General features: G+C 65.2%; 36 protein-coding genes. 18 read left to right on the top strand and 18 right to left on the bottom strand.

Annotated features, from left to right (window positions below):
* Window positions 1–384: 384 nt before the first annotated feature.
* Window positions 385–2,292 (top strand): methyl-accepting chemotaxis protein, encoded by a 1,908-nt coding sequence (locus B2P87_RS19835; protein ID WP_141890990.1) that lies wholly within the window; start codon window positions 385–387, stop codon window positions 2,290–2,292.
* 78 nt (window positions 2,293–2,370) lie between these two features.
* Here B2P87_RS19835 and B2P87_RS19840 read toward each other — a convergent pair whose 3' ends face one another.
* Entirely contained in the window at window positions 2,371–4,584 is a 2,214-nt protein-coding gene (locus B2P87_RS19840; protein WP_141890989.1) for an NADP-dependent isocitrate dehydrogenase, read from the bottom strand.
* Between the two features lie 294 nt (window positions 4,585–4,878).
* The gene (locus tag B2P87_RS19845; RefSeq protein ID WP_141890988.1) at window positions 4,879–5,376 is read right to left on the bottom strand and encodes an SH3 domain-containing protein; all 498 of its coding nucleotides are present in this window, start codon (window positions 5,374–5,376) and stop codon (window positions 4,879–4,881) included.
* Between the two features lie 217 nt (window positions 5,377–5,593).
* On the opposite strand from B2P87_RS19845, the gene B2P87_RS19850 reads away from it, so the two are divergent.
* The 7 genes from B2P87_RS19850 (at window position 5,594) to B2P87_RS19880 (ending at window position 14,828) form a co-directional block, all read left to right on the top strand.
* The gene (locus B2P87_RS19850; protein WP_141890987.1) at window positions 5,594–6,580 is read left to right on the top strand and encodes a 2-hydroxyacid dehydrogenase; all 987 of its coding nucleotides are present in this window, start codon (window positions 5,594–5,596) and stop codon (window positions 6,578–6,580) included.
* A gap of 41 nt (window positions 6,581–6,621) precedes the next feature.
* A complete protein-coding gene (gene ggt, locus B2P87_RS19855) occupies window positions 6,622–8,412 on the top strand; it encodes a gamma-glutamyltransferase (RefSeq protein WP_141890986.1) in 1,791 nt (596 codons plus the stop codon).
* 106 nt (window positions 8,413–8,518) lie between these two features.
* Complete coding sequence (locus B2P87_RS19860) at window positions 8,519–9,922, top strand: FAD-binding oxidoreductase (RefSeq protein WP_141890985.1); 1,404 nt, start codon at window positions 8,519–8,521, stop codon at window positions 9,920–9,922.
* A 553-nt stretch (window positions 9,923–10,475) separates the two neighbouring features.
* Window positions 10,476–10,814 (top strand): hypothetical protein, encoded by a 339-nt coding sequence (locus B2P87_RS19865; protein ID WP_141890984.1) that lies wholly within the window; start codon window positions 10,476–10,478, stop codon window positions 10,812–10,814.
* 219 nt (window positions 10,815–11,033) lie between these two features.
* Window positions 11,034–13,541, top strand: coding sequence for a GcvT family protein (locus B2P87_RS19870; protein ID WP_141890983.1), 2,508 nt, complete (start codon window positions 11,034–11,036; stop codon window positions 13,539–13,541).
* Window positions 13,542–13,657: 116 nt separating this feature from the next.
* Window positions 13,658–14,050: a hypothetical protein gene (locus B2P87_RS19875; protein WP_141890982.1), complete on the top strand. Its 393-nt coding sequence runs from the start codon at window positions 13,658–13,660 to the stop codon at window positions 14,048–14,050.
* Between the two features lie 175 nt (window positions 14,051–14,225).
* A complete protein-coding gene (locus tag B2P87_RS19880) occupies window positions 14,226–14,828 on the top strand; it encodes a class I SAM-dependent DNA methyltransferase (RefSeq protein ID WP_141890981.1) in 603 nt (200 codons plus the stop codon).
* A gap of 172 nt (window positions 14,829–15,000) precedes the next feature.
* Here the strand turns inward: B2P87_RS19880 and B2P87_RS19885 are convergent, their stop codons facing one another.
* Complete coding sequence (locus tag B2P87_RS19885) at window positions 15,001–15,591, bottom strand: HD domain-containing protein (RefSeq protein WP_141890980.1); 591 nt, start codon at window positions 15,589–15,591, stop codon at window positions 15,001–15,003.
* 99 nt (window positions 15,592–15,690) lie between these two features.
* Here B2P87_RS19885 and B2P87_RS19890 point away from each other — a divergent pair, with 99 nt between their 5' ends.
* Window positions 15,691–16,542, top strand: a complete 852-nt coding sequence (locus B2P87_RS19890; RefSeq protein ID WP_244940728.1) for a LysR family transcriptional regulator — start codon at window positions 15,691–15,693, stop codon at window positions 16,540–16,542.
* A 70-nt stretch (window positions 16,543–16,612) separates the two neighbouring features.
* On the opposite strand, the gene B2P87_RS19895 is transcribed toward B2P87_RS19890, so the two are convergent.
* The 12 genes from B2P87_RS19895 to xdhA all read right to left on the bottom strand — a co-directional run bounded on the left by B2P87_RS19895 (window position 16,613) and on the right by xdhA (window position 29,967).
* The gene (locus tag B2P87_RS19895; protein ID WP_141890978.1) at window positions 16,613–16,948 is read right to left on the bottom strand and encodes a carboxymuconolactone decarboxylase family protein; all 336 of its coding nucleotides are present in this window, start codon (window positions 16,946–16,948) and stop codon (window positions 16,613–16,615) included.
* 74 nt (window positions 16,949–17,022) lie between these two features.
* The gene (locus B2P87_RS19900) at window positions 17,023–17,679 is read right to left on the bottom strand and encodes a DUF938 domain-containing protein (RefSeq protein WP_141890977.1); all 657 of its coding nucleotides are present in this window, start codon (window positions 17,677–17,679) and stop codon (window positions 17,023–17,025) included.
* Complete coding sequence (locus B2P87_RS19905) at window positions 17,679–18,749, bottom strand: NAD(P)/FAD-dependent oxidoreductase (RefSeq protein WP_141890976.1); 1,071 nt, start codon at window positions 18,747–18,749, stop codon at window positions 17,679–17,681. Before B2P87_RS19905 ends, B2P87_RS19900 begins: the two co-directional genes overlap by 1 nt.
* Before the next feature lie 4 nt (window positions 18,750–18,753).
* On the bottom strand, window positions 18,754–19,704 hold the full coding sequence (locus tag B2P87_RS19910) for an aldo/keto reductase (RefSeq protein ID WP_141890975.1): 951 nt from the start codon (window positions 19,702–19,704) through the stop codon (window positions 18,754–18,756).
* A 165-nt stretch (window positions 19,705–19,869) separates the two neighbouring features.
* Window positions 19,870–20,226 (bottom strand): VOC family protein, encoded by a 357-nt coding sequence (locus tag B2P87_RS19915; protein WP_141890974.1) that lies wholly within the window; start codon window positions 20,224–20,226, stop codon window positions 19,870–19,872.
* A gap of 193 nt (window positions 20,227–20,419) precedes the next feature.
* Window positions 20,420–21,496: a BMP family ABC transporter substrate-binding protein gene (locus B2P87_RS19920; protein ID WP_141890973.1), complete on the bottom strand. Its 1,077-nt coding sequence runs from the start codon at window positions 21,494–21,496 to the stop codon at window positions 20,420–20,422.
* 66 nt (window positions 21,497–21,562) lie between these two features.
* A complete protein-coding gene (locus B2P87_RS19925) occupies window positions 21,563–22,483 on the bottom strand; it encodes an ABC transporter permease (protein ID WP_141890972.1) in 921 nt (306 codons plus the stop codon).
* Window position 22,484: 1 nt separating this feature from the next.
* Complete coding sequence (locus tag B2P87_RS19930) at window positions 22,485–23,567, bottom strand: ABC transporter permease (RefSeq protein WP_141890971.1); 1,083 nt, start codon at window positions 23,565–23,567, stop codon at window positions 22,485–22,487.
* 161 nt (window positions 23,568–23,728) lie between these two features.
* Window positions 23,729–25,246, bottom strand: a complete 1,518-nt coding sequence (locus tag B2P87_RS19935; protein ID WP_141890970.1) for an ABC transporter ATP-binding protein — start codon at window positions 25,244–25,246, stop codon at window positions 23,729–23,731.
* Window positions 25,243–26,178, bottom strand: coding sequence for a xanthine dehydrogenase accessory protein XdhC (xdhC, locus tag B2P87_RS19940; protein WP_141890969.1), 936 nt, complete (start codon window positions 26,176–26,178; stop codon window positions 25,243–25,245). The genes B2P87_RS19935 and xdhC overlap by 4 nt, the downstream gene beginning before the upstream one ends.
* Entirely contained in the window at window positions 26,168–28,573 is a 2,406-nt protein-coding gene (gene xdhB, locus B2P87_RS19945) for a xanthine dehydrogenase molybdopterin binding subunit (protein ID WP_141890968.1), read from the bottom strand. The genes xdhC and xdhB overlap by 11 nt, the downstream gene beginning before the upstream one ends.
* Window positions 28,570–29,967: a xanthine dehydrogenase small subunit gene (xdhA, locus tag B2P87_RS19950; RefSeq protein WP_141890967.1), complete on the bottom strand. Its 1,398-nt coding sequence runs from the start codon at window positions 29,965–29,967 to the stop codon at window positions 28,570–28,572. The genes xdhB and xdhA overlap by 4 nt, the downstream gene beginning before the upstream one ends.
* A gap of 357 nt (window positions 29,968–30,324) precedes the next feature.
* Between xdhA and dnaE the strand changes: the two genes are divergently transcribed.
* Both dnaE and B2P87_RS19960 read left to right on the top strand, forming a co-directional pair.
* Complete coding sequence (gene dnaE, locus B2P87_RS19955) at window positions 30,325–33,837, top strand: DNA polymerase III subunit alpha (protein ID WP_141890966.1); 3,513 nt, start codon at window positions 30,325–30,327, stop codon at window positions 33,835–33,837.
* Between the two features lie 159 nt (window positions 33,838–33,996).
* On the top strand, window positions 33,997–35,184 hold the full coding sequence (locus B2P87_RS19960; RefSeq protein WP_167510258.1) for a sensor histidine kinase: 1,188 nt from the start codon (window positions 33,997–33,999) through the stop codon (window positions 35,182–35,184).
* Between the two features lie 62 nt (window positions 35,185–35,246).
* Here B2P87_RS19960 and B2P87_RS19965 read toward each other — a convergent pair whose 3' ends face one another.
* Window positions 35,247–35,441 (bottom strand): SlyX family protein, encoded by a 195-nt coding sequence (locus B2P87_RS19965; RefSeq protein ID WP_141890964.1) that lies wholly within the window; start codon window positions 35,439–35,441, stop codon window positions 35,247–35,249.
* A 253-nt stretch (window positions 35,442–35,694) separates the two neighbouring features.
* Between B2P87_RS19965 and hisS the strand changes: the two genes are divergently transcribed.
* From hisS to B2P87_RS19985, 4 genes are all read left to right on the top strand, one after another.
* Window positions 35,695–37,182 (top strand): histidine--tRNA ligase, encoded by a 1,488-nt coding sequence (gene hisS, locus B2P87_RS19970; protein WP_141890963.1) that lies wholly within the window; start codon window positions 35,695–35,697, stop codon window positions 37,180–37,182.
* Between the two features lie 2 nt (window positions 37,183–37,184).
* Complete coding sequence (locus B2P87_RS19975) at window positions 37,185–38,273, top strand: ATP phosphoribosyltransferase regulatory subunit (protein WP_141890962.1); 1,089 nt, start codon at window positions 37,185–37,187, stop codon at window positions 38,271–38,273.
* Window positions 38,270–38,968 (top strand): ATP phosphoribosyltransferase, encoded by a 699-nt coding sequence (gene hisG / locus B2P87_RS19980; RefSeq protein WP_141890961.1) that lies wholly within the window; start codon window positions 38,270–38,272, stop codon window positions 38,966–38,968. The genes B2P87_RS19975 and hisG overlap by 4 nt, the downstream gene beginning before the upstream one ends.
* A 143-nt stretch (window positions 38,969–39,111) precedes the next feature.
* Window positions 39,112–39,789: a type 1 glutamine amidotransferase domain-containing protein gene (locus tag B2P87_RS19985; protein WP_141890960.1), complete on the top strand. Its 678-nt coding sequence runs from the start codon at window positions 39,112–39,114 to the stop codon at window positions 39,787–39,789.
* 73 nt (window positions 39,790–39,862) lie between these two features.
* Here B2P87_RS19985 and B2P87_RS19990 read toward each other — a convergent pair whose 3' ends face one another.
* The gene (locus B2P87_RS19990) at window positions 39,863–40,294 is read right to left on the bottom strand and encodes a DUF1489 family protein (RefSeq protein WP_141890959.1); all 432 of its coding nucleotides are present in this window, start codon (window positions 40,292–40,294) and stop codon (window positions 39,863–39,865) included.
* Between the two features lie 208 nt (window positions 40,295–40,502).
* On the opposite strand from B2P87_RS19990, the gene B2P87_RS19995 reads away from it, so the two are divergent.
* The 3 genes from B2P87_RS19995 (at window position 40,503) to B2P87_RS20005 (ending at window position 44,689) form a co-directional block, all read left to right on the top strand.
* Window positions 40,503–42,800, top strand: coding sequence for an adenosylcobalamin-dependent ribonucleoside-diphosphate reductase (locus B2P87_RS19995; protein WP_141890958.1), 2,298 nt, complete (start codon window positions 40,503–40,505; stop codon window positions 42,798–42,800).
* A 325-nt stretch (window positions 42,801–43,125) separates the two neighbouring features.
* Complete coding sequence (locus tag B2P87_RS20000) at window positions 43,126–44,223, top strand: AAA family ATPase (protein ID WP_141890957.1); 1,098 nt, start codon at window positions 43,126–43,128, stop codon at window positions 44,221–44,223.
* A 46-nt stretch (window positions 44,224–44,269) separates the two neighbouring features.
* On the top strand, window positions 44,270–44,689 hold the full coding sequence (locus tag B2P87_RS20005; protein ID WP_141890956.1) for a hypothetical protein: 420 nt from the start codon (window positions 44,270–44,272) through the stop codon (window positions 44,687–44,689).
* A 349-nt stretch (window positions 44,690–45,038) separates the two neighbouring features.
* Here B2P87_RS20005 and B2P87_RS20010 read toward each other — a convergent pair.
* Window positions 45,039–45,737 (bottom strand): aminoglycoside N(3)-acetyltransferase (locus B2P87_RS20010; RefSeq protein ID WP_286853222.1); only part of this gene is annotated, 699 nt, incomplete at its 5' end.

The raw sequence follows: 45,737 nt of genomic DNA on the forward strand, positions 1-45,737 counted from the left end.
CAAGCGGCGGTTTTGCGTTCCAGGCTCCGCTAAGGCTTTGATTTTAGGCCAGTGAAAAACTCGTGATCGCACCAATATTTCCTTTTGCGACTGACCTGCCCCCCCGCTGGTCCCTCGTTCATGAGGAGAGTCTGCGGGTTTGGTTTTGGTAATCGTCGGTCTCGGGCTTGGCAAACCCGGTGCGGTTCACAGAGCCGAACCGGGGCGCCGGGGCCGCAGAACCGGGGGCATGTCTCAGCTTTTCCGGTATTCCACTCAAAATGCGGCAAAAACCTCGCGGAAAACGGCGGCAAACCCCCTTCAGGGGCCTTCGGAGTAAATGTTTGTTAGAGACTGCCTCCTAAAACAGGTTGGCAATAGACCTGCAACGAAGGCTCTGCAAACATGCCCCGACTTCCCGCTTTTCTCTACCGTCTGCCCGTCCGCATCTATTCGCTGGCCGTGCTTGCGCTTGGATTGACTGCCCTGCTCACGTTCCTGATGCTGAACCAGGCTGTGAACAACGCTTACGAGATGCGCTACAAGGAACTGCACAATGTCACCGATGCCGCGGTCAGCCTGCTGCGGGATCTGGATGAAGGGACCCGCACCGGGCGGTTCAGCCCGGAACAGGCCCGCGATATCGGCCGCGAGCGGCTGACCGCGCTGCGCTTTGGCGACTCCGGCTATGTGTTTGTCTTTGACCACGACCTGGTTGTTCAGGCGCATCCCACGGTGCCGGACTGGGTCGGCACCAACCAGGGCGGTTACGAGGACGTGACCGGCATCAAGGTGTTCCAGGAGCTGGAAAAGATCGCGGCCGCCAAAGGGGCGGGGGAGCTGACCTATTACTTCAAGAAGCCCAACTCCGAGGTTATCGAGGCCAAGATCGGCTATGTTCAGGCCTTTGAGCCGTTCGGCTGGATTGTCGGCACCGGCGCCTATGTCTCCGATATCGAGGCGGATGTGGCGGTCATGCGCAACAAGTCGCTGGCGGTTCTTGGCGGCGGTCTGCTGCTGCTGGCTGTGGCGGCCTTTTTCATCACCCGCAGCGTGACCGCACCGCTGAACGGTCTGAAAAGCCGGATGACCAGTCTGGCCGAAGGCGACACCGAAAGCGAAATCCCGTCCGCCGGCGTGCGCAGCGAACTGGGGGAAATCGCCCGGGCCGTGGATGTGTTCCGCGAGGCGCTGATCCGCCAGAAGGACATGGAGCAGGAGCAGCAAGCGCTTGAGGCCACCCGCAGCGGCGTGGTGGAGGCGCTCAGCAGCAAGCTGTCCAACCTGTCGCATGGCGATCTGACCGCTCAGATTACCGAAACCTTCCCGGCCGAATACGAGCAGCTGCGCCGTGACTTCAACAGCACCGCGCAGACCCTCAGCCAGACCGTGGAGCAGGTGATTGCTGCCGCCGACAGCATCCGCAGCGGCGCGGGCGAGATCAGCCAGGCGTCGGATGATCTGTCGCACCGCACCGAGAGCCAGGCTGCGACCCTGGAACAGACCGCGGCGGCGCTGGACGAGCTGACGGCGTCGGTCAAATCCGCTGCCGAGGGCGCCCGCAGCGTCGAGGCGACGATGGAGGAGGCCAAGCGCGAAGCCGAAACCAGCGGTGAGGTGGTGCAAAGCGCGGTGTCGGCAATGACCGAGATCGAGCAGTCCTCCAACCAGATTTCCCAGATCATCGGCGTGATCGACGATATTGCGTTCCAAACCAACCTGCTGGCGCTGAATGCCGGGGTCGAGGCGGCAAGAGCCGGTGAAGCGGGCCGCGGGTTTGCGGTGGTGGCCTCGGAGGTTCGGGCACTGGCACAGCGGTCCTCGGACGCCGCGATGGAGATCAAGACCCTGATCAGCAACAGCTCCGGCCAGGTGGAGCGCGGCGTGGAGCTGGTTGGCAAGGCGGGCGAGGCGCTGCAAAGCATCGTGTCGCAGGTCAACCACATCTCGGAGCTGGTGTCCGGCATCGCCGAAGGGGCGGCGGAACAGTCGACCGGTCTGGCCGAAATCAACACCGGTGTCACCCAGCTGGACCAGGTGACCCAGCAGAACGCCGCCATGGTGGAGCAATCCACTGCCGCCGGTCAGCTGCTGAAGGAGGATGCCACCAGGCTGACCGGACTGGTTGCCCACTTCAAGATCCCCGGCACCCGCGCGGCCGCTCCGGCACGGGCCGCGGCTGTCCCGGCTCGGCCTGCCGCGGCGCCTGCGCCGACCGCGCATGGGCCCAGCGACTGGGATATGGAGGCCACGCCGCAGCCCGCCGCAGTGGCGGAAGGCAATGCCGCCAGGGACCTGTGGCAGGATTTCTGATCCAACCCCATGGCATGAAATGAAAAACGCCCGGGGGATGACCCCGGGCGTTTTCTGTTTGGTCCGGTGCGAAACGGATCAGCCGATGATCGCGTTCAGCGTCTGCGAGGGGCGCATCACCTTGGCTTTCAGCTCAGCGCTCGGGTTGTAGTAGCCGCCGATGTCAACGGCGCCGCCCTGGGCCGCGGCCAGTTCGCTGATGATCTGCTCTTCCTTGGCGCCGAGTTCCTCTGCGATGGGGGCGAAATGCGCCGCCAGCTCTGCGTCCTCGGTCTGCGCTGCCAGTGCTTCGGCCCAGTAGCGGGCAAACCAGTAGTGGCTGTCGCGGTTGTCCGGCTCACCCGCCTTGCGCGAGGGCGAGCGGTTGTTGTCGAGGATGCCCTGGGTGGCGTCCTCAGCCGCGGCGCCCAGCACGCCGGCCTTCTTGTTGCCCTTGCTGTCGGCGAGGAAGTTCAGCGATTCCCCCAGCGCGCAGAATTCACCCATCGAATCCCAGCGCAGGTGGTTTTCCTCGACCAGCTGCTGCACGTGTTTCGGGGCAGAGCCGCCGGCGCCGGTCTCGAACAGGCCGCCGCCGTTCATCAGCTTGACGATCGACAGCATCTTGGCCGAGGTGCCCAGCTCCAGGATCGGGAACAGGTCGGTCAGATAGTCGCGCAGCACGTTGCCGGTGATGGCGATGCTGTCCTCGCCCTTGGTGATGGTTTCGAGGCTCTGACGGGTGGCTTCGCGCGGCGCCAGGATCAGGAACTTGTCCGCAACGCCCGCGGCTTCCAGAGCCGGCTGCACGTATTTGATCAGCTCGGCGTCATGGGCGCGGTTTGCGTCCAGCCAGAAGATCGCCTCGGAGCCGGTCAGCCGCTGACGGTCCAGCGCCAGCTGGATCCAGTTCTCGATCGGCGCTTTCTTCACGGTGCAGGAGCGCCAGATGTCGCCCGCTTCAACCTCGTGGCTGTGCAGCGTCTCGCCATTGGCCAGAACCACCCGGATGGTGCCATCGGCAGGCGCCTCGAAGGTGGTCGGGTGGGAGCCGTATTCCTCAGCCTTCTGCGCCATCAGGCCGACGTTGGCGACGGCGCCGGCGGTGGCCGGGTTCAGCGCGCCGTTTTCCTTGAAGAACTTGATGCTCTCGTCATAGACCGGCGCATAGCAGTTGTCGGGGATCACGCAATTGGTGTCGCCCTTGGTGCCGTTCTCGTCCCAGCCCTTGCCGCCGGCCCGGATCACCGCAGGCATCGAGGCGTCGATGATCACGTCAGACGGCACATGCAGGTTGGTGATGCCCTTGTCGCTGTCGACCATGTACATGGAGGGGCGCTCGGCGCGCACCGCGTCGATCGCGGCCATGATTTCCGGGTTCCCCTTGACCCGGTTCAAGAGGTCGCCAAGGCCGGAGTTCGGGTCGACGCCCAGGGCCTCCAGCTGCGGGCCGAACTGCTCGAACACCGGTGCCAGCCAGGCCTTGACCGCGTGGCCGAAGATGATCGGGTCGGAGACCTTCATCATGGTGGCTTTGAGGTGCAGCGAGAACATGGTGCCGTCTGCCTTGGTGTCCTCGATGGCGTCCTTCAGGAACGCCGACAGCGCCTTGGCGGACATGAAGGTGGCGTCGGCCACGGTGCCCTCTGCCAGCGGCCAGCTGTCCTTCAGCACGGAGACGGAGCCGTCCTTGCCAACGAACTCAATCTTCGCGTCACCCGCCTGCGCGGCGGTGATGGTCGCGGATTTCTCGTTTGCATAGAAGTCGTTGCCCGGCATCGACGTTACTTTGGTCTTGCTGTCCGCGGACCATTCGCCCATCGAATGCGGGTTCTTCTGGGCGAAGTTCTTGACTGCCTTGGCGGCGCGGCGGTCGGAGTTGCCTTCGCGCAGGACCGGGTTCACCGCCGAGCCCTTGATGGCGTCGTAGCGGGCGCGGATGGACTTTTCTTCTGCGGTCTTCGGCTCTTCCGGGTAGTTCGGGAGGTCATAGCCCTGGCCCTGCAGCTCGGTGACGGCGGCCACCAGCTGCGGCACCGAGGCGGAGATGTTGGGCAGCTTGATCACGTTGGCGTCCGGGGTTTTCACCAGCTCGCCCAGCTCTGCCAGGTCGTCGCTCTGGCGCTGCTCTTCGGTCAGGTTTTCCGGGAAGGCGGCGAGGATGCGGCCCGCCAGCGAAATATCCTTGGTGCCGACAGAGACACCGGCGGCGGCGGCGAACTTGCGGATGATCGGCAGGAAAGATGCCGAGGCCAGTTCGGGCGCTTCGTCTACAATGGTATACAATATGTCCGGGGTTTGATTTTCTGCCATGTTCCACAACCTTTCAGCGATCTCGGAGGCTTTGATGTCTTCAGCGCAGCAGGGCCGCGCCGGTTTGGGTATTCCGGTGCTGCCGAAGCGGGGCCCGGGAAACCGGGCCGGAACCGGCTTTGGCAGCCATAGGTACGGCCCTCATGTAGAACACCCTTGCTGCGGGTGCAATGGTCTGGCGCACCAGCCGCCCGCGCGGATTGCCGCGGCAGAAGGGAGGAGCGCTGCCCCTCTTGGGCCTTCGGCCCAATTCACCCCGGAGTATTTGGGGAAAAATGAAAATGGCGGGAGGCGTTATTCGCGCAGCTCGCCCGGGGCGACGCCCCAAAGCTTTTTCTTGGGCGCCCAGCCGCTGTAGCCGCCGGCCGAGATCTCGCACCAGTTGGTCTCGCATTCGCCAAGGCGGGCAACCACGCCCAGCTCAAAGGCGGCCGTCACCGGCGCACGGGTGTCGGGGCGGGCGTGGACTGTCAGCATGTCTTCCTCCACCAGCACGGTGCGCACGCCAGAGAGCAGTGCGTAATGCACCCAGCCGCCAGCGCCGTCGCGGTCCTGCACCCGGCGCCAGTGGCCGTACTCAGCCGTGATCTCCAGCGGCATGCCGCGGCGCTTGAACACCCAGTCGATCTTGTGGGTAAGCGACGGCCCGCGGCGCACATTGCCGGTAGCCGCCTTCATCGAGACATAGCGGGGCAGGGGGAGGTTGGTGACAGGCCCGCGGGATTCGGCGGCACAGGCGGCGCCTGCCAGCGCCAGGGATACCGCTGCTGCCGCCAGATGGCGGATGGCCATTGCCGCTTGTCTCACTGCCTGATCGCCTCTTCTTGCCCGGCCAGGCTGGGCCCAGCCTGTTGTTCCGGTCTTCTGCCCGTCTTCTGTTGCCCCCGGCCGCGGCGGTAAAATACCGGCCTGCGGGCGAGGGAATGCGCTTGGGTTCTTGTGCCTTCCCGCGTCCTGCGCCACGATGCCATGGAGGCGTGCGGATTGAAAAGCCCAAGGGAGAGCACAAGTGCCAAGAGACCGACTGAGTGTTGTCGTTACGCGACGGTTGCCGGAACCTGTGGAGACCCGGCTGAGCGAGCTGTTTGATGTGCGCCTGCGTGAGGATGACGCGCCGATGACCCGGACTGAGCTGGCGGCGGCGGTGAAGGATGCCGATGTGCTGGTGCCGACTGTCACGGATACCATTGATGCGGGGCTGCTGGGCCAGGCGGGTGACCGGCTGAAACTGATTGCCAATTATGGTGCGGGGGTGGATCACATTGATGTCGCCACCGCCCGCCAGCGCGGCATCCTGGTGTCCAACACGCCCGGCGTGCTGACCGATGACACCGCCGATATGGCGATGGCGCTGGTCATGGCGGTGGTGCGCCGGATGCCCGAAGGGCTGACGGTGATGCAGAAGGGCGACTGGCAGGGCTGGGCGCCGACCGCGTTCCTGGGCGGGCGCATTGCCGGGCGCCGTCTGGGCATCCTGGGGATGGGCCGGATCGGCCAGGCGGTGGCCAAACGCGCCGCGGCCTTTGGCATGCAGATCCATTACCACAACCGCCGCCGCCTGCGCCCCGAGGTGGAGGAGAAGCTGGAGGCCACCTATTGGGACAGCCTCGATCAGATGGTGGCGCGGATGGATGTGATCTCGGTCAACTGCCCGTCGACACCCTCGACCTTCCACCTGATGAACGCGCGGCGCTTGAAGCTGATGAAGCCCTCGGCGGTGATCGTGAACACCTCGCGCGGCGAGGTGATCGACGAGATGGCGCTGACCCGGATGCTGCGCGCCGGCGAGATCGCGGGCGCGGGCCTCGACGTCTATGAGCACGGCACCGACATCAACCCGCGGCTGCGCGAGCTGCCCAATGTGGTGCTGCTGCCGCATATGGGATCGGCCACCATCGAGGGGCGGATCGAGATGGGCGAGAAGGTGCTGCTGAACATCAAGACGTTCGAGGACGGCCACCGGCCGCCGGATCAGGTGGTGCCGTCGATGCTGTAAGCGTCCGGGGCAGCTGGCCGGAAATTTAGGGGAGAACTTTCATGAAGTATCTGATTCTGGCCACTGCCGCGCTTGCCGCCGGGTCCGCCGCCGCGCAGGAGGCCGCCGATGCGGTCGCGCCCGAAGGCGCCACCGCCGGCACGTTTGAAGCGCTTTCTCCGGAGGTGGCCGCCGCGCTGGAGGCCAAGGCCGCAGGCCGCCCGGTGGAGGCGGAAAACTGGATGGTTGCCGCCGCCAACCCGCATGCCGCGGAGGCCGGCGCCACGGTTCTGCGCGCGGGCGGCACCGCCGCGGATGCGATGGTGGCGGTGCAGACCGTGCTGGGTCTGGTGGAGCCGCAATCCTCGGGCCTTGGCGGCGGCGCGTTTCTGGTCTGGTACGATGCCGCCACTGGCGAGGTGACGACGCTGGACGGGCGCGAGACCGCACCGCTGGCGGCAGTGCCGACGCTGTTCCAGGATGAAGACGGCGAGCCGCTGGAGTTCTTTGACGCGGTTGTCGGCGGCCGCTCTGTCGGCACGCCGGGCACGCCCGCACTGCTGGAGGCGGCGCACCGCCGCTGGGGGCAGGCCAACTGGCCGTCGCTGTTTGAACCGGCGATCCGGCTGGCGGAAGAGGGCTTTGCCGTCTCGCCGCGCCTGGCCGGGCTGGTGGAGCGCGATGCCGAGCGGCTGGCGCGGTTCCCGGCCACCGCCGCCTACTTCCTGCCGGAGGGCGAGCCGGTGCAGGACGGGGCCACGCTGCTGAACCCCGCGTATGCCGCAACCCTGCGGGCGCTGGCACGGGAGGGGGCCGGGGCGTTTTATTCCGGACCGATCGCCGCAGAGATCGTTCACGCCGTCACCACGGCCGAGGGCAACCCGGGGGTGCTGTCGGCCACCGATCTTGCGCTCTACCACGTCAAGGAGCGCCCGGCGGTCTGTGTCGCCTACCGCGATTTCGAGACCTGCGGCATGGGCCCGCCGTCCTCCGGCGCGCTGACCGTGGGGCAGATCCTGGGGATTCTGAACGCCTATGACCTGGCCGCGCTGGGGGCGGACAGCGCCGAGGCCTGGCGGCTGATCGGCGATGCCTCCCGCCTCGCCTTTGCCGACCGGGGCCGCTACATGGCTGACAGCGATTTTGTGCCGGTGCCCACCCACGGGCTGGTGGCGGCGGATTACCTGGCGTCCCGGGCAGAGCTGCTGCAGGGCGATGATGCGCTGCCGGAAACGGCGCCGGGATCGCCCGAGTTCGACCATGCAGGCCTGGTGCCGGAGCTGGCCGATGACGAGTCGATCGAGCTGCCCTCGACCTCGCATATCTCCATCGTGGACAGCTATGGCAACGTGCTGTCGATGACCACGACGATTGAAAACGCCTTTGGCGCGCGGCTGATGGCGGCGGGCTTCCTGCTGAACAACGAGCTGACGGATTTCTCGTTCCGGACCCATGCCAATGGCGTGCCGATTGCCAACCGGCTGGCGCCCGGCAAGCGGCCGCGCTCTTCGATGGCGCCGGCGATTGTGCTGCGCGAGGGCAAGCCGGTGCTGGCCATCGGCTCCCCGGGCGGCAGCCGCATCATCGGCTATGTGGCGAAATCCATCATCGCCTGGGCTGATTGGGGCCTGAACATCCAGGAGGCGCTGGCGCTGCCGCATCTGGTCAACCGGTTCGGCACCTATGACCTGGAGGCCGGCACCAGCGCTGAGGACCTGTCGGAGGCGCTGACGGAGCTGGGCTTTGAGGTGAACGCCCGCGACCTCACGTCCGGCCTGCATGCGATTGAGATCGGCGAGGGGCTGAAAGGCGCCGCAGACCCGCGCCGCGAGGGGATTGCCCTGGGCGGCTGAGGATGTTCCGCAGGGCCTGCGCGCCGCGCCTGCGGGGTTCTGGGTATTGCTGAACTCCGGCAGCGGCGCGTAGGTTAACAGGTGAAATTTTCTGGGGAGACCGACCATGGTGCAAGCCACCTCACTGCCGCGCAACGAGGCCGGTATCGAGGCCGCAATCGAAACACTGAAAGAGCGTTTCGGCGGCCGGCTGCAGACCGGGCAGGCCATATGCGAGCAGCACGGCCACACCACGACCTGGATCGTCAATCAGGCGCCCGACGCGGTGGTGTTCCCCACCTCCACCGAAGAGGTTTCGGAGATCGTCACAGTCTGCGCCGAATACGGCGTGCCGGTCATTCCCTTCGGCACCGGCACCTCGCTGGAGGGCCATGTCAACGCGCCCGCCGGCGGCATCTGCATCGACATGATGCGGATGGACAAGATCCTCGCGGTCCATGCCGAGGATCTGGATGTGGTGGTGCAGCCCGGCGTCACCCGCGAGCAGCTCAACACCTACCTGCGCGACCAGGGCCTGTTCTTTCCGATCGATCCCGGCGCCAATGCCTCGCTCGGCGGCATGGCGGCGACGCGGGCCTCCGGCACCAACGCGGTGCGCTACGGCACCATGAAGGACAATGTGCTCAGCCTGGAGGCGGTGATGGCCGACGGCGGCGTGATCCGCACCGCACAGCGGGCCAAGAAATCCTCCGCCGGCTATGACCTGACCCGGCTCCTGATCGGCAGCGAGGGCACCCTGGGCCTGATCACCGAACTGACCCTGAAGCTGCAGGGCATCCCGGAGGCGATCCGCTCGGCCCGCTGTTCGTTCCGCACCGTGGACGACGCCTGCCGCGCGGTGATGATGACCATCCAGTACGGCATTCCCGTCGCCCGGATCGAACTTCTGGACGCGCTCAGCGTGCGCGCCGCCAATGCCTATTCCGGGCTAGACCTGCCGGAAACGCCCCTGCTGCTCTTGGAATTCCACGGCTCTGACGCGGGCGTGGTGGAGCAGTCGGACATTTTTGCCTCCATCGCCGAAGAGTTCGGCGGCTTTGACATCGCCGCCACCTCGACGCCGGAGGAGCGCAACAAGCTGTGGCAGGCGCGCCATGACATGTACTGGGCCAGCCTGCAGCTGCGCCCCGGCGCCAAGGGGATCTCCACCGATGTCTGCGTGCCGATCTCCAAGCTGGCGGAATGCGTCGGCGCTGCGCGGGACAAGGCTGAGGGCATGGGGCTGATGGCGCCGATCGTCGGCCATGTAGGCGACGGCAACTTCCACGCGCTGCTGCTCATCGACATGGACAGCAGTACCGAGCGTCAGAAGGCGGATGAGTTTGTCGGCTGGCTCAACGATCTGGCGATTTCCATGGACGGCACCTGCACCGGCGAACATGGCATCGGCCAGGGCAAGCGCCCCTATCTGCAAAAGGAACTGGGCCCGGCAATCCGCTATATGGCGGCGGTCAAGGCGGCGCTGGATCCGGACAACATCATGAACCCGGGCAAGATCCTGGAGATCTGAGCCGCAGCCATCCGCCAGCGGCCCGGGCTGGGCCGGCGGCGCGATTTGAGTATTTGGGGAAAGATGAAAACACTGGCCCTGCGCCTTCATCTTTCCAAAAATACTCACTGCGCAGCGGCAGCGGCGCACGTGCCGCGTTGGGGGTTGCGCCTCCGGCGCACGCCCGTGTCACCGCATCTTAAACCCCGGGTGCCATACTGCCCCCTGATCGCGGTCACTGCCGGGCCTGACACCCCCGGCACCATGGAACAGGGCCCTTTGGCACGGGCACGCAAAAACGACGTTCAGCGTGCGGGAGGAAGCTCCCGTCCCGCCTCCGCCCCTTGGCGGCGCCGCCATCCTTATCCTTGCGCCCTTCAAGAGCAGCATCGGATGATCAGCACAGGATGATCAGAACAGGCAGAACGCAGCAGCCGGCAGGGCAGAGGGGCCCTGGCCGGACTGAAGCGGTTGCTCCGCACTCTCCCCCGAAAAGCCGGAAAGCTGCCGCAATTCTGCGCCAGGTCCTGATCTGGGATGGCAGCAAGGCATTCCTGCGGAACCGGAGAGCGGCATGGCACTGAAGAAAGCAATGGGCATCCTGGTGTTCAGCACCCAGGCGGTCATCGGCTATGACTACCACATCCAAACCCGCGATGCGGGCCTCAGCTGGGGCGATCTCAGCGCCACCGATTACGGCACCATCGTGCAGGAGCGTTTTGCCCGCGCCCGGACCCGGGACACTGCCCTTCTGGCTGCGCAGCAGGGCGGGGAGGTGCCGTCGGTCTGGGGGGAGGCCGCCAGCTATGGCAAGCGCCTGCTTGCAGGCGGCGAACAGGTCGCGGAAGCGCAGGGCGAACACGAGGCGCCGCCGCCCGTCTGCATCCGCCGCGGCAATGTTGCGGACTGCTGACAGGCGCCAGGACAGCCTGATCAAGGACCATCAGGGGGCGCCAGCCCCCTTTTTGCTGCGCGGGAAGGCGCGATTTCCGGCAGTGCTGCGGCCAGAATCCGGTATGCTGTGGCGCGCAAGGTCGGTTTTGGCTGTTTTTGCGTCGGCCTGATTTTGCGCGGATTTCAATGCACAGGCATAACCGTCGCCAAGAATCTCACAAAGCTGGAGAGCGGGAGAATGAAAACCCAAGTCAAAGCACTTGTTGTTGGCGGCGGCGCCGTCGGCACCTCGATTGCCTATCACCTGGCCAAAGCCGGCTGGGAAGACGTCATGCTGATCGAGCGTGACGAGCTGACCTCCGGCTCGACCTGGCACGCAGCGGGCCTGCTGCCGCTGTTCAACATGTCCTATGCGACCACCCACATCCACAAGTACTCGGTCGATTTCTACAAGACCCTGGAAGAGGAAACCGGCCTGAACGCAGGTTTTGCCGTGGTGGGCAACCTGCGCATGGCACAGACCCAGGAGCGCATGGACGAATACATGCTCTATGCCTCCACCGCGGAAACCTGCGATGTGGACTATGAGTGGCTGACCCCGGACCAGATCAAGGAGCGCTGGCCGCTGATCGAGACCGGCGACCTGAAAGGCGCGATCTACCACACCGAGGACGGCTACATTAACCCGGCAGATGTGACCCAGGCGATGGCCAAGGGCGCCCGTCAGCGCGGCGTCGAGATCGTCCGCAAGCTGCAGGCCGATGCCTTCCACTGGACCGGCACCCACTGGGAAGTCACCTGTACCAAGATGGTCGAGAAGGGCGGCAACCTGGTGCCCTCCGACGAGCAGGTGGTGATCACCGCCGAGCACGTCGTGACTGCCTCCGGCAACCACGCGCAGCGCACCGCCAAGATGCTGGGCATCAAGATGCCGGCAATCCCGGTCGAGCACACCTTCATCGTCATGGACAAGGACCCCGAGCTGGTCAAATGGCGTGAAGCGGGCAACCCCGAGCACCCCGTTGTGCGCGATGCCGACAACGAATCCTATGCCCGCGAAGAGCGCGGCGGCTGGATCCTGGGCATCTACGAGCGCGGCGCACCCGCGCAGTTCGAGCACGGCGTGCCGGACAGCTTCCGCGCCGACCTGTTCCCGCTGGACCTGGACCGTATCGCCGAGCAGTACATGGCGATGGCAGAGCGTGTGCCGTCCTGTGCCGAATCCGGCCTCAAGGACGACTTCAACGGCCCGATCTGCTACACCCCCGACGGCAACCCGCTGGTCGGCCCGGCACCGGGCCTGCGCAACATGTGGCTGGCGGAAGGTTTCTCCTTCGGCATCACCGCCGCGGGCGGCACTGGCTACTACCTGGCGCAGATGATGGTGGACGGTGAGGCCGAGATCGACATGGCGTCGCTCGACCCGAAACGCTACTCCTCCAACTGGATGACCACCGAGTTCGCAGCCCGCAAGAACGAAGAGTGCTATGAGCACGTCTATATCCTGCACCACCCGGACGAAGAGCGCGAAGCCTGCCGTCCGCTGCGCACCGCACCGGCCTATGACCGCCAGAAAGCCCGCGGCGCACAGTTCGGCTGGGTCAACGGCTGGGAACGTCCGAACTACTACGGCCCCGTCGATGCACCGGCAAACTTCGACCACGACGCCCGCTCCTTCCGCCGCGGCGGCTGGTGGCAGTATGCCGTGGAAGAGGCGAAAGCTGTGCGTGAAGGCGTTGGCCTGATCGACGCGACCGCCTTTACCAAGCATGTCGTAAAGGGGCCCGGTGCGACCCAGTTCCTGGACTGGTTCACCTGCAACAAGCTGCCCAAGATCGGCCGCATCAACCTGACCTATGCGCTGACCGCATTCGGCACCACCCGGACCGAATACACCATCGTCCGCAACGGCGAGAACAACTACTATCTGGTCTCTGCCGGCGCCTGGTCCGAGTATGACGCCGACTTCCTGCGCAAGGCGGCCGAGGACAAGATGGAGGAGTTCGGCTACATCGAGATCCAGGACGTGACCACCCAGTGGGGCGTCTTCGCCATCGCAGGCCCCAAGTCCCGCGATGTGCTGAAAGAGGTGATCGTCGACGCCGATCCGGAAACTGCGCTCTCCAACAAGCGCTTCCCCTGGCTGTCGGCCAAGCAGATCGAACTGGGCATGTGCCCGGTGAACGCGATCCGCGTGGCCTACACCGGCGAGTTGGGCTGGGAGCTGCATCACCCGATCGAGATGCAGAACTACCTGTTCGACCTGCTGGAGAAAGCTGGCGAGAAGCACGGCATGAAGCTGGTGGGGGCCCGCGCCCAGAACTGGCTGCGGCAGGAGAAATCCTACCGTGCCTTCGGCAACGAGCTGGGCCGCGACGCGACCCCGCTGGAAGCCGACCTGCCGCGCTTTGTCGACCTGGAGAAGGACTTCCACGGCAAGGACAAACTGGTTGAGACCGGTGTCCGCGTGAAGTGCTGCACCCTGCTGATCGACGGCCCTGCCGATGCCGATCCCTGGGGCCGCGAGGCGCTTTATGCCGAAGACGGGACCCGTGTGGGCCGCCTGACCTCCGGCGGCTACTCGGTGGCGTTTGAGAAATCCATCGGCATGGGCTACGTGAAGCCTGACTACGCGGTGGAAGGCACCAAGCTGCAGGTCAAGATCCAGGACAAGCTGTGGGACGCGGTCGTGACCTGCGACAGTCCCTATGATCCGAAGAACGAGACCATCCGTCAGAACGGCTAAGTCCTGTTGGAAGAGACAAGGAAGCCCCGGCCAATGTGCCGGGGCTTTTTTGTTTTGGGAGCTGGAGCGCAAACTTTGTCTTGAACCGAGCCTTGGAATGACGTCAGCATCCGGGCATGGATTATCCCCCTTGGCTCCCGCAGCCCGTCAACACGCATAAGGGCAGGCTGCTCGCCATCGCCCGCTGCATTCACCAACTGCACTACCGGGAAGTGCAGCATTTGGTGAAGGGCCCCATAATGGTCTTCGACAATTTGTGTGTGGGGCCGCTGGAATTGGCTGCCGAGGTGCTGTACCGCTCGGGGTTCACTGAGTATTCGGACGAAATTCAAAGATTCAGCTCATTCGTCTGCGAACCCGCGGATTTTGAGACCGTCGCAAACGCCAGAGCAGCGCAGGACCTCGACGCGGACCTAGTAAGGACGGCGGTTATCCATCTCAGCGAAGAAGGGTTTGGAGCAACGGAAGAAATAGACTGGCTTGCCGGAAAGCTCCGTGCGGAAGGCTGAGCCGGAACCTTTCTGGACATCCACTCATACTGTTCCTCTAACAGGGCGCCCGCCCGGCGGCTTCGCCTTGGTTACGGGCGAAATTAAGGTGTGCGCCTGCAGCCGCTGTTGACGCCGCTTGCCCGCCGCTTCACTGTCCCGTGTTCAAGACCACCATTGCAGGACAGGCAGGCGAATGAGCGACGATTGGAACGATTACGCCGACGGCTGGGACGGCAACAGCGATGTCCGGACCTATGCCGCCCGCGCCTTTGCCGCGCTGGACGCCTATGCCGGTATCACCGGCGGCGGCTGGCAGGACAAGCGGGTGCTTGATTTCGGCTGCGGAACCGGGCTGTTGAGCGAAAAACTGGCGCCGCATGTGCGGGACGTGGCGGCCGTGGATACCTCGGACCGGATGATCGCGGTGCTGCAGGAGAAGGCGCTGCCCAACGTGCGGGCGCTGCATTTGGATATTCTGGACAGCAGCGGACAGGGGGCCGGGGAGGACCTGAGCGGCTTTGACCTGATCTGTGCCTCCTCCGTTTGCGGGTTCCTGCCAGACTACAAAAGCGCCGTGGCGGCGCTGGCGGGGCGGCTGAACAGCGGCGGACTGTTTGTGCAGTGGGATTGGCTGGCGCCGGAGCAGGGCGGCTCCGGGCTGACGGAGCAGCAGGTGAGAGACGCGCTGCGGGATGCGGGCTTTGAATCCATCCGGGTTGAGCACGCCTTCACGATGGACGCCGGCGGCCAGGCGATGCCGGTTTTGATGGGCTCGGGTGTCCGCGCCGCGGAATGAACCTCTGCCCCTTGCAGCAGACGGCGTTCAGGACGCCCAAAGTTCTCCCGCCCGTCCCCGTTCGGATGTGAAATCCGAAGGGTCCGGTTGGGCCAGGCAGGCCGCGCCGCAGGCGCGGCCTGCCTGGCCCGTGGCGGCGGGCGCAGCCCGGCGCAAAACCTGATTTCGGGCTTCAGTCTTCTGCCGTTTCCGCCAGCTCCAAATGGCCCCAGCCGCGCGACAGCACCTTGCGCAGGATCGGCTCGAAGAACTCCAAGGGCTTGGCCGGATACGCCGGGTCAAAGGCGCATTGGTCGTATTTTTCGCAGAAGTACCGGCAGTCCTCCCAATAGGGACTGTCGCGGTACTTGTCGCGGGCGTTGCGGTCGCCGCCGAAATGGTGGTTGTAGTAGAAGCCCTGGAACACGCAGTGATGCTTCAGGATCCAGTAGGTCTTTTCGCTGACGTAAGGCTTCATCATCGCCGCCGACAGCTCCCCGTGATTGTAGGGCGACAGGATATCGCCGGTGTCATGCACCAGAGCGGCCACGATGATTTCATCCTCGGCGCCATCCTCCCAGGCGCGGGTCGCGGCCTGCAGGCTGTGCTGGTAGCGGTTCACCGGGTAGGGGGTCCAGTCCTCGTCCAGCGAGCGGATCGCGGCGAGGATCCGGTCAGGCAAGGCGGCGTTGTAGGCCTCCTCGTATTTCTCCACTGCGGCCCAGTCCTCGGCCGTGGCTTCGGTGAAACTGGTCCAGGTCGGCTTGTGGCTTTTGTCCAGCATTGGCGCGGTCCTTTGGTTGATCTGCTGGCAGCCTAGCCGGTCCCGATTGAGCAGGAAAACGAATTGATTTGCTCAGGCTGATTGGAAATATTGATCACTATGCAGATCAATTCCTTTGAGACCTTCCTGGCGATTGACGCCTGTGGCAGCTTTCACGGCGCGGCGCGGGCCTTGAATGTCACCCAGACGGCGGTCAGCGCCCGGATCAAGGCGCTGGAGGACCGCCTGGGGGTGGCGCTGTTTGAGCGCGGACCCGGCGGCACCCGGCTGAGCGAGGCGGGGCGGCAGTTCCGCCCTTACGCGGAACAGATGATGCGGACGTGGGAGTTCGTCTCCGGCGATCTGAAGGCCAGCCTGGCCGGGCGGGTGCCCTTGCGGCTGGGGGCGCAGCTGTCGGTCTGGGATCCGGTGCTGGTGGATGTGGCGGTCTGGCTGGAGGCGGAGCAGGGCACGGTGCCGTTCACGCTGAACTACGACCACGCGATGAACATGGGCGAGGCGGTGGCGCGGCGGCTGCTGGATCTGGCGATCGTCAACGAGGTGCCCGCGGGCACCGGCCTGGCGGTGGAGGAGCTGCCGCCGGAACGGCTGGTGCTGGTGGCGGACCGGCCCCTGAGGCTGGGGCGGGAGGCGCTGCCCCTGTTCATCAACCTGGAATTCGGCAGCGAATACGACGCCCGGCTGCGCGAGGTTCTGCCCCGCCGCAGCCGCCAGCACATCGTGCTGGGCAACGCGCTGATGGGGCTGCGCTACCTGCAAAAGCGCGGCGGCATGGGGTATTTCCCGGCCTATATGGCGGCGGAGGCGCTGGCGGCGGGGACGCTGCACGCGGTTGAGGGCGCGCCGGAGATCAGCCTTAGCTGCCGCGCGCTCTATTTGCCGGACAACCCGGCGCTGGAGCATATCCGCCAGGTGGTGCGGGGCCTGCAGGAGGTGCGCGGCAGTGGCTAGGGAAGAAAATTCCGGCGCGGAATTTTCCACGGAAAACAGGTGTTTTCCGGGCTGAATTCCGCGCCGGAATTCAGCGGGTCAGCTGATCGAAACACTCCATCGCCTTGGCCGCATACATCATCGCCGGGCCGCCGCCCATCTGGATCGACATCGCCAGCACATCCCCGACTTCGGCACGGCTGGCACCGGATTTGACCAGCGCCTCCACATGCAGGCCGATGCAGTCCTCGCAGCGCAAGGCAACGGCAATGCCCAGGGCGACGAATTCCTTCTGCTTGAACTCCAGCACGCCGCCCTGTTTCACCGCCTTGCCAAGCGCGCCAAAGGCCTGGGCGGTGTCCGGGATCGCCCCGTTCAGATTGCGCAGGCCCCTGCGGGTTCCGTCCAGTTTCTCGTGCCAGTTCATGGGCTGTTCCCTCGATAATATATTCGGATTATTGAAGGTGTATGGACGGCAAATCCAAGCGGCCTTGATCCAGGTCAGATGGCCGGTTTTTCCGCAACCAGGGCGAGGTTGTTGGCGGGCATCTCCACCGCCTGCAGCAGTTCCAGCCCGGCGCCGTGCAGCCAGTCAATCACGTCGAAATCGTCCTTGTAGCCCATCTCCGGGTCATAAGCGCTGAGCGCCGCGTGAAACGCCCGGTCGCCGTCGCTGGTCAGCTCACCGCCGCGCAGGAAGGGGCCGTAGATCACAAACCGCCCGCCGGGGGCGAGGGCGGCGGCGGCCTCGCGGATCAGGGTGCGGGCCTCGCCCTCGCTGATCAGGTGCAAGAGGTTCACCAGAACGATCAGGTCCTGGCCGGGATGCGCTGCGCCCCAGCCGGGGGCGGTGGCGTCGAGCCGAGCCGGCGGGAGGATGTTCTTGAGGCCGCTCTCTCCGGCATAGGTCCGGATGCTTGCCAGGCGGACGTCCTCCACCTCGCTTGGCTGCCACGTCAGGCCGGGCAGGCGGGCGGCATAGGCTGCCGCGTGCTGGCCGGTGCCGCTGGCCAGTTCCAGCGCGCGGCCCTCGGCAGGGGCCACCTCTGCCAGCAGATCGCACAGCACACCGCTGTTGCGGGCGGCGGCGGGGGCAAACAGCTTGCCATCGTCCGGTGCCGCCACCGAAGCCGAACCGGGAACCGGGCGCACCGGCATCAGCGCAGCCGGGCGGGCGACAGCGCCGCCACCGTATCCGCATCCAGCGCGGGCTGGCGGCCTGCCGCAAGGTCGGCAATCAGCTGCGAGGCTGCCGGTGCGGTCATGATGCCGTAACCGCCCTGACCGGCGCACCAGATGAAATCCGGCTGGTCCGGGTCCGGCCCCAGCACCAGGGTGCCGTCGCGGACAAAGCTGCGCAGCCCGGCAAAGCTGCTTTCGACCCGGGTGACCGGCTCTGTCACCATCTCCTCATAGCGCGCCAGCCCCTCGGCCAGCACCATGTCGTCGGCAAAGGCGTCATGCGGCTCCACCGGGTCGGCGTCGGCGGGGGAGACCAGGAGCTTGCCCGCATCGGGCTTGGCGTACCAGGTTTCGCCGACGCCCAGCAGCATCGGCCAGCCGCTGACATCAAGGCCGCCCGGCGCCGGCAGCCGTGCCATCGAGCGGCGCTTGGGCTGCAGCCCGATCGCCGCCACCCCGGCCAGCACCGCGACCTGATCGGCCCAGGCCCCCGCCGCATTGACCAGAGTGCGGCCCTGATAGGTCCGGCCGCCGACGGTGACCTCCCAGCCGCTGGCGGTCCGGGTGATGGCGCTCACCGGCGCCTTGGTCACGGTCTGCCCGCCCGCGGCGCGCAGGGCCTTGGCGAAATCCTGCAGCATCCGGTCGGTGTCGATATCCTCTGCCGCGCCGCTGATGGCGGCAAAGCCCACGGTGTCCGGGTTCAGAATGGGCACCATGGCGCGGGCCTCGTCCAGCTCCAGCGTGGCCATGCGCAGCGCATCCACGTCGCGGGCAAATCCGTCGGCGTCCCCCTTGGCCCCCACCAGCATCAGCCCGCGCGGCGACAGGTAGCCGCCGTCGCGCAAATAGGCGGCGCTGGCGCGGTTCAGGGCGACGGTGGCGCCGTGGCCGTAATTCTCCTCGAACAGCGCGGCGGAACGGCCGGAGGAATGGTAGCCAAGCGCGTCCTCCATCTCCAGGAGGGTGACGCTGCCGAGGTCCGCAAGCCGTGCGGCGGCGCTGGTGCCCGCCATGCCGCCGCCGATGACGATGAAATCCTGCATGGGTCTAATCCTGTTCTTCCAGCCGGTCAGTCGCAGGCGCAGGCCGCGGGCTGAGGGCTTCGATTGTGCTGTAAAGCTCTGCATCCATGCCGAAATCCAGCGCCGCCAGCGACGGCTGCAGCTGTTCGGCGTTGCGGGCGGAGATGATCGGCATGGGGGCCGCGGGATGCGCCGCGGCCCAGGCCACTGCCAGGGTGGCCGGATCGGTGCCGCGCTCCGCCGCAAGGGCCGACAGGCGCTGGGCGGCCTCATGCATGAAGGCCGGGCCATAGCGGGTGCGGTAGCCGTCGTCCTCCGTGATGCGGCCGCTGCCGCCGCGGGCGTATTTGCCGGTCAGCAGGCCGCCGCCCAGCGGGGAGTAGGGGGCTGCGGCGATGCCCTGATCGGCGCACATCGGCAGGATCTCCACCTCGGCCTGGCGTTTCACCAGCGAATACATCGGCTGCAGGATGTCCACGCCAATGCCGGAGGCCAGCCCCGCCATCTGTGCCTTCATCACCTGCCAGGCGGCAAAGTTCGAAAGACCGGTGTAGCGGATCGCGCCTTCGTCCTTGAGCGCGGCGAAACAGTCCATGGTCTCGCGCAGGTCGGTGTCCGGGTCAAACCGGTGCAGATAGAACACGTCGACCGTGTCCAGCCCCAGCCGGCGGCGGCTCTCGTCCAGCTGGGCGCGCAGGTTTGCAGCACCCGCGCCGCCGGTATAGCCCGCCTTGGTGGCGATCAGCAGCTGCTCGCGCTCCTCCTTGATCAGGCGGCCCAGGATCTGCTCCGCGCGGCCATCGGTGTAAAGCCAGGCGGTGTCGAAGTGGTTGATCCCGGCGGCGCGGCAGGCGGCGTGCATGTCTGCCGATTGCGCCTCATCGGCGCGGCCGCCGAACTGCATGGTGCCAAAGGCAAAACGGCTGGCCGGGGTGCCGTCCGGGGCGGTCAGAATCTTGCGTGCGGTCTGGGTCATGGCGCGGAGCTTGGCACAGGGGGGCAGGCAGGGAAAGGCGGTTTCCGCGCGCCTGCCGCACCCCTCCCGCTCCCCTGCCGCGGTGCCCTAATCCGGCCCGGCGCTGGGCCAGCGCGCCAGCGGCAGCGCGGAAAGGCTTGCGCTGCCGCTGGCCTGTTTCTGATCCTAATCAGCGAAACAGATTTTGTTTCTATCCAAATCCCGCACATATGCGGAAAACCGCGGCCCGCGCTGCCTGGGCTCGCCCTCGCATGTGCCGCCCAGTTCAATCGCCTTGCGGTGCAGCCTGGTGACTTCGGCGGCGGAGCCAAGGCTGAACCCCACCATGGTGCCGTTGCCATTGGTGGCCGCTTCGCCGTCGAAGGGCAGGGCGGCGGCAAAGGCGAAATCGTCCTGCAGCCAGTAGGTCATCCGTTCGCTGGGGCGGACTTGGGTAAGGCCCGAGTGCTCAAACAGGGCGTCGTAGAATTTGACCGACGCGTCCATGTCGTTAGTGCCGACAACGGCGTAATTCAGTTTCAAAGGCAGTCTCCAATATGCTTCACGGTTTCCCGGGCGGCCGGGCCAGGGTCGAAGGCGTCCGGCTGTCCGGAGCCGGGTGTACACCAGGGCAGTGACAGGGCGTGTCAGCAGGCTGCGCTGAATTCAGGCTTCTTCCCGCAACGCAAAAGGCCCGCCGGATGGCGGGCCTTTGTTTGTTTCGGAACGGGGCCGCTTACTGCGGGATGTCGCCTTCGAGTCCTTCGACATAGAAGTTCATGCCGGCCAGGGTGCCGTCGTCGGCGGTCTCACCCTCTGCCAGCCAGTCGCTGCCGTCCTGCTTTTTCAGCGGGCCGGTGAAGGGGTGGTAGGAGCCGTCCGCAATCGAGTCCTTGATGGCCAGTGCAGCCTCTTTCACGTCCGCCGGAACGGCGTCAGAGATTTCGCCGATACCCACCATGCCGGCGCCGATGCCGTCCCAGGTGTCAACCGACTCCCAGGTGCCGTCCATCACGGCCTTGGTGCGGGCAATGTAGTAAGGTGCCCAGTCATCAATGATCGAGGAGACGCGCGGCTTCGGCGCATACTCCGCCATGTCGGAGGCCTGGCCGAAGGTGATCACGTTGCCTGCGTTCTGGGCAGCGGCCTGCGGCGCGGTGGAATCGGTGTGCTGCAGGATCACGTCCGCGCCCTGTTCGATCAGCACCTTGGCGGCGTCGGCCTCTTTCGCCGGGTCGAACCAGGTGAAGGCCCAGACGATCTTGAACTGGACGTCGGGGTTCACCTTCTTGGCGTGGATATAGGCAGAGTTGATGCCGCGGATCACTTCCGGAATCGGGTAGGAGCCGATGTAGCCGATGATGTTGCTCTCGGTCATGTGCCCCGCGATAGTGCCCTGCACCGCGCGGCCTTCATAGAAGCGGGCGGAATAGGTGGAGACGTTGTCGGCGCGCTTGTAGCCGGTGGCGTGCTCGAACTTCACGTTCGGGAACTTCTTGGCGACGTTGATGGTCGGATCCATGTAGCCAAAGGAGGTGGTAAAGATCAGGTCGGCGCCTTCCAGCGCCATCTGGGTCATCACCCGCTCGGCGTCCGGGCCTTCGGCCACGTTTTCGACGTAGACGGTTTCGACCTGATCGCCGAATTCGGCCTCAACCGCCTTGCGGCCCTGGTCGTGCTCGTAGGTCCAGCCGCCATCGCCGACGGGGCCGACATAGACAAAGCCCACTTTGGTCTTGTCTTGCGCCCAGGCCGCGCCTGCGGCCAGGCCAAGCGCCACAGCGGCGCTGGTCAGGAGGTTGGTCAGTTTCATCAAAGGGACTCCCCAGTTGGTTTTGGTTGGCCCCGGCAGCCGGGGCGGTCAATATGTCCCCCCGCGTCAGCGGGAGGCGTGGAAATTGCGGCCAAGCGCAGCAGGTGCGCTGCTTTTGTCCGCGGAAAGGATAACAAGCACCAGGATGGTAATCAGATAGGGCGACATTGCCAGATACTCGACCGGAATGGCAACGCCTGCCGCCTGCAGATTGAGCTGCACCACGGTCACGCCGCCAAACAGATAGGCACCCAAGAGCGCGCGCCAGGGTTTCCAGCTGGCAAACACCACCAAGGCGAGCGCAATCCAGCCGATGCCGGCGGTCATGCCCTCGGTCCATTGCGGAACGCGAATGAGGCTGATGTAGGCGCCGCCAAGGCCTGCGCAGGCGCCGCCGAACATGATCGCAGCCAGGCGGATTTTCAGCACCTTGTAGCCGAGCGCATGGGCGGCGTCGTGGTTTTCCCCCACCGCGCGCAGCACCAGGCCGAGGCGGGAGTATTTCAGCATCCACCAGACTGCGGCGGTCAGCGCGATGCCGAAGTAGAGGATGATGTCATGGCCGAACAGGATCGGGCCGATCACCGGCAGGTCGCTGAGGACCGGGATGTGGATGTCGCCCATGCGCGGCGGCTTCACCCCGACATAGGACTGCCCCATCAGCGCCGACAGGCCCAGGCCGAACAGCGTCAGCGACAGGCCGGAGGCGACCTGGTTGGCCTGGGCAAACTGGGTGAGGATGGCAAACAGGATCGACAGTGCCGCGCCTGCGATGGCGGCGGCAATGAAGCCAAGGAAGGGCGAGCCGCTCTCCACCGCGGTGGCAAAACCGGCGATGGCGCCAACGATCATCATCCCCTCGACCCCGAGGTTCAGAACGCCGGCCTTTTCGACCACTAGTTCGCCGATGGCCGCCAGCAGCAGCGGGGTTGCCGCCACCATCAGCGAGGCGATGAGCAGGACCGGGTTGATTGCAGAAAGATCCATGTTACGCCACCTCCGGCTTGCCGATTGCGATGCGGAAATTGGTGAGCAGGTCGAACGCCAGCAGGAAGAACAGAAGCATCCCCTGGAACACCTGGATGGCCGCAGCAGGCAGCTGCAGGTTCGATTGCGCGATATCGCCGCCGATGTAAGTCAGCGCCATCAGTCCGCCTGCCAGCAGGATGCCCACCGGATGCAGGCGGCCCAGGAATGCGACGATGATCGCAGTGAAGCCATAGCCCACGTTGAAGTCGATGCTGACTTGGCCGGAGGGGCCGGAAACCTCGAACAGTCCGGCCAGTCCCGCCAGCGCACCGGAGGTGCCTAGGCAGAACAGCACCAGCCGGGTGGGGTTCACCCCGGCGAATTTCGCGGCCCGCGGCGCCTCGCCTGTCAGGCGGATGTGGTAGCCGGTCATGTGGCGGTTCAGCAGAACATAGGCAAAGATCACCGCGATCAGCGCGGCCACAACGCCCCAATGCATGCCGGTGCCGGCAATCAGCTCGGCGTTATGGGCGCTGTCCCAGGCCTGCAGGTTGCGGGAGCCGGGGAAGCCGAAGCCTTCAGGGTTCTTCAGCAGGCCCAGCGAGACCGAGGCCAGGAACTGCTCGGCCACATAGACCAGCATCAGCGAGACCAGGATTTCATTGGTGCCGAAGCGGGTTTTCAGAACCGCCGGGATCATCGCCCAGGCCCAGCCGCCAAGCGCGCCCGCCACAACCATCAGCGGGAAGATCAAGAACGACTCGGCAGGGTAGAAGGCAAGGCCCGCACCGGCGCCGCATATGGCGCCCATGATGTACTGGCCCTCGGCGCCGATGTTCCAGATGCCCGCGCGGAAGCCCAGCGACAGGCCGATGGCGATCAGCACCAGCGGCGCGCCCTTCACCAAAAGCTGCGGGCGGTAGTAAAAGGAGAACTCGCCAAACAGCGGCTCCCAGAAAATGGTGCGGATCGCCTCCACCGGCGGTTTGCCAAGCGCGGCAAACAAGAGCCCGCCGAAAATCATTGTCGCCAGCACCGCCACCAGCGGCGTCGCCATCGACCAGGCGCGCGACGGCTGCGGCCGTTTCTCAAGCCGGATCATTCAAGCGGCTCCCTGTTTCTTCTTTTGTTATTGTCATGCTTACGGTTGCGGTGTTCCGCCCAGCCTTTAGGCCGGGCAGCGCCCGTCCCGCCCCCCACGGGGCGGGCGCTTCGCTCCCACCCCGCCGGGCCGGGCGCTGCCCTTTGTGGAATGAACGAAGGTCAGACATGCGCCACCTCCATGCCGTGGGCGCCGCCCATCATCAGGCCGATTTCGTCCACCGTCAGCCCTGCGGCTTCGCGCGGGGCGCTGAGGCGGCCCTCGTTCAGGGCGGCAAAGCTGTCGGAGATTTCCATCAGCTCATCCAGGTCCTGGCTGATGCAGATCACCGCGGCGCCCTTGGCGGCCAGATCCAGCAGCGACTGGCGGATGGCGGCGGCAGCGGCGGCATCGACGCCCCAGGTCGGCTGGTTCACCACCAGCACGTCCGGGTCCTGCAGCACCTCCCGCCCGATCACGAACTTCTGCAGGTTGCCGCCAGAAAGCGACCGCGCCGCATTGCCGGGACCGGGGGTGCGCACGTCAAACGCCTTGATGATGCGCTCGGCGAAGTCCTTGGTCTTGCCCCAGTCGAGGAAGCCGTTCTTCTCCAGCCCCTCGCGCACCGACCCGGTGAGCATGGCGTTTTCCGTAAGGCTCATATCCGGCGCGGCAGCGTGGCCGAGGCGTTCTTCGGGTGCGGCCAGCACGCCGAGCTTGCGCCGGGCGGTGGGGCCGAGCTTGCCGATCGGCTGCCCGTGCAGCTTCACCGCGTCCGCCTCGGTCAGAGTTTCGCCGGACAGCACGCCCAGCAGTTCGTCCTGGCCGTTGCCGGCAACGCCGCCGATGCCGAGAATCTCGCCCTTGCGCACGGTCAGATGCACGTTCTTGAGCGCGGTGCCAAAGGCAGAGGGGGCCGGCACCGACAGGCCGGTGATGTCCATCGCCACATCGCCAAACTCGCGCGCCCCGCGCTGAGGTGTCAACAGGGTGCTGCCGACCATCATTTCCGCCATGTCGCGGGCGGAGGTCTCTGAGGGGGTGCATTCGCCCACGTTCTTGCCCAGCCGCAGGATGGTGGCGTGGTCGCAGAGGGTGCGGATTTCCTCCAGCTTGTGCGAGATATAGAGGATCGAAGTCCCCTCGGAGCGCAGTTTCTGCAGGGTCTTGAACAGGATCTCCACCTCCTGCGGGGTGAGGACCGAGGTCGGCTCATCCATGATCAGCAGTTTCGGGTCCTGCAGCAGGCAGCGGATGATCTCGACCCGCTGGCGCTCGCCCGCGGACAGGTCGCCGACGGTGCGGAAGGGGTCGAGCGGCAGCCCGTAGGTTTCCGACACTTCGCGGATGCGGGCGGCGAGGTCGCGCATCTCTGGCGGATTCTCCATGCCAAGCGCGATGTTCTCGGCCACGTTCAGCGCGTCAAACAGCGAGAAGTGCTGGAACACCATGGCGATGCCGTCGGCGCGCGCCTGGCGCGGCTCGGCCGGTTCATAGGGCTGGCCGCGCAACAGCATCTTGCCGCTGTCCGGTTTCACCAGCCCGTAGATCATCTTGACCAGCGTCGACTTGCCGGCGCCGTTTTCGCCGAGCAGGGCATGCACCTCGCCCTCGCCGATGTCAAAGGAAACGGTGTCATTGGCCACAACCCCGGGGTAGGCCTTGGTCAGGCCTTGCAGGCTCAACAGTGGTACACTCACGCGCGCCGGTCCTCTCTCTGTTCGTCTTCTTTTCCATGCCGCAGCAGTTGCGCCGCAACACCGACCGCAATCATCTGCGGATGTTTTCCAAGTTCCGGATCGCCGATCGGGCAGGTGATCCTTGCGATTGCCCCGGGGGCGTGCCCCAAGGCGGCAAGACGCGAGCGGAACCGCGCCCATTTGGTTTTGGAGCCGATCAGCCCGGCAAAGGCAAAGCCATGACTCAACAGCGCGTGGCATAGCGCCAGATCCAGCGCATGGGAATAGGTCAGCACCAAATGCGCAGCGTTTTCAGGCGCATGGCGAACCAGGAGCGCAACGTCAGCTGCCGGAATCGCGGTGACGCCGGCGGGGATCTCTGCCGGGAACCGCTCGGCGGCGGTGTCCGCCCAGGTGATCTGCAGGTCCGGCAGCGGCGCCAGCACATTGACCAGCGCCCGACCGACATGGCCCGCGCCCCAGATCCAGACCGGCAATTGGGGCTGGTGCACCGGCTCGATCATCCAGCCCTCGACCAGCTGCGGCGCCGGTGCCTGGCCCTGGCCGCGGGCGCCGGCGAGGAGCCGCTTCACCGCGACCGGCATCAGTGCCGGGCTGGCCGGGCGGGCGATGACGTGGCTGTCCAGCGTGTTCAGGTCTGCGGCCTCGTAAACCTCGCTGAAGAGCGTGACCGCACCACCGCAGCACTGACCCAGATCCGGCCCCAGCGCGTGGGTGCTGATCTGTTTCGGGGCCGCTTGCCGGCGGGCCGCCTCTGCTGCCTCATATTCCAGGGTGCCGCCGCCGATGGTGCCGGACTGGCCGGTCTCCCAGACCAGCATCGCGGTGCCCGCCTCGCGCGGGGAGGAACCGCGGATGGCGGCAATCACCACCCGCACCACGCGGCCATGCGCGGCAACCGCCCGGCGCAGCTCCTCAACGTCAAATCCCATCGCGCACTCTCCGGACCGCGCGCCAGACTTCCTCTGCCGTGGCGGGGGCGTTCAGCGCCGGGTAGGCGGTGCCAAAGGCCGCGACCGCATCGCTGAGCGCCAGCCAGGCGGAGATGCCCAGCATGAACGGCGGCTCCCCCACCGCCTTGGATCGGTAGATGGTGTCTTCCCGGTTCTGGCCGTCGAAAAGATTCACGTTGAACACATCCGGCCGGTCGGAACAGGCGGGGATCTTGTAGGTGGAGGGCGCATGGGTGCGCAGGCGGCCCGCATCGTCCCAGACCAGTTCCTCGGTCGTCAGCCAGCCTGCGCCCTGGACGTATCCGCCCTCGATCTGGCCGATGTCGATGCCCGGGTTCAGCGAGGCGCCGGCGTCATGCAGGATGTCGGCCCTCAGGATGCGGTTCTCGCCGGTCATAGCATCCACTGCCACTTCTGTCACCGCGGCGCCATAGGCAAAGTAGTAGAACGGGCGGCCCTGGCCCTTGATCCGGTCCCATTCGACCTTGGGGGTCTTGTAGAAGCCGGTGGCCGACAGGCTGACGCGGCCCTGGTAGCAGGCCATTGCGGCCTTCTCGAATGTCATCTCATCCTGGCCGATGCGCACCATGCCGTTTTCAAACACCACGTCGCCGGGGCTGGCCTGATGCTGCAGCGCCAGATGTTCGGCCATGCGGGCGCGCAAGGTGTCGCAGGCGGCCTTCACCGCCATCCCATTGAGGTCGGAGCCGGAGGAGGCCGCGGTGGCTGAAGTGTTGGGCACCTTGGCGGTGTCGCTGGCGGTGATCTTCACCTTGTCCAGCGGGATGCCGAACCGGCTGGCGGCGACCTGCGCCACCTTCTGGAACAGTCCCTGGCCCATCTCAGTGCCGCCATGGTTCAGATGCACCGAGCCGTCCTGGTAGACATGCACCAGCGCGCCCGCCTGGTTGAGGTGGGTGAGGGTAAAGGAAATCCCGAACTTCACCGGCGAGAACGCGATGCCGCGTTTCAGATGGGTCTGGCCCTCGTTCCACTTGGCAATCGCCGCCTTGCGCGCCGCATAATCCGAGGATTTCAGCAGCTGAGCGGTCAGATCGTGCAGGATATAATCCTCGACCGGCATGTGGTAGGGCGTGGTTTGCACATCCTTGGGCGGCGGGCTGGTTTTGGCGGGCTGCACCGGTGCGCCGCGGGAGGCGAGGTCGGCGTCCGGGTCCAGCGGCTGGCCGGAGGTGTCCTGCGCTTCGCCGGCGGGGGCTTCCGGGGTCTGCATGGGCGCGTAGTAATTGCGCTGCCGCAGTTCTGCCGGGTCCAGCCCCAGATCATGGGCGATGTGGTCCATCACCCGTTCGATCCCCACCATCCCTTGCGGGCCGCCAAAGCCGCGGTAGGCGGTGGCGCTTTGCCGGTTGGTGCGCAGGCGATGGCTTTCGATGCGGACATTCGGGATCAGATAGGCATTGTCGGCGTGCAGCATGGCGCGGTCGGCAACCGGCAGAGACAGGTCCTGCGCCCAGCCGCAGTCCACCAGGTGCAGGAACTCGACACCCTGCAGGCGGCCATCACCGTCAAACCCGGCGCGGTAGGAGATGCGGAAAGCGTGGCGCTTGCCGGTGATCACCATGTCGTCGTCGCGGTCATAGCGCATCTTGCAGGGCTTGCCGGTCAGCCGGGCGGCAACGGCGCAGGCGACGGCCAAGGCGTTGCCCTGGCTTTCCTTGCCGCCAAAGCCGCCGCCCATGCGGCGGGTCTCAACCCGGACGGCGTGCATCGGCAGTCCGATCGCCTCCGCCACCTTGTGCTGGATCTCGGTCGGGTGCTGGGTGGAGGAATGGACGTGCATGCCGCCATCCTCCTGCGGCAGCGCTAAGGCCGCCTGGCCTTCGAGGTAGAAATGCTCCTGGCCGCCCAGCTCGAACCTGCCCTCGACCCTGTGCGGGGCGGCATCAATGGCTTTGGCGGCGTCGCCCTTGTGATAGATGCGCGGGCCTTCCTCGAACCGGCTGTCGGCGGCGAGTGCGGCGTCGAGGGTCAGGAGGGCAGGTTCTTCCTTGTAATCCACCTTGCCCTTGCGGGCGGCGATGCGGGCATTGAGGTGGCTGTCGGCCACCACCAGGAATACCGGCTGGCCGACATAATTGACGGTGCCGGCCGCCAGCAGCGGCTCGTCGTGGATCGAGGGGGAGACGTCATTGGCAAAGGGCAGCCCCTTGGCGGTCAGCACTGCCACGACGCCGGGGCTTTGCTGCACGCCGCTGAGGTCCATGGCCGCGACATGGCCGCGGGCAATGGGGGAGAGGCCGAAGGCCAGATGCAGCGTGCCGGCAGGCGAGGGGATGTCGTCGACATAACGGGCGGCGCCGGTCACATGCAGCCGGGCGGAGTCATGGGGGAGGGGTTTGGAAACACTCATGGCCGCACCTCCAGCACCGAGACCGGCTGGCCGTTCAGGTCGGCGAAATAGCGGAGCAGCATATTGCGCGCGGTCTCCAGCCGGTATCCGGCAGAGGCGCGCATGTCGGTCATCGGGGTGAAATCCTGGTCGAAGGCCGCCGCGGCGGCCTGGATTGTGGCCTCATTCCAGGGCTGTCCGGTCAGGGCCGCTTCGACGTTTGCGGCGCGTTTCGGGATGCCCGCCATGCCGCCAAAGGCGATGCGGGCGGCGGAGATCTTGCCGTTCATCACGGTCATGTTGAAGGCGCCGAGCACGGCGGAGATGTCCTGGTCGAAGCGTTTCGACAGCTTGTAGACCTTGAGCGCATCGGGCTGGCGCGGGAAGCTGACGGCCTCGACGAACTCACCCGGGCCACGGTCCTGCCTGCCGTAGTCGAGGAAGAAGTCCTCCAGCGGCAATTCGCGGCGGCTGTCCCCCTTGCGCAGGTGCAGGGTGGCGCCGAGGGCGATCAGCGCGGGCGGGGTGTCGCCGATGGGGGAGCCGTTGGCGATATTGCCGCCCACGGTGGCGGCGGCGCGGATCTGCTGGGAGGCAAAGCGGCGCAGCATTTCGGCAAAGGACGGGTGCAGCGGCTCCATCGCTGTGCGCAGATCGTTCATGTCTGCCATGGCTTTGATGCGGACGGTGCTGTCCGTGACCTCGATCCCCTTGAGGTCATCGCAGCCGCCGAGGAAGATCATCTGCGGCAGGTGGCGGAGCTGCTTGGTGACCCAGAGGCCGACGTCGGTGGCGCCTGCGACCAGGGTGGCGTCGGGGCGGCGTTCAAAAAGGTCAGCCAGTTCATCGGCGGAACCCGGCAGCATAGGGGGCGCTGCCCCCCGGCCTGCGGCCTCCCCCCGGGATATTTCCGGCCAGATGAAGGACCCTTCCTGTGCGATCCAGTCCGGGACCGGGGCATCCTTGGCCGCCTCGGCAGCGCGGATGATCGGGGCGTAGCCGGTGCAGCGGCACAGGTTGCCCGCCAGCTGGTCGTCAAAATCCGTGGCGCCGTTGGCATGGGCCGTGACCATCGACATGATGAAACCGGGGGTGCAGAAGCCGCATTGGCTGCCGTGGTGATCGACCATCGCCTGCTGCACGGGGTGCAGGCTGCCGTCCGGGCCTGAGGCGCCCTCGACAGTGCGCACCGACTTGCCCTGCAGCTGCGGCAGGAACAGGATGCAGGCGTTCAGGGCCTTCGATCCGCGTGAATCGGTGACCATGACAGTGCAGGCGCCGCAATCGCCTTCGTTGCAGCCCTCCTTGGTGCCGGTGAGGCCCTGTTCCTCGCGCAGCCAGTCCAGCAGCGTCACTGTTGGGCTTGCGTCCGTGATGCGGACCGTTTCACCGTTCAGACGAAAGGTGAGTGCCATCTTCCCGAGACCCGCCGCGTTACCCCGTTGACCCGATGTGCCACCCTTCGATGCGGCGTAGAAGGCGCGGCGGGCTGTTTGTTGCTTGCTGGTTCCAGCCTAGGGAGCATCCCCTTGTCAAAGCAAGGAAAACCGCTGCCGCACTGCAGTATTCTGCGGCGCAATAAAGTTGCGGCATTCAGGGCTATGCTGTTATTATTTATGCTTTTTAGCCGTATCTTTGCGCAGGGCGCGGCTGGGGCGCGAAACAGCTTCAAAAAAATCCTGAAAATATCCGCGGACCGTTCCACTATTCCGGGAGACGGGCCGTGCAGTTCGCCCGTTCACCCCGCTGCGGCAATACGATAGCGTGGCGGCATGACAAGCTCTCCCCGATTCATTCATCTGCGCACCCATACCGAATACTCTCTGCTGGAGGGGGCCGTGCGGCTGAAGAAGCTGCCGGACCTGTGCAAGACGCACGGCATGCCCGCGATTGCGGTGACCGACACCAACAACCTGTTCTCGGCGCTGGAGTTTTCGGTGTCGGCGAGCGGCGCCGGGGTGCAGCCGATCATCGGCTGCCAGGTCGATCTGCGGTTCACCGAGCCGGCGCCCGGCGAAAGGCCCAAGCCGCCCGCGCCGCTGGTGCTGCTGGCCCAGAGCGAGGCCGGGTATGAGCATCTGATGAAGCTGAACTCTTGCCTGTATCTGCGGCAGGGGGGCGAGCTGCCGCATGTGACGCTGGAGGAGCTGGAGAGCCATTCCGAAGGCGTGATCTGCCTGAGCGGCGGGCCGGACGGGCCGGTTGGGCGGCTGTTGCAGATGGGCCAGCGCCCGGCGGCGGAAGCGTTGATGCAGCGGCTGAAGGCAATCTTCCCGGACCGTTTGTATGTGGAACTGCAGCGCCATCCGGGTGAGCACGGCCAGCCGGAGGCGGAGAAACAGACAGAGCGCGGCCATGTGGAAATGGCCTATGCCATGGGCCTGCCGCTGGTCGCCACCAATGACGTCTATTTCCCCAGCACGGAGATGTTCGAGGCGCATGACGCGATGATCTGCATCGCGGAGGGCGCCTATGTCGACCAGGTGGAGCCGCGGCGGCGGCTGACCGCGCAGCATTACTTCAAAAGCCAGGAGGAAATGGTTGCGCTGTTTGCCGACCTGCCCGAGGCGATTGAGAACACGGTGGAGATCGCCAAGCGCTGCGCCTTCATGGCCTATAGGCGCGACCCGATCCTGCCGAAGTTCGCCGATGACGAGGTGGCCGAGCTGCGCCGCATCGCCAACGAGGGCCTGCAGCAGCGTCTGGCGGTGATCCCGCACGCGGTGAGCGTCGAGGAATACCAGGCGCGGCTCGACTTCGAGCTGGGCATCATCGAGGGCATGGGGTTTCCCGGCTACTTCCTGATCGTTGCCGACTTTATCCAGTGGGCCAAGGACCACGACATTCCGGTGGGGCCGGGGCGGGGGTCCGGTGCGGGCTCTTTGGTGGCCTATGCGCTGACGATTACCGACCTTGATCCGCTGCGGTATTCACTGCTGTTCGAACGCTTCTTGAACCCGGAACGGGTGTCGATGCCTGACTTCGACATCGACTTCTGCATGGACCGCCGGGAAGAGGTGATCAAATACGTGCAGGAGAAATACGGCAGAGATAAAGTCGGGCAGATCATCACCTTTGGCGCGCTTCTGTCCAAGGCGGCGGTGCGCGACATGGGGCGGGTTCTGCAGATGCCCTATGGCCAGGTGGACCGGCTGTCGAAGCTGATCCCGGTCGAGGGCGTGAAGCCGATGTCCATCGCCGACGCGCTGAAGGAAGAGCCGCGGCTGAGCGAGGAAGCCCGCAATGAGCCGGTGGTGGACCGGCTGCTGACCTATGGCCAGCAGGTGGAGGGGCTCTTGCGCTCTGCCGGTACTCACGCGGCGGGCGTGGTGATCGGCGACCGGCCGCTGGATGCGCTGGTGCCGCTTTACCGCGATCCGCGGTCCGACATGCCTGCGACCCAGTTCAATATGAAATGGGTGGAGCAGGCGGGGCTGGTGAAGTTCGACTTCCTCGGCCTCAAGACCCTGACCGTCATTCAGAACGCGATGGATCTGATCTTCCAGTCGGGGCGCGACCTGCATATCGCCGCCGATGGCACCCAGCTTTATGAGCCGCCGGAGGGGGCGGAGAACCAGATCAACGCCATTCCGTTGGATGACAAGGTCACCTACGACCTGTATTCCCGCGCCAAGACGGTGGCGGTGTTCCAGGTGGAATCCACCGGCATGATGGATGCGCTGAAGCGCATGAAGCCCACCTGTATCGAGGACATCGTGGCGCTGGTGGCGCTGTACCGTCCCGGCCCGATGGAAAACATCCCGGTCTATTGCGAGGTGAAGAACGGCCAGCGCGAGATCACCTCTGTCCACCCGCTGATCGACCACATTCTGGAGGAAACCCAAGGCATCATCGTCTATCAGGAACAGGTGATGCAGATCGCCCAGGTGATGGCGAACTACACGCTGGGCGGTGCGGACCTGTTGCGCCGGGCGATGGGTAAGAAGATCAAGGAGGCGATGGACGCCGAGCGCCCGAAGTTCGAAAAGGGCGCGGCGGAAAACGGGGTTCCCGCCAAGAAGGCCTCGGAGGTGTTCGACCTTCTGGAGAAATTCGCCAACTACGGTTTCAACAAATCGCACGCGGCGGCCTATGCGGTGGTGAGCTATCAGACCGGCTGGCTCAAGGCGAACCACCCGGTGGAGTTCATGGCGGGCGTCATGAACTGCGATATCCATCTGACCGACAAGCTGGCGATCTACTTCGAGGAAGTGAAGAAGGGGCTGGGGCTGAAATACGTGCCGCCCTGCGTCAACCGCTCGCTGGCGACCTTCAACGTGGTGAACGGCGAACTGGTCTATGCGCTGGGCGCGCTGAAGAACGTCGGTTTGGACGTGATGCGGCTGGTGACCGAGGCGCGCAAGGAGGGCGGATATGACAGGCCCTTTGTCAATGTCTTCGACTTTGCCCGCCGGGTGAATCTCAAGAAGGTCGGCAAGCGGCCCCTGGAGATGCTGGCAAGGGCGGGGGCCTTTGACCAGCTCGATTCCAACCGCCGCCGGGTGTTTGAGAGCCTTGGCGCGCTGGTCGATTACTCCGCCGCGGTGCATGACCAGCGGAACTCGAACCAGGTGTCGCTGTTCGGCGAGGCGGGCGAGGACCTGCCGGAGCCGCGGCTGCCCAATGTGCCGGACTGGCTGCCGGCCGAGCGGCTGAGCGAGGAGTTCAAGGCGATTGGCTTCTACCTGTCGGGCCATCCGTTGGACGATTATATGCCGGCGCTGAAACGCAAGAAGGTGATGACGCTGGACGAGGTCACCGCCAAGGCCGAGCGCGGGCCCTTCATGGCCAAGATGGCCGGTGTCGTGGCCGGGCGGCAGGAGCGGAAGTCAGCCCGCGGCAACCGCTTTGCGTTTGCCCAGCTCAGCGACCCTTCGGGCGCCTATGAGGTGACGCTGTTCTCCGAGGTGCTGGAGAAGTCCCGCGAGTTCCTGGAGACCGGCGCCAAGGTGGTGATCACCGCCGAGGCGACGATGGAGAGCGACCAGCTGAAACTGCTGGTGCGCTCTGTCGGGCCGGTGGACAGCGCCATTGCAGATGCCGGGCGCAGTTCGCTGCGGGTGTATCTGAGCGATGCCGGCGCCGTCGGAACCGTGGCGCAGGTGCTGGAGGATGCCAAGGCGGCGGCCCGCAACGCATCGCGCGGCGAGGTCTACATGTACCTGCAGGACCCCGGCCTGCCCGGTGACGTGGAGATGGATCTGGGCCAGGCGTTCCCGATCAATCCGCAGATCAAGGGGGCGCTGAAATCGCTGGACGGCGTGATGGATGTAGAGGAGATTTGAGGCTGCGCGAGGCGCCCGGTGCCTCCGGCGGGAGGGCTGCGGCTGCCGTGCGGCCTTGCGCGTGAAATAAAATTAGCAACTTATGCCGCGCTGACCGCGTTGCATATTCAGATGGTTCAGGCCGACATCGGTTCCGCCATAGGACTGGAGAGTGCCGCAGTGCAAACATTGTTGGATTTCGGGGAGTACATGCCGCACGGCATGTGCCTGCTTTGGGAACCCTGGCTGCTGATCCTTTGGGCCGGCTCTGACCTTCTGATCTTCCTCGCCTACTTTGCCATCCCCTTGGCCCTGTTTAAGGTTTTGCGGCAGCGCAAGGACTTGAAACACCGCGGGCTGGTGCTGCTGTTTGCCTCCTTCATTCTTCTGTGCGGCCTGACCCATGCGGTGTCCATCCTGACGCTTTGGTGGCCGGCCTATCCGGCGCAAGGCCTGCTGAAGCTGGCCACCGCGCTGGTCTCGGCAACCACCGCGGTGGTGTTGTTCAAGCTGGTTCCGGTGCTTGTCGCGATACCGAGCCGCCGCGAACTGGAGCATGTCAACGGCAGGCTGCTGGAGGAAGTGGCCGCGCATGAGGAGACCCTTGACGTGCTGCGGCAGGCCCGGGATGAGCTGGAAATCCTGGTCGAGAAACGCACCGCCGAACTGCGGGACGTCAATGCCAAACTGGCGGTGACGGCGCGGGAAGCGGTGCACCGGAGCCACAATATGATTGCGGTGGTGTCGTCGATGGCGCGGCAAAGCGCGCGCGGCGTATCGGACGTGACCGACTTCGTCAGCACCTTCACCGGGCGTCTGAACGCGCTGGCCTCTGCCACCCAGACCGTCATGCAGGAGCCCTCCGGCGCCTCGGCGGATCTGGGAAGCGTGGTCCGGGCGCAGCTGGAGCCGGTGCTGCTGAGCTTCGGCGACAGGATGACGGTCAGCGGTCCCGAGGTGACGACCGGTTCGGAAGCGGCGCAGCAGATCAGCCTGGCGCTGCACGAGCTGGCGACCAATGCGCAAAAGTACGGCGCGGCCGACGGCGAGGATGCGCGCATCCGGGTGTCCTGGTCTGTCCGCGGGGAGGATGGCGCGCAGAACCGCCTGCGGCTGCGGTGGGAAGAGGATCTTTGCCATGAACCGGGCATGCCGGTGAACGGCACCGGAAGAACCGGGTTCGGCACCCGGCTGCTGACCCAGATCGTGCCATCCATGCTGCAGGGGGAGGCCAGCCGGACGGTGGAGGGCGGCAAGCTGATCTATGAGCTGGACGTTCCGCTGTCGGCCCTAGCCGAAGGGGAGAGCCAGGCCGAGAACGTGCAGCTTGCCACGCGCCTGACGGCACAGGGCTTTGGCTTGGCCTAGGCCTGCCAGGCGCTCCGGGCAGCGATTTTATTCCAAAATTCTTCCGCCGTTTGCGGCAGGCGTCAGTAATGCGGCGGGCGTTCGTCAGCGAAGACCACGCCGCCGCCGCCGTCCTGCTGGCGTTCGGCCTCGCGCTGCATCAGCATGGCGACGCGGCGGGTCAGCACGTCGATCTCCTGCTGCTGGCGGGCGATCACATCGCTCATCTCCTCCACGCTGCGGGTCAGGTGGGCGATTTGCTCTTCCAGATGCTGCATGAGGTGTCTCCTGGGTTCTGAAGCTGCTCTTAAAGGAGCGGAGTTGAAAAGCAAAGGACCGCCCCGCCGCGAGGCCGGGCTGCGTCATGCTGAAAGCATGCCTCCGGCATGATCCGCCCCCCACGGGGCGGCGCAGCCCTTATGTCTCAACGATGAACTGCGGCGTTGCCTCCGCCGCCTTCGTCTTGCTGTTGCGGCCCGCTTCCGCTAGACCGCCGGGCGAGTGAAACCGCTACCCGTGAGGAGGCCTCAGATGGCCAAAGTGAAGAAACAGCCCCGCCCCAAGGCGCAGACGCCGAAGGGGTTCCGTGACTATTTCGGTGCGGAGGTGACCCAGCGCAGCGAGATGCTGCGGGCCATCGCGGGTGTGTATCATCATTACGGGTTCGAGGCGCTGGAGTCCTCGGCGGTGGAAACCGTTGAGGCGCTGGGCAAATTCCTGCCCGATGTGGACCGCCCGAACGAAGGCGTGTTTGCCTGGCAGGAGACCGAGGACGACGGCAACGGCGACTGGATGGCGCTGCGCTATGACCTGACGGCGCCCTTGGCGCGGGTTTACGCGCAGCACCGCAACGACCTGCCGACGCCCTACCGCCGCTATGCGATGGGGCCGGTCTGGCGCAATGAGAAGCCGGGGCCGGGCCGGTTCCGCCAGTTCTACCAGTGCGATGCGGATACCGTGGGCAGCGCCTCGATGGCGGCTGACGCGGAGATCTGCGCGATGCTGTCCGACACGCTGGAGACCGTCGGCATTCCACGCGGCGATTACCTGGTGCGGGTCAATAACCGCAAGGTGCTGAACGGCGTGCTGGAGGCGATGGGCCTGGGTGACGGCGATGCCAAGCGCGACGACGTGCTGCGCACCATCGACAAGTTCGACAAGGTGGGCGAAGCGGGTGTACGCGAATTGCTGACCAAGGGCCGCCTGGATGCTTCCGGTGCCTTCATCGACGGCGTTGGCCTGTCGGACGATCAGGCGGCGCCGGTGCTGGCGTTCCTGACCTCCAAGGCGGCGGAGGCGGCGGGCACCATCGCCAACCTGCGCGCGGCGGTGGGCGACAGCAAGATCGGCCAGGAGGGCATTGCCGAGCTGGAGCAGATCGGCGAGCTGCTGGCCGCGGGCGGCTACGGCAAGGACCGGATCGAGATCGACCCCTCGGTGGTGCGCGGGCTGGGCTATTACACCGGGCCGGTGTTCGAGGCGGAGCTGACCTTCGAGATCCTCGACGAGAAGGGCCGCAAGCGGCAGTTCGGCTCGGTCTCGGGCGGCGGGCGCTATGACGGGCTGGTCAAGCGCTTCACCGGGCAGGAAGTGCCTGCGGTGGGGGTCTCGGTCGGTGTTGACCGTCTGCTGGCGGCGCTGCACGCCAAGGGGCGGCTGACGGCGGAGGCCACAGGCCCCGTTGTGGTCACCGTGATGGACCGTGACCGGATGGCGGATTACCAGGCGATGGTGGCGGAGCTGCGCAATGCGGGCATCCGCGCCGAGGTCTATCTGGGCAACCCCAAGAACTTCGGCAACCAGCTGAAATATGCGGACAAGCGGAATTCGCCGGTCGCGGTGATCGAAGGCGGCGACGAGAAGGCCAATGGCGTTGTGCAGATCAAGGACCTGATCCTGGGCGCCAAGATCGCCGAAAGCGCCACCCTGGAAGAGTGGAAGGAACGCCCGAGCCAGTTTGAGGTGCCGCGCAGCGAACTGGTGGCCAAGGTGCGTGAAATCCTGGACGGGCAGGGCTGATCATGACGCTCCGTTCTGACATTCAGGCCCGCGCGGCCCAGCTGCGGGTCCGCTTCGAGGCTGCTGGCGCGCAGGTGGTGGACACGCCATTGCTGCAGCCCGCCGGCACTTTGCTGGATCTTTATGGCGAGGACATCCGTGCCCGCGCCTATGTGACCACCGACGCCCTGCGCGGCGAGCAGATGCTGCGCCCGGACTTCACCGTGCCGGTGGTGGAGGCGCATATGCGCCACGGGGCGGAGCCTGCGCGCTATACCTATTCGGGCGAGGTGTTCCGCCGGCAGGAGCATTTTCCGGACCGGCCCAACGAATATCTGCAGGTCGGCTATGAGGTGTTCGAGCGCAACGATGCGGCGGCGGCGGATGCCGAGGTGTTTTCGCTGTTTGCGCTGCAGGTGCGCGGGTTGCCCTTGCGGGCGGCGACCGGCGACATCGGCATTCTGATGGCCGCCGTGCAGGGCCTCAACACCACGGAGAAGCGCAAGGCGGCGCTGATGCGGCACATCTGGCGGCCGCGCCGGTTCCGCTCCTTGCTGGACCGGTTTGCGGGCCGTGCCCCGGTGCCGGAAAGCCGAAGAAAACTGCTGTCGACCGAGGGCGATCTGACCGGCTCCGCGGTGGAGCTGGGCAAGCGCCGCGCGGCGGAAGTGCAGGCGCGGGTCGAGGCGCTGCGCGAGGATGCCAAGGCGCCGCCGATTGCCGAGCATGAGCTGCTGGCGCTGGAGGCGCTGATGGCGGTGCGGGAAACGGTGCCTTATGCGCTGGAGCAGATGCACGACATTGCCGTGGACCTGCCGCAGATCAGCCAGGCGCTGGACCGGCTGGATGCGCGCACCGCAGCGATGAAGGCGCGCGGCGTGGATGTGGAGAACCTGGACTTCGAGGCCTCCTACGGGCGCACCTCGATGGAGTATTACGACGGGTTTGTCTTTGGCTTCTACGCCGAGGCGCGGCCGGATCTGCCGCCGGTGGCCAGCGGCGGGCGCTATGACGCTCTGACCCGGCAGCTGGGCGACGGCGCGGAGATCCCGGCAGTGGGCGGCGTTCTGCGCCCGGACCTGATGCTGCAGCTGGAGGAGTCCCGCGCATGACCTTGAAGCTGGGGGTGCCGTCCAAGGGGCGGCTGATGGAAAAGACGTTCGACTGGTTTGCCAAGCGCGGCGTGACGCTGTCGCGTACCGGCTCCGACCGGGAATATGCCGGCGCGGTCGAGGGCGTGTCGAACATGGAGCTGGTGCTGCTGTCGGCGGGGGAGATCCCGCGCGAGCTGGCGGCGGGGCGCATTCACCTGGGCGTTACCGGCACCGATCTGGTGCAGGAGAAGCTGCCGCGGTTCGAACAGCAGGTCGAGGAGCTGGCGGAGCTGGGGTTCGGCCATGCCGACCTGGTGCTGGCGGTGCCGCAGTTCTGGATCGACGTGGACACGCTGGATGATCTGGACGCGGTTGCCTCGGCGTTCCGGGCGCAGCATGGCCACCGGCTGCGGATCGCCACCAAGTACCACCGGCTGGTGCGGGAGTTCCTGACCGATGCCGGGGTGGCGGATTACCAGCTGGTCGACAGCCAGGGCGCAACCGAGGGCACGGTGAAGAACGAAACCGCCGAGATGGTGGCCGATATCACCTCCACCGGCGAGACGCTGCGGGCCAACCACCTGAAGCTGCTGAGCGACGGCCTGGTGCTGAAGTCGCAGGCGACCCTGTGGCGCAGCCGGGTGGCGAAATACGCGGCACAGGACAAGGCGGCGCTGAATACGCTGCTGGATTTCCTGGAAAAGCGCGTCTGAGCGCGGCGGCCTGACTTCACCGCCAGTGCCATACGCTCAAGAAACCGTGATCATAGCGTGATGCCTTTCTCCGGCGCCCGGGTTTAAATCCGCGGCGCCGGCCTTAGCTGGGGTGGGGTACACTCCAACTGAAAGGACAGGCTATGAAGATACTAATGGTTTTGACGTCGCACGATCAGCTGGGGGACACCGGGGAGAAAACCGGTTTCTGGCTGGAGGAATTCGCCGCGCCCTATTACGTGCTGCGCGATGCCGGCGCCGAGGTCACCCTGGCCTCGCCCGCAGGCGGCCAGCCGCCGCTGGACCCGAAATCGGACTCTGAGGACGCCCAGACCGATGCCACCCGGCGGTTCAAGCAGGATGATGCCGCCCAGAAAGCGCTTGCCAATACGGTGAAACTGTCCGGTGTCGATGCGGGTCAGTTCGATGCGGTCTTTTATCCCGGCGGCCACGGCCCGCTGTGGGATCTGGCCGAGAGTGCGGACAGCCGCAAACTGCTGGAAAGCTTTGCCGCCGCGGACCGGCCTATCGGGGCCGTCTGCCACGCGCCGGGTGTTTTCCGCCACGTCAAAGGCAGCGATGGCGAACCGCTGGTCAAGGGCCGCCGCGTGACCGGCTTCACCAATGGCGAGGAAGAGGGTGTGGGCCTGACGGATGTGGTGCCCTTCCTGGTCGAAGACATGCTGAAGGACAAAGGCGCCGATTACCGCAAGGGCGATGACTGGGCCTCTTACGTCGAAGTCGACGGCAAGCTGGTCACCGGCCAGAACCCGGCCTCCTCGGAAGCGGCCGCCAAGGAACTGCTGGCCTTGCTGAAGTAATCCCGGCCGGGGCTGCGGGGCAGGCGGGGCGCCGTCTGCCCTGGCGGCTGCCGCCAGGACCGGGGCAGGGGGCTCAGATCACGCCGATTTCGGCCAGCGCCTGCGACAGCTCCGGCGGCAGCGGCTCTTCCTGGCTTTTGCCTGCGGGCAGGTCAGCGGGCGATTCTTCGGGCTTCAGGTAGCGCCAGCCCTGGAACGGGCGTTTTTGCGCCGTATGGGTGCGGTGGATCTCCGGATCCAGCACGATGGCGCAGCGGCGGATGCCGTCCTCGCCCGTCACCTCATCGAGCCGCAGGATGCGCTGACGGCATTGGATCAGCCCCTTGATCACCCAGTAGATCGAGCCGCCGTTCAGGATTTCGGCCTCGCGCTTGGGCCACATGCGGGTGACATGGCGGGGCAGGCCGCCGGGCAGGTCTTTGCGGCGCATCGCTTGCCAGGCCTTCAGGCTTTCGACGCTTTCGGTGCCCACCGAAAGCTTCACAAGATTCACGCGTTTATCCACAGGTTCCCCACAGAGTCGTCCAGAGTTCTGACAGTATATAGTAGTTTACTGATCGCTGGCTTCAAGGTATTGTGTTCCTCCACGCTTTTGCTGCAAGAAAGCATTAACAATTTGCGGATTCGCTGCCGGGGGAAATCCCCGGTGCCGGAGCCGCTTTTCCGGCGCTTGGACGCCAACACGACACAAGTACGACTCAAAGGACCGACATATGAGCCGCTTTGCCGCCCCCATCGCCGAGCAGATCTGGGATATGAAGTACCGTTTCAAGCAGGCCGATGGCGCGCCGATCGACGTGACCGTCGAGGACACCTGGCGGCGGATCGCGCGGGATCTGGCGCGGGCGGAGAAAAAGCCGGACGCGTGGGAAGAGAAATTCTATGCCGCGCTGGAGGATTTCAAATACCTGCCCGCGGGCCGGATCACCGCGGGCGCAGGCACCGCGCGTCAGGTGACCCTGTTCAACTGCTTTGTGATGGGCACCATCCCGGACAGCATGTCGGGCATTTTCGACATGCTGAAAGAGGCGGCGCTGACGATGCAGCAGGGCGGCGGCATCGGCTATGACTTCTCGACCATCCGGCCGCGCGGCGCCGATGTGAAGGGCGTGGCTGCGGATGCCTCCGGTCCCTTGTCGTTCATGGATGTGTGGGACGCGATGTGCCGCACCATCATGTCTGCCGGCTCGCGCCGCGGCGCAATGATGGCGACCATGCGCTGCGACCACCCGGATATCGAGCAGTTCATCACCGCCAAATCCGACGCCGCGCGCCTGCGCATGTTCAACATGTCGGTGCTGGTCACCGATGCCTTCATGGAAGCGGTGAAGGCTGACGGCTCCTGGGAGCTGCAGTTCGACGGCAAGGTCTATCACACCGTCGAGGCGCGCGACCTGTGGAACAAGATCATGCAGGCGACCTATGACTATGCCGAGCCGGGCGTGATCTTCATCGACCGCATCAACAAGGCCAACAACCTCAACTACATCGAGACCATCTGCGCCACCAACCCCTGCGGCGAGCAGCCGCTGCCGCCCTACGGCGCCTGCCTGCTCGGCTCGATCAACATGGCGCGGCTGGTGGCCAGCCCGTTTGAAAAAGACGCGCATCTGGACCAGGACGCGATGCAGGAGCTGGTCGCCACCGCGGTACGCATGATGGACAATGTGGTCGACGTGTCCAAGTTCCCGCTGGACGCGCAGGCGGAGGAGGCCCGGAACAAGCGCCGGATCGGCCTGGGGGTCACCGGTCTCGCCGATGCGCTCTTGATGCTGGGGCTGGAATACGGCTCCGACGAGGCGGCGCGTCAGACCGACGAATGGCTGCACGCGATCGCCCGCGCCGCCTATCTGGCGTCGGTGGACCTGGCCAAGGAAAAGGGCGCCTTCCCGCTGTTTGATGCCGAGAAGTACCTGAACTCCGGCAACATGCTGAACATGGACGAGGACGTGCGCGACGCCATCCGCGAGCACGGTATCCGCAACGCGCTGCTGACCTCGATCGCGCCGACCGGCACCATTTCGCTTTATGCAGGCAACGTGTCCTCGGGTATCGAGCCGGTGTTTGCCTATGCCTATACCCGCAAGGTGCTGCAGAAGGACGGCTCCCGCACCGAGGAGGAAGTGGTCGACTACGCGGTTCAGATGTTCCGCGAGAAGTTCGGCGCCGACGCCAAGCTGCCCGATTACTTCGTCAACGCCCAGACGCTTTCGCCCGCGGCCCACGTAAAGATGCAGGCGGCGGCACAGAAATGGATCGACTCGTCGATCTCCAAGACCATCAACTGCCCGGAAGACATCTCTTTCGACGACTTCAAGGACGTCTACATGCAGGCCTGGGACCAGGGTTGCAAGGGCTGCACCACCTACCGCCCGAATGACGTGACCGGATCGGTCCTGACGGTGAGCGAGAGCGCCGATACCGCGCCGGGCGAGACCGCCAAGGCGCCGCATGAGAGCGATTTCGACGAGAACGGGGCCGAGGTCGTCTACATGTCCGAGCCTCTGGACCGCCCGCAGTCGCTGGAGGGCCATACCTACAAGCTGAAGTGGCCGGATTCTGAGCACGCGATCTACCTGACCATCAACGACATCATCATCAACGGCCACCGCCGCCCGTTCGAGGTCTTCATCAATTCCAAGAACATGGAGCATTATGCCTGGACCCTGGCGCTGACCCGGATGATCTCGGCGGTGTTCCGCCGCGGCGGCGACGTGTCTTTTGTGGTCGAGGAGCTGAAAGCGGTGTTCGACCCGCGCGGCGGTGCCTGGGTGCAGGGCAAGTACATCCCCTCGATCCTGGCCGCGATCGGCGGCGTGATCGAGACGCATCTGGTCAAGACCGGTTTCCTGGAGGGCGAGGGCATGGGCCTGAAGTCCGACCCGCAGGCGCAAGTGGTGAACCTGAACCAGCCCCGCGGCAAGGCCTGCCCAAGCTGCGGCCAGTACGACATGCAGATGGTCGAAGGCTGCATGACCTGCCGCAGCTGCGGCCACTCGAAGTGCGGGTGAGGGGTAAGCAGTGCTGTTGTTCGGTGTATGACCCGCGAAAACGTGCCCATTTTGGGGTTTTCTGACCATTCCGACACGGGTTTAATGACCACCGGCCGCGACGCGGCCGGTGGTTTCTTTTTAAAACAATGGCATAGGGGGCGGTTGCCTTTTGCCTGCTGACGAGACCGGTTCGCCTGAACAAGCCCGCTCAGCCTGTTGACTGAAGCCGCTGTTATGAGCAGGACTGAAGTGCAAACCTGGCCAGGTTCTTTCCTTCACTTACCCGAGCACAGCCTGTGCAATCGGGAGCCAGACGGCGCAGTGCGCCGGGAAAGGGCCAGCTATGTCCAAGATCAAATTCATCGACGCAGAGTTCCTAGATGCCGACAAAGAACGTCGGGCAATACGGCGGCGCCTGGAGCGGTTTCTGAAAGAGCGGCGCGTATCAGAGCGCGGCGTTGTGCCTCCGGAACCGGAGGATCCGGAGGACGTCCTGCGGTGGGAAACAGACTTGATGCAGGTTCGTTTCGAGCGCGAAGTTCAGGACCGCATAGACCGCCGGGTGATCAGGCTGGCGGAGCGGCGGGACGCGGCTGCAGGCCTCGCCCACCTGAAGCGCGATGACCGAAGGGCACTCGAGGTTCTGCGCAACGGGGTGAGCCTGATCAGGATCCGGACAGAAGACCAAGTGGATGAAATCGCCGCTGGTATTCATGCCGACATGCCCTGGATGGCACCTGCGACGGATCTCCTTTGGAAATCGATGCGGCGATCAGTCCGCAATGGGGATTCGGGCTTTCGCTTGCCTCCGGTGCTGCTGGACGGACCCCCGGGAATTGGCAAGAGCATGTGGGCCCGTCAGCTGAGCACAGCACTTGGTGTGCCCCGCTGTGGCGTAGAGGCGACGGCAGAGCAGGCGTCGTTCGGCATCGTGGGCTCCCAGCGCGGCTGGGCCAACGCACAGCCGGGACGCCCTTTGATGACGATCCTGAAGCACCTGATCGCGAACCCGATTGTCGTTGTGGATGAGGTGGAGAAGGCGGGAGTTGCGACTTCGACAAAAGGGAACAGCTTTGGACTTGCCGAGGGACTGCTGTCCCTCTTGGAGCCATCTTCGGCGGCATCATGGCAATGCCCCTACTATCAGGTCGGGTTCGACATGTCCTGGATCAGCTGGGTGCTGACCAGCAACACCTTAACAACCTTGCCAGCTCCTCTGTTAAGCCGCCTGGAGGTCATAAAGCTGTCACCTGTCCCGGTGCCTGACCTGGTAGCCTTTGCCCGCCGTGAGGGTGGCAGGCGCGGGTTGGCACAAGCGTCTGTCGAGGCCGTAGTCGAGGTGCTGGAGATTTCTGGTCAGACAGCGCCGTTGAGCCTGCGGCATGTCATCCGGATGCTCACTCGGGGGGAAGCGTTGGAGGCGGCTCGGCTTCTTCATTGAACATGCAATTTCTTTAAACGTAGAGCTTTGTTGGAAGGAGCCGCATATGGCCAGCCGAAATCATTACATCACTGTTGAAGCGCAGCGCATCATGGAGCGGTTTCCCGAGGTGTATGGGCCTCCGCCTTGGAGCATCAAGAAGACAAGCCTCGCTTGGGGCTTCGCCTGTGGCGAGGGCTGGTATCCTCTGATTGAGCGCCTTAGTGCAGATCTCGCCGACATCATACGTGAGGATGGTCTGACACGCTTCCGGGCGCAGCAGGTTAAACAGAAACTGGGTGAGTTGCGGTTCTATGAGCGCGGCGGCAACGAGCGCACCGCCTATCGGATAGCTCAGGCCCAGATGGAAGCTGCGAAGACCTGTGAGCATTGCGGTACTCGGTCGGCCCAGAAGAAATCCCTCGGCGGCTGGCTAACAACCACATGCGATGCCTGCGCGGTGCGGCTATTGAGGTCTCGATCTTAGCAGGAGCAGCACCCCTAATTGCTTATGGTGGCATGCTCTGAGCCTTTAAGTGTCTCCTACTGCTTGTAGACATGCTGTAGGCGTGAAGGCTGGTAGCCAACTTCCCGTATTCGGACATCCCACTTGGCGTAGGAGATGGCGTGGTTCAGCACAGATGACGCTGGGCTTAGCAGGAATGTCAGCGTTGCGCAGGAAGCGCCCATTGCAAACTCGGCCGTTGACGCAGCCAGCCGAGGTTTTCTGCTGCGGCGCGGCCCGCCGTTACGGTCGTTCGCTGCGACTGCGAGGTTTTGCAGCTGGTGAGCTCACACAGTGCGGGACTAAGCTGCCATTGCGCAGCACAGTTCAGCTAGCTGAGATCACCGCTTCTTTTGTTGGCGCAGTCAATCCAGTCAGAGGCAAAATCGACTAGAGATCGAAAATCGCATATCTTGCAATCCGCACCTCCGAATTTCCCGAAAGAAACAGCGTCGGTCTTTTCGAACGCCTCACCCACTGCAGGAAACAGCCGGTTCATATCATCTGCCACGTCGGGTGTTTCGATCCATGATCCGTTGGGGCCACCGTTCTTGAAGCGCCGCGTCTTGGTCCGCTTATGTTGTGCAAAGGTCTCGGCTGTGTGAAGGGCCGAGCATCGGTTCCAGCCGACCCCGATCAGCAAGATCTTCATGGCAGAGCGATCACGGAGCTTCCCAAGGGGCGTTTTCTCTCCCGTTGCCCACGCGAGGCTGTGTTCCTTGAGAAAGTCATTTGCTTTCTTGCCATTGAGGCAGATCGATACAGCCGGGTGTTCGCTGCGTTGGGTTCCCGGCCAGGTTCTGAAAGTCTCCGCAATGACACCCATGCCAGACGTTGGGGATTTCGCTACATCGAAACCGGGAACCGCGTCTTCGATTTCGGCAATCTTATCTTGGGTCAAGCGGGAGGGATCAACTCCAGCAGGAAAGTAGGCGTCGGAAGAGAACCCGGGCATTCCTACAAGACCTGTTTCACCTACCGCTTTGAGAAGGCTTTCCACAATTGTTCGTGACCTGCCCCCCGCGAAATC

The organism is Leisingera sp. UBA4491 (assembly GCF_002388965.1).
Lineage (GTDB): Bacteria > Pseudomonadota > Alphaproteobacteria > Rhodobacterales > Rhodobacteraceae > Leisingera > Leisingera aquaemixtae.

Coding starts and splice junctions, on each gene's coding strand:
- dnaE (WP_141890966.1), top strand. CDS start 30,325: ATGACAAGCTCTCCCCGATTCATTCATCTGCGCACCCATACCGAATAC.
- B2P87_RS19995 (WP_141890958.1), top strand. CDS start 40,503: ATGAGCCGCTTTGCCGCCCCCATCGCCGAGCAGATCTGGGATATGAAG.
- B2P87_RS19870 (WP_141890983.1), top strand. CDS start 11,034: ATGAAAACCCAAGTCAAAGCACTTGTTGTTGGCGGCGGCGCCGTCGGC.
- B2P87_RS19875 (WP_141890982.1), top strand. CDS start 13,658: ATGGATTATCCCCCTTGGCTCCCGCAGCCCGTCAACACGCATAAGGGC.
- B2P87_RS19865 (WP_141890984.1), top strand. CDS start 10,476: ATGGCACTGAAGAAAGCAATGGGCATCCTGGTGTTCAGCACCCAGGCG.
- B2P87_RS20005 (WP_141890956.1), top strand. CDS start 44,270: ATGGCCAGCCGAAATCATTACATCACTGTTGAAGCGCAGCGCATCATG.
- xdhA (WP_141890967.1), bottom strand. CDS start 29,967: ATGGCACTCACCTTTCGTCTGAACGGTGAAACGGTCCGCATCACGGAC.
- B2P87_RS19840 (WP_141890989.1), bottom strand. CDS start 4,584: ATGGCAGAAAATCAAACCCCGGACATATTGTATACCATTGTAGACGAA.
- B2P87_RS19965 (WP_141890964.1), bottom strand. CDS start 35,441: ATGCAGCATCTGGAAGAGCAAATCGCCCACCTGACCCGCAGCGTGGAG.
- B2P87_RS19890 (WP_244940728.1), top strand. CDS start 15,691: ATGCAGATCAATTCCTTTGAGACCTTCCTGGCGATTGACGCCTGTGGC.
- B2P87_RS19900 (WP_141890977.1), bottom strand. CDS start 17,679: ATGCCGGTGCGCCCGGTTCCCGGTTCGGCTTCGGTGGCGGCACCGGAC.
- xdhB (WP_141890968.1), bottom strand. CDS start 28,573: ATGAGTGTTTCCAAACCCCTCCCCCATGACTCCGCCCGGCTGCATGTG.
- B2P87_RS19925 (WP_141890972.1), bottom strand. CDS start 22,483: ATGGATCTTTCTGCAATCAACCCGGTCCTGCTCATCGCCTCGCTGATG.
- B2P87_RS19920 (WP_141890973.1), bottom strand. CDS start 21,496: ATGAAACTGACCAACCTCCTGACCAGCGCCGCTGTGGCGCTTGGCCTG.
- B2P87_RS19910 (WP_141890975.1), bottom strand. CDS start 19,704: ATGACCCAGACCGCACGCAAGATTCTGACCGCCCCGGACGGCACCCCG.
- xdhC (WP_141890969.1), bottom strand. CDS start 26,178: ATGGGATTTGACGTTGAGGAGCTGCGCCGGGCGGTTGCCGCGCATGGC.
- B2P87_RS19905 (WP_141890976.1), bottom strand. CDS start 18,749: ATGCAGGATTTCATCGTCATCGGCGGCGGCATGGCGGGCACCAGCGCC.
- B2P87_RS20000 (WP_141890957.1), top strand. CDS start 43,126: ATGTCCAAGATCAAATTCATCGACGCAGAGTTCCTAGATGCCGACAAA.
- B2P87_RS19930 (WP_141890971.1), bottom strand. CDS start 23,567: ATGATCCGGCTTGAGAAACGGCCGCAGCCGTCGCGCGCCTGGTCGATG.
- ggt (WP_141890986.1), top strand. CDS start 6,622: ATGAAGTATCTGATTCTGGCCACTGCCGCGCTTGCCGCCGGGTCCGCC.
- B2P87_RS19835 (WP_141890990.1), top strand. CDS start 385: ATGCCCCGACTTCCCGCTTTTCTCTACCGTCTGCCCGTCCGCATCTAT.
- B2P87_RS19985 (WP_141890960.1), top strand. CDS start 39,112: ATGAAGATACTAATGGTTTTGACGTCGCACGATCAGCTGGGGGACACC.
- hisS (WP_141890963.1), top strand. CDS start 35,695: ATGGCCAAAGTGAAGAAACAGCCCCGCCCCAAGGCGCAGACGCCGAAG.
- B2P87_RS19895 (WP_141890978.1), bottom strand. CDS start 16,948: ATGAACTGGCACGAGAAACTGGACGGAACCCGCAGGGGCCTGCGCAAT.
- B2P87_RS19860 (WP_141890985.1), top strand. CDS start 8,519: ATGGTGCAAGCCACCTCACTGCCGCGCAACGAGGCCGGTATCGAGGCC.
- B2P87_RS19975 (WP_141890962.1), top strand. CDS start 37,185: ATGACGCTCCGTTCTGACATTCAGGCCCGCGCGGCCCAGCTGCGGGTC.
- hisG (WP_141890961.1), top strand. CDS start 38,270: ATGACCTTGAAGCTGGGGGTGCCGTCCAAGGGGCGGCTGATGGAAAAG.
- B2P87_RS19880 (WP_141890981.1), top strand. CDS start 14,226: ATGAGCGACGATTGGAACGATTACGCCGACGGCTGGGACGGCAACAGC.
- B2P87_RS19845 (WP_141890988.1), bottom strand. CDS start 5,376: ATGGCCATCCGCCATCTGGCGGCAGCAGCGGTATCCCTGGCGCTGGCA.
- B2P87_RS19885 (WP_141890980.1), bottom strand. CDS start 15,591: ATGCTGGACAAAAGCCACAAGCCGACCTGGACCAGTTTCACCGAAGCC.